The following is a 56639-nucleotide window of genomic DNA, read 5'->3' on the forward strand; positions in this document are numbered from 1 at the left end:
GATTCGAACCCCGGGTACCTCGCAGTACAACGGTTTTCAAGACCGCCGCAATCGACCACTCTGCCACCTCTCCAAAACTTCTTTATCAGAAGTGCTTTTCGTTAAAAGCGGTGCAAAGGTACGAATATATTTTAAACTTACAAGAGTTTTCACAAAAAAAAATCACGAACATCATTTCCAAAGAATAGCAATATCTAGGTATTTTATGTTGAAAAGCATAAAATAGAGCATATTTATGCTGATTATATGAAAAAACGTTGTAACTTTGTGCGCTCTAAAGAAAAGGATAACTACAACCTCTAATTTTATCATTTATGGAATTAAATAAGATCTTTAAAGACGGTCTTTGGAGCACAGAAATCAACGTAAGAGATTTCGTTAGTCACAACATCACTCCGTATTATGGAGATGCTTCTTTCCTCGAAGGACCTACCGAACGCACAAAAGCTGTATGGAACCGCTGCCTCGAAGCACTGGCAGAAGAAAGAGCCAATAACGGAGTACGCTCACTGGATAATGTCACCGTCTCAACCATCACTTCTCATAAAGCCGGATATATCGACAAAGAAAACGAACTGATCGTCGGTCTGCAGACAGACGAACTTCTGAAACGTGCCATCAAGCCTTTCGGAGGTATCAACGTGGTGAGCAAAGCCTGCCATGAAAACGGCGTGGAAGTGGACGACCGCGTAAAAGATATCTTCACTCACTACCGCAAGACGCACAACGACGGAGTATTTGACGTATATACCGAAGAAATCCGCTCGTTCCGTTCTCTGGGATTCCTCACCGGACTTCCTGACAACTATGCCCGCGGACGTATCATCGGCGACTACCGCCGTATGGCTCTCTATGGTATCGACCGATTGATTGAGGCAAAAAAAGAAGATTTGCGTAACCTTACCGGTCCGATGACCGAAGCCCGCATCCGCCTGCGCGAAGAAGTGGCAGAGCAAATCAAAGCATTAAAAGACATGAAGGTAATGGGCGAATACTACGGACTCGACTTGAGCCGTCCTGCCTACACCGCACAAGAAGCAGTACAATGGGTATACATGGCTTACCTTGCTGCCGTAAAAGAACAAGACGGTGCCGCCATGTCACTGGGTAACGTCTCTTCGTTCCTCGACATTTATATGGAATATGAATTGAGCAAAGGAACCATCACAGAATCTTTCGCACAGGAGCTGATCGACCAGTTTGTCATCAAACTGCGTATGGTGCGCCACCTGCGTATGCAATCTTACAACGACATCTTTGCCGGCGACCCGACATGGGTAACCGAATCCCTGGGCGGACGCCTCAACGACGGACGTACCAAGGTGACAAAGACTTCTTTCCGCTTTCTGCAAACACTCTACAACCTCGGCCCTTCACCGGAACCGAACCTGACTGTATTGTGGAGCCCGGAACTGCCGGAAGGATTCAAAGAATTCTGCGCAAAAGTATCTATCGACACTTCTTCCATCCAATATGAAAACGACGACCTGATGCGTGAAGTACGCCAGTCTGACGACTACGGAATCGCATGCTGCGTATCTTATCAGGAAATCGGAAAACAAATCCAATTCTTCGGCGCACGTTGCAACCTGGCAAAAGCCCTGTTGCTTGCCATCAACGGCGGACGTTGCGAAAACACCGGTACGGTAATGGTGAAAAATATCCCCGTACTAACCAGCGACACACTGAACTTCGAAGAAGTAATGAGCAACTACAAGAAGGTATTGACGGAAATCGCCCGTGTTTACAACGAAGCGATGAACATCATCCATTATATGCATGATAAGTATTACTACGAAAAAGCCCAAATGGCTCTTGTAGATACCAACCCACGCATCAACCTTGCTTACGGTGTAGCCGGACTTTCTATCGCCCTCGATTCACTGTCGGCCATCAAATATGCTAAAGTGACTGCACGCCGCAACGACATCGGTCTGACAGAAGGTTTCGATATTCAAGGCGAATTCCCTTGCTTCGGTAATGACAACGACAAGGTAGACCATCTGGGTGTTGACCTGGTCTATTTCTTCAGCGAAGAATTGAAGAAACTTCCGGTTTACAAAAATGCCCGTCCTACTTTATCTTTGCTCACTATCACTTCCAACGTGATGTATGGCAAGAAGACAGGTGCTACTCCCGACGGACGCGCCAAAGGTGTCGCTTTTGCTCCGGGAGCCAACCCTATGCACGGACGTGACAAGAACGGTGCCATCGCCTCTTTGAGTTCCGTAGCGAAATTACGTTACCGCGACTCACAGGACGGTATCAGTAACACTTTCTCCATCGTCCCCAAATCACTGGGAGCTACTGAAGAGGATCGCGTAGAAAATCTGGTGACAATGATGGATGGTTACTTCACCAAAGGCGCTCACCACCTGAACGTGAACGTACTGAACCGTGAAATGCTTTACGACGCCATGGAACATCCGGAAAAATATCCGCAACTTACCATCCGTGTTTCCGGTTATGCCGTAAACTTCGTGAAGTTGAGCCGCGAACATCAATTGGAAGTTATCAGCCGTAGCTTCCACGAACGTATGTAATCAGATCTACTCAATATGACGATAAACGTACATTCATACGAAAGTATGGGAACATTCGACGGGCCGGGCTTACGGCTCGTCGTTTTTCTTCAAGGATGCAATTTCCGCTGCCTGTATTGTGCCAACCCCGACACGATAGCCGGAAAAGGAGGCACACCTACCCCACCGGAAGAAATCGTCCGCATGGCTATGAGCCAACGTCCTTTTTTCGGGAAACGCGGAGGAGTCACTTTCTCCGGAGGAGAACCTACGTTTCAGGCCAAAGCACTAGTCCCTTTAGTGCGTGAACTGAAAGAAAAGGGAATACATGTATGCATAGACAGCAACGGCGGTATCTGGAACGAAGAAGTTGAAGAACTTTTCAAACTGACGGACCTTGTATTGCTGGATATTAAAGAGTTCAATCCGGCACGCCATCAAGCACTGACCGGAAGAAGTAACGAGCAAACCATCCGCACGGCAGCATGGCTGGAAGAAAACGAGAAACCTTTCTGGCTGCGTTATGTATTAGTGCCCGGATACAGCGATTTCGAGGAAGACATCCGCCGTTTAGGAGAAGCTCTGGGAAAATATAAGATGGTGCAACGAGTGGAAATCCTGCCTTATCATACATTAGGCGTACATAAGTATGAAGCGATGGAGCAGGAATACAAGCTGAAAGACGTAAAAGAAAATACCCCCGAACAACTTGAAAAAGCTGCGGAGGTATTTAAAGAGTATTTCACTACTGTGGTGGTCAATTAACCACCACAGTAATAAATAGGATAAAAATCACCATGTCTCTGCTTTCACCTCGAAACAGGGACACTCTTTGATCCGCTCCCAAGGGTCAACAATTCCATTATAATTGGTGTCAGGACTCAAGTCCCGATGACCGACCACCTTTGCATCCGGATAACGCTGCAACAGTTCGCGCACCAGGCGATGCAAAGATTCTTTCTGGCGGGAAGTACGCGTATCCGCTGCCTTTCCGTCCTCATCCAGTCCGCCTTCATAGCACACCCCTAAACTAATCGCATTAAAACCGCGTGCATGAGCACCCACCGTATCTTCATCCCTCATCGGCTCTATCTGTCCCGACTTGCGAATGTAGTAATGATACCCCCAACACGAAAAGCCCCGAAAGCGATGGGCAGTGTCCACATCCTTCGCCGTGAAGTCGCGATCGACACGGGTAGCAGAGCAGTGAATCACAATCAGACTAATCTTTCTCATCGTCCTTCTCCCTTTCCGTCGTTTTCACATTACACACTTCCTTATGGGTAGCATTGAAGCGCACCTCTCTCACAATTCTGTTCCGCTTTCTTTTTCCGAAGAAAGGCACAAGGAACATGATTACATCCAAAATCTTAGTTACAATTTCTTTCATTTGATCTAATATTAAAGTTATCATGCTGCCGGATCCGGAGCTTCTCCGCTTCCACCACCGTCTGAACCGCCACCGGAACCTTTATCATCGTCTTCTCCTTCATTGCCGCTACCGCCCGTTTGAGCCACCGCACGCGTCGTTACCTGCTGGTAGCTAAGAATCTTCGTGATGTCCGCCAACGTCTTTCCGGGACGGAAAATAATATGGGCAGCCGTAATCAGCGAACTTGAAAACTCCTTGACCGACACAGCTCCTTCACTGTTCAACCCGATCTGCAAACTGCCCAAATCACCCAGCCGGACTATTCTTCCCGCTTTCAACGCACGCTTCGCCTCATAAAGAATACCCGAAATGGCGGCACGCACATCTGTCTCCGTACAGGTAGACCGACTGGTGATTCCTTCGCACAACTCTTCAAAATCCAACTCTCCCGAAGCCTGTGCCTGCGCGTAATACTTTGCCGACTCATCCTTTTTGGCAGGATTCTTGCGCGGCACTACTGAATAAGTTACTGTCATTGCCATAATAAAATAATTTTAAGATTTCACACATTTCGAACGCGTTCCTAATTTGTTAACGACATAAAGATAACACATTTTCCATCCTCCGGATTCCCCAACGAAGTTTCCTGATACTCTATGAATAATAATGACGTTATTCTTTTAATAAATCATTAATTTTCAGTAACTTTATAGCATAAACCAAACATCATTCATCATGTATTATCCGGACCAGCCGTTTCTTATCCGCACTTATAAAAAGTCGGAACTAGCTCATCTTTACAACCCCAACGTATGCCTCAAAGTAGCCTTACAAATACTACGTCGTTGGATTGTCTACAACCTTCCGCTCCTGCAAGAACTCGAACAAGAAGGCTATCGTGCCCGCAACCGCCTTCTCTCTCCCCGGCAGGTGGCAACGATCATACGCTATTTGGGAGAACCCTAAGAACTTAATCAAAAAAACGAAAAGTTCCATTCTATTATTTTACAAACAAATTTCTTTGCAACCGCAAATTAAAAAGAACAAACTAACATGGATCATTTTACCATCTTTCAAGACTTTTACCGCGTCATAGCCGAAATGACAGAAGAAGAAATCGTATCGGCCATCAGCAACGGCACATACCGGGAAACGGTGGAGGACGTGCGCCGAATCTTCGCGGAACAAGGCGAGAAAGCAGCCAACGAAAAGAAAATAGAACTACCGGAAATCACCTTTTCAGCCAACTACCGGGGAGGACGTTCAAACGCAACTCTCGTCAAGTATCTGGGATACATCGTAGTAGACATCGACCATCAGACACAGGAAGCATTGGCACGCATCCTCGCACTGGCAAAAAAGTGTGCCCACACCCGCATCGCTTTCATCTAAATCCGGAAAAACCAGACGTGCCGCTTAACAAAAACGATGCGTTTCAAAAAGTACAAAAACGACGCGTACAAGAAAAACGGTGAGCGCGGTCCTATTCAGCATGATCAAAGCCCACCGTTTTTCTTTCACTTGAACCCTCTTTAAATGGCTTTAAAATATCATTTAAAAGCCATTGCAGATTCAAAATAATTTCCTATCTTTATGCAATTGTTAGGCTGCTATACCTGACACCTCATCCGGCTTCGTGTACAGCATCATGTCTGTATATTTAGCTTGATAGTTTACGCTTGCACTAAACTCCACTTTCCTGCATTCCTTGAATGGGCTGCCGACAAATGGGTTTCGGTCCATCCAGTCGCACAGTTCTAAAATGGAGGACTTGTTCGAGGTGAAGTACACGAACGAATGCCCTTTCAGAACGGTTAGTACATCCAGATAGTCAGCCAGACGCCAGAACATCTTGTAAGTACCCACCTCGGTGGAGAGGTACGGCGGATCAACCAGGAACACCACACCCGGAACATCTTTGTAACGTTTGAATACTTCCTTGTAGTCTTCGCTGGTTATAGTCAGTCCTTCCAGATAATCCTTTGCTTCGGGATAGTCTGTCTGCCGAATCCTATTGTAGATGGCTTCTTTCTTCATTCCTTCCAAACTGGTCACATATTTCATGGCGAACAACAAGGATGCGGAAACCGTGATATAATCCACGTAACCGTGCTCTTTTTCTTCCCTCTCAATACGAGCAAACATTTTATCGCGAACCTCCCCGGTTATACGTTTGTTTCTGGGTTCCCCTTCAGCTATCCGACGCAAATCGGATAACAGCACATTGGTGGCCGGGATATTTACAAGTCGGCAGCGGTAGTTGTCGAAGTCATTATACACAACGGTGGCATCAGGCCTGACACATTTGGTAATATGTGACAGCAGGCCCGAGCCGCCAAACAAGTCCACAAACACGGTGCTGTCCGGGAACTGTCCCAGCACCTTGATAAATTCCCTCGCAAACATGCGTTTCTGCCCCACGAAAGGAAGCGGGGCGGACAAATACATCTTTCTCATTTCATTCTGCTTTAAAACGGCCGCAAAGGTCCACAGAATAAACGAAAAACAGCGGGAAACATGAACTGTTCCCGCTGCAAGACATATACAGCAAACTACACGTTCAACCCGAAGCGGACCGTCTCGTCACCGGCGATCAGCGCACGGGTGCCCGGGATATTATTCTCGTAGATATGTACATTGCCCAGATAGAGAGTGATCGACTTCAAGGGAAGTTCTATCTGCCGCGCCATCAGGTACAGGTGGTAAATATCGGAAGGTAGCCCGAGGTTTGCGTCACTGCTGCGCTGGTAGGCGGACAGAACCAGTTCACCGCCATCTAACTGGAACTGTACCAGACTCAAACAGGGTGCCTGGTTGCTCTCGGCACCGGTTTCGCCCAGAAAAAGCACGTAGTTCTTGCTGTTGCGCCTCTCCCGGTTAATTTTCGCTATCAACGGAGGCAGCTTCTCGAAATAGGTCGGGTAACTGTTCACCAGGATGGAGCCGCAATAGTCCCACCAGTTGATGCCGGCCTCCCGGTACTTCTCCACGTTGCGCTCACCCTGCATAAATAACTGCAACTCGCTGCGGAGCTTCTTGCGGGCGATATTATGCCCCTCGAATATGTCAAGCAGGTCCGCCGGTGTCAGTGACAGCTGCTCGTTCAGAAGGTATTGTATATTTCCCTTCTTGTTGGTCTGTGTTTTTCCCGTGGCAAGAATCTTGTCCAGGATACGGTAATACTTGTTCATAGCCATTTCCTCCTTCTAAATTTGAAACACCCTAAAGATAAGGGGAAACGGCACTCCCTACGACATAAAACAACCCGTTCACACTGCAAGCGTCTTGCAGTCGCTCTGGAATCGTTTCACCAAGGCATAAACCTTACGTTCGCTCACCGAATACTTTTCGGACAATACGGCCACAGCATACGAGACTTTTTCACCTTGATCGAGTAGGCGGGTATAGTCCGCGTACAGGTCGATATACCGGGCATCTTCCAGACGGATGCCGGCCGCCTGAAGCCTTTTCAACAGCTCCCGGTTAAAGTTTAATATCTCAATCACTTTCATACAACAAAAAAATTATATCTTTGCATCGCCAATCATTTTTTAGACAACAAAAAAAACGTCAAACCGTGACAGAGGGTATTTGCCCCCGGTCGCGCGGTTTGGCGTTTCATGTTTATAAAAGTGATTGGCGTTACTTTTTAACAGGCCGGGGGCTTTTTTCTTATCCTCCCCCGAAGGATTTATTCCACCCGGTACTTCTCCGGATCAAAAGCGTCTTTCTTCCTCCAGCCGTCAGACAGCGTGTCCTGAACATGCTTCATGGCTTTCGTGTAGAAATCGGTCAGTTCCTCCAGTGTGACGAACTCCCGATATTGGGGAACCTCATCCGTACCGAACTTGAATGTCACGGGAAGCGTAGCACCACCAGTCTGTACGGCCAGATCATACGCTGCCTTATAATTGAACTGGTTTTCACTTGACAGCCATACCGGCATACCTTCATAGAGAAAACCGGAAAGTATCTCACGGTCAATTTGCTCATTACACCAGTCTGTAATGACGGACTTTATAGTATCCATGTGAGGTCTGCCGACAAAGCCTTCCTCCATGTAGGAGGCGGATCCGTCCTCACGTTCCTGTACATCCCAGCGGATGCGCCATCTGTTGCGTGCCGGGCTCACGCACTCGATCAGTTTTATCCCGGATGTTCCTTCTACCCGTTTCATGTAAATATGTATTTAGTTCGACCCTTGCCGAAGGTTTCCGTCTTGATGGTGGTCTCGAACGGGAAGCCGTCGGGCATATCCTTCACTTGCAAGAGGATGTTCTTCATCTCCTCGCTGTTGGTAAAGAACTTTTTCGGTTCACCGTTCATCTCAATGGCCACGATACAGCGGTCCTCGCCCTGTTCGGTCTTGATGCCCGTCTCGAAGTCCTTCACCACAATCGGTAAGTTCACCAGCTCCCGGATGCTTACCACCACCCCGGGAAAACGTTTCTTGCCGTCCTCCGGCTTGTAGGAAACGTTCAAGTCTTTAAATGATCTCATGTCTTTGCCTGTTAATTTTTTAAACAACGTATGACAGTCGGCGTGCTTGGCCATCCCGTAGAACGACGCTATCAGCTCACGCCTCCTCCTTCTCGATTTTACCTCGTGCATTTTTCGGGCGAACTTCTGCTTGATGCGCTTGCGAAGGCGGACATGGTCCGCACCGAAAGTCACATACCCCAGAAAGTCGATGCCCTCGCCCGGCGAGAACACGCGCTCGTTCCCCTTCACCAGGAGACCGGCACACTCCATGCGCCCGTGGACGGCATCACGAATCTTCCACAGTTCCGCTTTCGTTTTACCCAGTACGACGCCGTCATCACAATAGCGGTAGAAATGACGCACGGCATACCTGTCCTTCAGATAATGGTCCAGATACACAGACAAAAGCAAATTGCCCAGCCCCTGCGAGCTGCGCAGGCCGATACTCAGACCTTCAGGCATCAGGCGGATAAAGCTCTCCAGCATGGTCACGAGCTTTGCGTCCTTGAACACCCGGCTGACGCAATACATCACAAAATCCTGCTTCACGCTCTCGTAGAATTTGGTGATGTCAAACTTGTAACAGTAACGTGTACCATCAGGGTCTTCGGCCATGTCACGGCGGACATACGCCAGGAGGTCGTGCATCCCCCGTCTCTTGATACTGGCGGAGGTGGTACGGATGAAACGTTTCCGCAGATGGCGGTCCACCACCGCCATGATGGCATGCACGGCGATGCGGTCCTTCATCGGGATCACCTGAATGCGGCGTAGCTTGCCGCCCTCGATGATCTCGCGTTCACGGTAGTCCTTCACGCGGAAAGTACCGGATGCGATCTGCGCGACCAGCTCCTCCAACACCTCGGGCTTATGCGCGAGCAGATAGCACCCCTGGCGGCTGCGTTTACGCTTGCTGCCGCGAAGGACCTGCCGGAAGGAAGCCTCCATGTTGGAAGGCTCCACGATCTCCTCGATGATATACCCAACCCTGCGCATAAATTACTGTTTATTGCTTTTAATACGGGGCCTTCAATCCCCCGGGCCCGGCTTCTTCGAACCGTTTCCGGCCTACCAAACCCTACCCGACACTTTATTTTTCAGTTTTCCGGCCCTTACGGACCGCTGTTACTGCGGCTTGCCCCCCTCGGCACCACGGTGGGGACAAGTCCCCGGTGTTGTACGCCGATTAAAATTTCCTTTCGATTGTTGTTCAGACGAGAACCGATGTTCGTGTTCGTATTCGAGGAATCGTTGTTCGCATTCGACATCGAAACACCGCCATTCGGGTTCGCGTTGTTGTTGCCACGATAGACCACACGGCCTATGGGGAGGCGCCACCTTTCAAATGCAAAAGTACTATTTTCAAATTATTATTTAACAAACAGATACAAAACCTGACGTCAAAAAAATATTTTTCGACGGGCTGACGCCCGTAATGAACGGCGTTCCCCTGCTCGGGGAACACCGGATGTTTTGTCGCTTCGCTCCCGCTTTGACGCTTTACGCGGCCGATCATGCAACCTCGCTTATCGCTTTAAACGCCACGGCGCTCGACGCCTTAACGAGCCGGCCGCGGAAGGCCAGACGAGAACCGATGTACGGGTACGTACCCGAGGAATCGTTGCTCGCATTCGACACCGAAACACCGCCACTCGGGTACGCGCTGTTGACGCCACGATAGACCACACGGCTGGAGGCAGTGGATATGTAGTAGATGTCGCAGTAATTTGTCGAGGAGGAACCCGAAACGGAACCCACCGGAATCACGTCCATATATTTGCCATGCGCCACGGCGGTAATCCAGATACCGGAGCTCACGGAACCCTTAACCAGGCGGGTACTGCCGTCAGGCATCCAGATGCGCCACTTCCCGGAATTGCCCGTGTCATTAGGAAGATCCACGCCGTCCATCATGTCATATTTATGACCATAGATGTCCTCGTAGCCAAGGCAGCAAATATTATTCACCTGCGTAACCGTGGCCCCGCCGTAGTCATCCTTCTCACGGTACCACGCATACTGGTGGACGGAGTTTTCTATCAGGCTGTTCGTCACATTAGGGTTGATTGAGGAGGCTTCCTCGTAGCCGATCGTGTCCGTCATACCGCGGCTGGCAGTACCACCCGTAGTACGGTTGTTCGTGTGAGAGCCCGCGCCGCATTGTTCCTGGCTGTCACGACGACCGTACTTCGCGTAGAAAAGATTCGCGATGCGCGAGTGCATAAGGGCATCAATCTGCTGCATACCGCGCTGGACACTGTAATAGTGGAAATCAGCCCAGGTCATGCTCGCCGTAGTGCTCCCGCCGGTAATGCAGGCGCGAAGTTTGGAACCGACAACACTGCTGCCCACAACGGCACACAAGTGCTCGTCATTAGGCACCCATTCGGGTTCCATATCCTCGATCCTGTCACTGTTAGAAAGGACAACCTTATCGAACTCTGCCGTGTTCAGAATGGAGAAGTGAAGAGCAGTGGCACCCTCCGGAACATCGGCAATCAGGTACATACCGGCCTCGAACTTGTTGCTCAAGGTAGGGACGACGATTGAACTGATGACCGTGCCGGAATCGTCTGTGAAAATGCTTCCGACAAGGCTTGTACCGGGAACGCTCGGGAAACGCACACGCTTGTAACCGTCCACGTTCACCTTGCATACCGAATACGTACTGTCAGTACTGTAGCTGTTCGAAAGCGTATCCTTTCCGCTCATGATCTTACGACCGGAAAGATAACCGCCACTCGTGCCCTTAATGTCGTCAAGCGTAAGGACGTCAGCATCCGGAACGGAAGGCATGTTATCCGAACCGTTACTGCTGTAACAGGAGTAATGCTTGCCGTTCAGGTAATCATTGATACCCTTGCTCCAGAAGAAGGGCTCGTACATCATCCAGTCACCTTCAGTGCCGTCCAGTCTGGCAGCCGTGCCGTCGGCGTACTTGTTGCTGTCCGTGTCGTCCAGCGGGTAGTAGGTCATCTCACCGTCCAGGTTGTTCACCGTGGTATCAACGTTCGCCATGTTCACACCCCGCGTCGTCGCTTTTTTAGTCACTTTAGCAAGTACACGGTGACGCTGCTTCAGGATGGCGGAAATATGACCGCTCACCTCATACGCGTTGTCATACTTGTAGCCGGTACCGTTGTCAAGGTTGCTCACGTTCGCGTCATCCGATACCTCGTCGTCGAACTCGATCATCGTGTATTCCGGCTGCCGGATATTCAGTTCCGGGAAGTGCGCCTTCAGAGCGCTGTACGTATCGTCATCAATGTAGCGCGTGAGCTGTACCGTACCCACCAAGGCGCACGTGTCCGTAGTGTTGCCATCGGAATCCACACCGCCCATCCCGACAAACTTATCCAGCCACGTACCGTCATCCTCGCGGTCAATACCGGTTACTCTGATACGTTCCACACCCGTGCAACGGCCCAGCAGGGTTTCCCAGTCAATACCTGGACAACTGTCAAAGATGAAGGTCTTCACCTTGCTGTAGCTTTCCAATGTCAGCCCGCCGGTGGTCAGTCTGCCCAGATATTCCAGACGGAGGCTGGTCAGTGTACCGGGAAGGTGGAGCAGCGTCACGGGAGAACCCTTGGCTAGCACCACGCTCTGCACCTGCGTACCGCGGGCCTCAAGTTCTTCCAGCTTGGTCTGCGCACTCAAATCCAGCTCGGTACTGGTACTTCCCCCGGTTTTCGCCTGTGCTTGGTTACGAAGGTTGAGTTTACGTAGCTGCTTGCAGTTGCCGATGTTCAACCACCAGCCGGTACTGCCGTTGCCGGAACTTTGAAGGTTCAGTTCGCGCAGCACGGTACATTTGCCCAGGTCGAAAGCGTTTTTCAGGTGGTCGGCGGCCCCGCTCATATCCAGCACCTTCATACGGCTCGCGCCATAAACCCTCAAGGGATCGTTCACCGTATAGGCACCGGTGATGGAAAGGCTCGCAGCCGCATCTTTCTTGATGATGCCGGTATTCCCTATATTCGGGCTGTTGTTCGTACCGTAGCCGAAAGCATAAACCTCGTTGGCCGTAATCTTCAGCACGTCGGGGGTGTCAGCAGCCGTACGTGCCAGATAGAGGTCGATGTTGTCACTGGTGAAATTGCTCGTGCCGTACTTAGCATCCAGAAGGGCGAAACGATTACGCACGAAATATTCACGGTGCGCACGGTTACTGCCCTGAAGGGCGTAGATGAACGGCCACACCTTGCCGTACATCTCCTGCGTGGCGGGCAGGATGTACTTCAGCTCGCCGCTCTTGTTATAGGCACGGTCGCACCAGTTGCCCGCCTGCTCCACGTTCAGCATGTCCAGGACACGGCTGGTGGTAAGTACACCGCGAAGAGCCTGCGCCTGTGTCTTCAGGTCAGCGTCCAGGTTGGCCAGAACGAGGTTCCAAAGCCAGCTGTCACGGCCTTCAAAGGCATATTTCCCGGCCTCGGCGTCATAAGTGTCGCGGTCGGTGGTGTAGTCATACACCAGGAAACAGTCGTTACGTTTTCCCATCTGGGTATCACCGTCGTAGTAGGTGATGTACCATATCAGGCCGTCCCACGTGCGCAGCATCATGTTCTTCGCACGCTGGTCAACGGCAAGGAAATAGTCCGTCCAGAGGTAATACGTCAGCAGGAAAGCCTTGTCGAAATAGTCACTTATCTCGTCCCTGAACTTCTCGCTCTTAAAAGTGGAGAGGTCGGCGCTCGTCGCACCGTCCGGAACACACGAGCGTATCCATGCGTACAGCCGTTTCACGGCCGTACGCTGCGACTCGTCAAGGCCCGCCCATTTCACATCATCCGGAACGTTGGTCTCGGCACCGGCATCAAACACCTCCTCCAGATGAGCGTCACTTGTGGTCTTGAAAAGGCACATGGCCTCGGTATTGTTCAGCATTTCCAGAGTGAGGGGACAGGCAGGATCGTAACCCTCCACGCCACTAAGGCCGAACAGGTCGCCGCTCTTGCTTTTCTCGTTGTTGAAGTTGTATTGCCCCACATAGTTGTTCTCGCCGTCCTCCGCAGCCGCCACAAACATGTCGATAGGCACACCGTCGATAGCGGTACGCACGGTGACCGCGTTCAAATCGCTGCCGCCCGTCTCGTACTGGTAACGCTGCGGAGGGGTGAGAAGCCCCATCTCCTTCAGCACGTCGTTGAACAGTTTGGCACCGCCTGTGTTCAGCGACATGGACGAGTCGGAATAATCACTCTTCAGACAGATCAGGTTCATGGCGATGCCACCGGGACGGACGGGATATTTCTTTTCCGCCTGCTCCTTGCCGCCAACGGTGAAGCTAAGGTTCGTGCCGCCCTTGCTGATATAGATACGGATGTTCTTGCTCGGATATTTCGTGGAACTGGTACCCTGAATACGGATATAACAGTCACGAAGCACGAAGTCGTATTCGGATCCGAAAGGGGAGTAATAGAAGATATCCGCCGAAAAGTCCGTCTTCTTGTTGTTCTCGGCATACACGTCATCGAGCTTGTTCTGGCGCACGATACGCAGCACCCCCTTGCCCTTGGCACGCAGCTTGTCCATATCCACAGTGTCGGTATCACCCAGGATATCGTTCTCCTCATACAGCGCGATCATCTCCTCACCGTCCGCACTGTCCACCATCCGGTTCTCCAGTTCCTCGTCGTCACTCAACCGGCGGGTATAGATACGCACGCTCTTTACCTCCACGTCCGCCCCGGCGCTGTCAATGGTGATATATTTCGGATTGTCCTGGCGGAAGCTGAAGGCGTTGTCGTAGATGTCGGCACCGGTACGGTTGCCGTCCACATAAAGCTCCATCAGACGGCTCTCATTGCGGGTACCCACCATGAGGGCCACCTTGATCCACCGGTCTTCCACATAATTCGTGCCCAGCTTGATCTCACGCTCCACCAGCTCGTCGTCCTCGTTGGTATAGGACACTTTCTCACCGGTCTTGAAACTCGCTTCCGAAGGGGTGATATAAAGCCCCTTGCCACTGTCGAGACAGTCCACAACTGCGGTATCGCTGTCAGTGGGATTGCTTACCCGGAGGGTCAGTTCAATGGTCAGCCCCGTACTTTTCACATCGGTGGCAAAGGGCCGGTAGCCGATGACGGCTTTCGCACCGTTGGTCAGCTTCAGCGCCTCACCCGTCCAGCCGTTGCTGCTCCAGTCAAAACCCTCGAACGTGGTCTCCACGCCGTTCGACTCCCATGTTCCGGGGTTACTCTCCCCGTTGCTGCGGCCCGCCGCGTCAAGCTTGACCGCCAGGCCGTAGGTGGCCTCGCTGATATCGATACCGCTCTCACCCACGTCGATGCGCAAAGTGTACCCGGTCGGACCGGCTTTCAGGACAAGCGTCTGCGTGCCTTCCTCGGTAAACCGGTTACTGTAGGTCATCATGCTGCGGGGAGCGCTCACGGTACTGCTCTTGACGCCGTTTTTCCAGAACTCCACTTCAGCGGGCACACGGTCGGGATCATAGGCCACCCAGTCGAAAGTGAGCTTCTCGTAGCGGCCGGCTTCAAGGACCGGCTCCAGATGCTCGTCCCGTCCGAGGACATGCCCGTCGGCATGAATGAGCTTCAAACCGATGAAGGGCGCGCCGGTTCCGGCCTTCAGCAGGTCGATATGGATGCTCTCGCTTTTCAGCGTGAGGTCGTCAGTTTCCATCTCGGCCACCAGCTGGGCGGTATGCCGCCCCACGGACAGGCCGGTCATGGAAACCTCGAAACTGCCGTTCGTCGTGCCGCTGCGGGTGACCGTATGCGCGTTCTGCTGTACACCGTCCACGTACAGGCTGACGGTTTTCGTGCCGGTACCGCTCACGGCGTAGGGTATACTCGCGGAATCATAGGTACCGTAACCGCCGTTCTGGATGGTGGCCGCCAGGTTGTAACCGCAGGAAAGGGACAGGGTGACGCTCTTCACGCTCACGTACGCCTGCTTCTTCTGCGCCTTGCCCGTGGTGGGATCGGTAGTCTCGGCAATGACGTAGATATCGCTCGTGCCCACCAGCAGGTATTTGGTCAGGTCAAGGGTATAGGTACCCTTGCTCACTTCCTTCAGCGAGGAGGAATAAGTGGTGGTCGTCCCGCGCTTCACCTGGATGGTGACGGTCGCTTTCTGTCCGGTACTGCTACCCTTGTCATCACCGCCGGCAACCTGGTGGTCATAGGTATAGGTAAGTTTCACCGCTCCGCCTTCCTTCACGGTTTTCTTGTCGGTCTCGGCAAGCAGCACGATCTTGGTGGTGGAGGACTCACCGCCGCCACCGCTGCCGGCCGGGATGTCAACGCTCGCGATCTCCGCCCCGCTCTTGTTGGTCAGCGCAAGGCGGACACTGCTCTCGTCGTCGCTCACTTCCGCGCTCATGCCGAACACGGTACCGGCTTCCACCTCCTGGAATTTGGCGGCGACGGTCTTGTTCTGGACGGGATTGGTACTGTCGGCATCCAGGCTCTCGTCCACTTCCAGCTTGTCGATGGTCAGATCCACGTTGCCCTCGCTGTCGGGAACTTTCTTCTCGCCGTTCACCGTCAGGCTCTTCATCGTTCCGGCACCGCCGAAGTCCTCCCAGCTCGCCTCCTGCTCCCAGCTCGACAGACTTGTCCCCACGAACTGTTTGGTCTCCCATTTGCCCTGCGAGACTTCATAGGTGATGCAACGGCCCTTGTAACGGTATTTCTCATCCACGGCACCGATCGCGGAGGAAAGGACATAATAACCGCTCTCCAAAGGGACTTCCGCCGTCACATTATACGTGTTACCGCCACCGCCCGTACCACCGGGAATATCAACGGAGGCAATCTCCGTCCCGGTCTTCCCCAGCAGGGTGAGTTTCACCGTGTCGTTCTCCTCATCAGGGACGGCCGTCATGCCACCGACCAAACCGTCGTTCACACCGGCGGCGGAATCCTCCGCCTGTTTCGCAGCCGCGGATGCCGCTGCCGCGGCGGAATTTGCAGTTTCAGCAGCCTGATTGGCGGTACCGGCCGCATCAGACGCCATACCCGCAGCTTTATTCGCCAAAGCCGCAGCATTATCCGCTTTCGTGGCAGACGCATTCGCCGTGGCAGCGGCATCATCGGCCGGTTTACGCAAAAGGGTGAGCGGAGCACTCACCAGCTCACTGCCGCGAAGGGCGGGGAGACTTTTGATATTGTCAAGGGAGCTGACCTCCACAAGTTCATCAACGCTCTGGCTCTCGGCCTTGATAGCGTTCAGGATGTCGTTCTTAAGTTCCGTTTTCTCCGATTCTGTAAGTGCCATAAGTTATTCCTCCTTTTTTATTGTTGTCAGTCATTGTAATAATGGTATGAAAGCGCGCTGAAGCCAAGGATGCACCAGCCGCACTTGTTCAGGCTGTTAATGATGGCGGGCTCCTCCCAATCCTCGCCCGTGTAGAGCAGGAGGAAGCGGTTCACGGAGGTGACGTACAGCCAGTTCCTCTCCGGGTTCTCCGGAGAGGAAGAAAGCTCTCCCTTCCACGTGATGCGGAGATCATCGGAAGCGCCGCCGTAAACGGGGAACTCCACCCACGCGCCGTACCAGTAAAGGTAGTTGCGGTTCCTTTTCGTGTCGTAGTAAAGCCATCCGCTCGAGGGGGAAGCGGGGGGACCGGCCGACGCTCCCCGCCACGAAACCAGGTCCGCAAGGATTCTCCCGTTCAGCTCGGGGGTACCGACCAGCTCGATGATCCCGCTGATCCAGTCGATCCTGTAGGGGTCGGAATAGGAAAGCAGCGAATCACTGCTAAGGTTCACGTTGGAACCGCGGAGCAGCGTGCCGTCGTCCACACGGACGGAGCTGTAGCGGATAGAGCCCACCGTACGCGTATAGGGAGGGTGGCAGCCGTTGTAAAGGGTTACGCGCGAGCCGATATAACGCACGTCGTTCGGAAGGATGATGTCCGCACCGTTCGACGAACCGGCCATGTCCACCTTCAGGCTCAGCTCGCGGCCGATCAGGTAGCCGGCCTCGCCGCGGCCCGAGCAGGAGGTCAGGACGGCGTCGCTCGACTCCACAAGGTGGAAGTTCGTGCGGATATGCCCGGAGAACGTGCCCGCGTTCGCCTCGATGCTCCCGTCCTCCAGGATCTTGAAATTATCGTTGGCCGTCACGAGGCCCTCCAGCTTGACGCGGTCACCGGTCAGCTTCACCACGCTGATCTTGTTGCCGTCAGCGTCCGTCCCGTCCACACTCACGCCGATAAGCGCCAGTTTCCCGTCCGCGTCCTGGGCGTAGATGCCCGCGCCTTCAGGCTTCACCACAAGCCCCGTCTCTTCCAGCATATTCTCGTCACGGTCAAAGACGGCGGCCGTTATCTTCACCAGACGCTCCGACTGCTCGAAAAGCGTCCGGTAGCGGTGTGCAAGGCTCTCCACCTTGTCAGTGGACAGCACGAGCATATACAGGTAGATGTCACCGGTAAAGGACAGTTTGAAATCACCGGTACCGTTCCAGAGGCCGCTACAGGTGTACTGCACGTAACCATCAGTTGCAGACAGTTCCTCCTCCACCTCCAGGCTGTTGAAGTTCGCGAAACCCGTCTTGTCAACGTCCAGGAACTGGACTCTTAGAGTCCCTTTGGTTGCGCAGCGGTAGAAGAAGGAAAGGTACACCGGCACGGCCTCCTTCTCCCCGTCACCGTTCACAGGCATGGAGGGGATGCTTTTCAAATTCGCCCGTTTCTGGAGGATGTACTTGTTACGGATGTGCACCACCGTCCGCCCGTCATCCACCGTCACGCTCGCCCCGTCGCCCTTTCTGGTCAGTACGTTGTTGTTCGCCCAGATCCATTTGTTACCTGCCAGGAAGAACACCGTCTCGTTCTCCGTGTTCCATTTCTCCAGCCCGTCATCGAAGGCGGGGTTGTTCAGGTAGCCCTTCTCCGTGGCGAAGTCGTTCCTTAGGGCGGTCACCGCGCTGGTGATGCGCCCCTCCACGATCTCGAACTTGGTCTTGATGTCCTCACCGGTCACCAGAAGGAAAGTCCCGCGCAGGTAGGCGTTGTCGCTGTAAAGGCCGTTGCCGTGCGGCTGGTTGTCAGCCGGGAACCAGTCATCGCTGATGCCGTCCAGGTTGCCCAGGCGCGCACGAAGGCAGCCGGTGAAGTTCTTCGCCTTCACCCCGTCCATCACGTCCACGCGGGGCTGACCGTCCTCGGTGGCGGAGATCAGGATCAGGTTCTGACGCAGCGGGTTCTCCGTGTTGCCCATCAGCACGCACTCGTCACCGGCCTCCGGAAGGGAACCTGAAAATTCATCCTCACTTACGAGAATGGAGTCACCCTCCACGCCGGCCACCTCCACCCAGTACCCTTTCAGGTTCCCGCCGCTGAACGTGGCGCAGCGCATCAGGTCATGGGCCTGGAAACTGTTGTCCTGCTCGAAAGTGATCCTCCAGTAACCGTCCTCAAGTACGGCGGTCTTTATTTTCCCGTTGGCGGCGCTGACGCACAGCTGGCCGCCAACGCTGCGTACCTTCTCGATAAGCAGCTCCAATACTACCATGACCTGGCGTACCGTCAGCTTGTCGATGGTAAGATGGGACAAAGCGTCCTCCATCCACAGCCGCCACCCCTCACCGAAAAGACCGTCCACAAATTTCGGGCTGCGAAGGAACTCACGCACGACAAGGGTCAGCAACTCGGCATTGCCCTTGTCATCAATACCCGCATTATCCTCCTGTCCGAAAGAGGCTCCCGCTTCGAAGGTGATCTTCCCCTTTGCACGGTCATTCTTTTTTTTGCTGATGTGTTCCGCCTGACTTCTCCGCGCGGAAAAAAGATTGTTGTCCGTAGGCAGTGTCTTGTCCCAGCTACGGATAATGTCAGGAAGCGCGGCACCCTCCGCCTTTGACTTCGTATAGTTTTTCAGTTCCCCGATACTGTCATTCACCCGTTCAAACGCACCACTATGCAGGGCATCGCTGATCTCGATGTCCATCTCCCCGGGTTGGTTCACCTTCCGGGTAATTTTCGTGATGCGGCTGCTGCGATAACCGGTTTCGGGGAAATACTCCTCGCTTTCAAGTCTCACACGGCGGCCTACGGACAGGGAAACACCGTTCTCCTCAATCCACACATGGTCGGTCGGGGCCTTGTAAACGGCAAGATCCTGCCAGCATTCGGTATTGAACTGTTCCACCGCCGTAAGAAACTCCTCCTCGGCAAGCGGGTAATATTCGTCCGGCATACGGATATTCCAGAGAATATAACGGTCACCGGATTTCGGAATAAGTTTGCCGCCGGGGAGTTGCGTGTCATCATCATAGGGCCATATCGTAATAATCTCGAACTCACGGGTGGCACTGTTGAAATTCACCTCGAAATAGTGGTCCTCACCCTGCCCCAGTCCGGAAAGGTCACCGTCCTGGAACGATACACGTTTGGTCTCGTCGGGCAGCTCGTAATCGTTCGGATCGAAATTCAGGCTGTCGTCCCTGAAATAATAGACCGTGAAAGGGTTGCCGTCGTCATCTTTCACATCTTCGCTGCGCACACTGCTGACAGCCCCGATCCTGCGGGGATAAATGCCGCTGAAGGCGTCTTGCTCGTAACGGTCATAGATGCCGTACTCCTCCGTATGTATCTCGACATATTGCCTGCCCCCCGGAAGCATCAGGCGGCTATGCCCGTATTTTGACGGATCTATGTTCCGCGTGCTGCCTACCGGGAACAACCGGGTATAAAAATTGTCGGTACCCGTCGTGTCGCGTTCGATTCCGGTCAGTCCCTTCCCGTAGCCCAGCGTTATTTCCTCGCCATGCTCACACCGGCACACGTTCACGGTCTGGCCTTCCACCCACCATTCAGCCTGCCCGCCGACCGCTTCGGCTATCTCTTTCAGGGCTTCGTTGCAGTACTTCCCCTCGTAATCGATGACGATAAGGTCCGTACCGTCCACCCGCCCCACTTTCCAGTCGGTGGTGTGGTTCATTCCGTCATTGATACACTTCACGATCATGGCCACGTGTTCACGCGGAGTCGCTGTCAGCGTGAACACAGGCTCGGTGTTCCCGTCGGTGGTCTCCAGCACAAGAAAACGTCTCACCAGGCTCTCGATACCGTAAAACTTCAAATCATATACCCACTCCTGGCCGCTCTTCTGCTTCGGGATGTACCGTTCGGTCAGCCAGTAGCGCTCACCCTCAAAGTCCACCCGGTCATTCACGTCCAGGGCGATATATTCGTAATGCGTGAAAGAGAGTGTCAGGACATTGTCACCCTGCACCTCCTTCACCTGGGTGGAGCTGTCGCCCGCCTCGATATCGGTCCGTCTGTTGCCGTTGCTGTCATAGATGGTCAGCATGTCTGTATCTTGTTTAAACGTCGTTTGAATAGGGTTTGAATCACATTTATATGACCGGGACAGGTTCCCGGAACTTCACCTTGAACTTGCCGGCGTGCACGCCTTCCTTCCAGAGATAGGTCAGAGGCTGGAACTTGCTGCAATCCGTATATTTCACACGGAGAGTCAGGGCAAGTTGGGGAAAGGAAATCTCAAGCCACCCGTCACGGCCTTTCTTCAGGAAATTGATGAACTCGAAATACTTCTTCAGCCAGCCGGCCTGCGTTTTGCCAAACAGGGCGAAATGAAGCGTCACGTCACGGGCCTCGTTCCTGGGCGTCAGCACGGAGGAATATTTCTCCCCGTCCTCCTCCCGGATATTCACAGCCGTGTCCGTTTTCGTCTTGCTCGGGGTCAGGATGGCGGTCAGGTTATCCATCCCGCCGCGCTTGTCCTCAACGAGGAACACCCCGTATGTACTCCAGATGTCGGTACCGTTGACAAGTACCAGACCGCCTAAGATCTTTTCCATATCATTTGCATTTTACTCCGTCACGATTGATTTTACGAATCTCTTCCTCTATTTTGCCAAGGTGCGACGCGCTCGTGCCGGTGTTCTCCTCGATACGGGCAAGATGCCCCTCGGCGGTGTTCATCTTGTCGATGACGCTCTCCATCTTCTCATCGATGCTCGACCAGTGTTGCAACCCGCTGGTGAACATGCCGTCCAGTTTTGTACCCTGGTCCTGTGTCATGGCTGAAAAACCGCCGGTTTTGGCGCTCTGGCTCGTACCGCCCGAGTTATCGTACCCGGTGGCCGCGGCAAGATTGTCACGAAGAGCGATGGCTTCCTCGACATACTTCATGTACTCGTCCTGGAGGGCCTTACGCTCGGCTTCTGTAAGGTCATTGTCTTCCATCGCCTTGCCGAATTTCTCCCACCAGCCTTTCAGCTTGTCGGAATACAGCTCACCGATCTTGTTTGACAGCATCGCACGCATGAAATACTCGGATATGTCCTCCGCCGCGGCTGCGGCATCATACTTCATATCCATCAGGTTATCCACGAAACTGCTGTACATGCTGTCGAAGGAAATACCGGTGAGACCTTCATACAGCTGGTCGGTAAGTTCCTCCAGCTTGCCCGCCTGGTCGATATAGTCATCCAGCTTCTCGGTCAGACGACCTCCATATCCGCCCTTGCCGGTATCCTGGATCTGCGTCCACATGTCCACGTTACTGCGCAACTTCTTCATCTCCTCCGGACTTAGGTTCCAGATGTCACCGTTCCAGCTACGCCCGATCTGACCGCTCAAACGGTCAATCTGTTCCTGTGAGAAACCGCCCCAGTAATAATTCCAGCTGTGATGCGAACCGTGATAGCCGGCCTGCGACATGGCCATGTCCAGATAGTTCGAGTTCGTCTCCTGCTGGAGCCTGTAGGCATCCCGGTAGGCGGCCACGGACTTTGTACCCTTGCTCGCCTTGATCTCCTCCGTCAGGTCCTCGATAGCCGTCTGCAAGGTCTCGTTGCGCTCGGTCAGCCGGTCGATGGTTTCCTGGACCTCTTTGGCATTGCTTGAAGTCGTCCAGGAGGAAAATCCGCCCCAGGTCAATGCGTCGAATATCTTGCCCACACCGGAAAGCAGCGATTTTCCGATAGTCACAAAAAGATCACCGGAAAGCACATCGTCAAGAATACCGCTCACGGCATTGAACACCGCGTCGAGCAGGCCACCGATGACCACACTCAAACCATCTTTGAAAAGGTCTATAATACTTACAATCCAGCCGACAACAGGCACATCCTCAAGTGTTTCGGAAACCTTTCCGAAAGCCTCGCCCAGTTTGCCGTCCACTTCCTTGGCACCTTTGCCGAGTGTGATCAGGCCATTATACGCCCCGCTGATACTGCCGGAGGCAATCTGCTGCAATCCGTCCCTCACATTCTCCATACTGGTCTTCAGACCGGAGGCAGTATTCGAGAGGGACTGCCGGGCACTGTCAGCCGTTTCCTGCAAGGCGTTTATATTCTCACTCGCGGCATCGGCATTAGCCTGCGCCGTTTCCAGGGCTTGCCGGGCGGACTCCTTCTCCTGTTCGGTTCCGGACTGTTGCGCCTCAATGTATGATTTCTGGGCGGCAATGAGTGCCGTATAGGTGTCCGCATACACCGCCTGTGCCTCCTTCAGGTCTGAAAGGGCTTTCTGGTAGGCAGTAACCTCGGCACCCAGTTTCTTGAAACTGACCTTGCCGGAACCGCCCAAAGCCCTCTCCATCTGCTGGACGGCAGAGACAAGCGCGTCCTGGCTGGCATGGTCGGCATTTCGGAACTCGTCAGTGAGCATGTATTTTCTGGCATCCGCCAATACAGGCTTTATCATATCGGAAAACATCCCGCCGAATTCACCGAAGACAGTACCCCAGTCAATACGGGCTTTCAGTTCCTGCACTTCGATGCCGGCAAGTTTGCTGTCACGTTCAACACCGAGAGAGAGCTTCTCGCTGCCGGACGTCGTCTTTTGTATCTTTTCCGCATATTCGGTCGCGATGGCGAGTTTCTGCTGCTGGAAGGTGCCGTAGGCCTGCAAATATTCCTGCATCACTCCGAACTCTTCCCGATAAGCTTCCGCTATTTTCTTCTGTCGGCCGGACTCGTTCAGCTCACGGGCCTTGTCTATTTCGGACTGCTGATCTTCCGACAGCGAACCGGACTGCCCCGCTTTCGCGTTGTCACGTTTCCAACCGGCTTCCTGCCTGGCTATTTCATCCTTGCGTGCCTGGTATTCATTGTCTATCTGGCGCAGCTTCTTCTCCAGCCCCTCGGTCATCATCTCAATCTCCGCCTCGTCATTCTTCCTTTGCAGCCCGGCGAGTTCCTGGCCCAGCTTTTCAGAAACCTGTTTGCGGCGTTGGGCTTCTTTCTCCGCCTTGTCCGCCTTCTTCCGTTCGGCCTCGGAATCCTTATCCTCACCGGGCTTGACCTTGTCGTACTCCTTTTTGGCGGTATCGACGGCATCCTTCAGTTCTTTCGCCTTCTTCTCAAACTCCTCACGGGAAAGGCTGTTGGACGTTTCCTGAAGAAAGGCGTTATAAGCCTTGAGCGCATCCTGGTATTTCTCTTTTGCCGCAGCCACCCAGTCAGTGCTTGAATCCGTGGGCAGGTTACGCCGGTTTTGTTCCGAAACCAGTTTGTTCAGCTGATACTTCAGTTCGTCACGGGAATAAGTTCCGGTAAGATTTTCGTCACCCTGCGTAATCTTTCCGTATTCCTTCTCCTGGACAGACATCCGGGCAAGCAGGGTTCTACGCTGCTTTATCTGCTGTGCAAGGGTCTCGTTACTCACACCGGTCAGGTTTTCGAAATAGGCATTTACCTCGTCCTTGCGGATTTGTCCGTTCAGGCTCTTGCGTTTTCCGTACAGATTCTGAAGCTCTGCCTCCTCATCCCTTGAACGTGCGGATTTCCGGACATATCGGGCTCTTTGCCGCCCGTAGCTGTCCTGGTAATATTCGGTTGCCAACCGGGTCTTGCCTTCAAGTTCTTTTATCCTGTCATCCACACGTTTCAATTCATTGGCGGGATTGGATATGGACTCACCGGCTTCCAATCGGGCTATCTCTTCCTTGATTTTCTTGATATTCTTCAGTTTCTCATACTCGGTGTCGTATTTGGAGAATATATCCGGATATTTCTGTTCCAGCTTGTTTAGCGCCTCACGCCGGGCATCCGTGGACACGGCTTCATCCCCGGCAATGGAACACAGTTCCTCTATTTTGCGCCTGTGCTCTTCCTCGGCCTCTATGGTTTTCTGCTTCTGCTGCTGATACCTTTCCTCGGATTCCTGCAAACGTTCGGTTTCCGTCTTCATGGAGATCAGTGCCACGGCAACACCGGCAAGCAGGGTCGCAACCAGCACATAGGGATTGGAAAGCATGGTCCGGTTGAGCATTTTCTGCGCTTTCTCAACCAGCAGGAGCCAGTTGTAATGCAACGCCTCCGCAGCCACCGCCCAGCCTTTCACGGCCGTGACTGTCATGACGGCGGTCCGGTACACACCATACGTACCGACAAGCCCGAGCAGGATACGGCCGAAACGTTCGTAATGCTCCACCATGTAGGAAACACCGGAAAGCGTGGTGTTGATGACACCTTCCGACTGTTGCCCGATTTCATTGAACATCATTGAAACGGCATCCTCTATATTGGAGATCTGTCCGGTTATCGTTTTGGATTGTGCCTCCATCAGACCACTGAATTTTCCGCCCTCGTCCGTCAGGCTCTCTATGACCTTCTGCACTTCGGGAAAACCGACCTTGCCTTCCTCCACAAGCTCCTTCACCTTGCTTTCAGCCACGCCGAACTGCTTGGCCAGTTCGGCGATCATAGGGATGCCCCGGCCGGTGAACTGGTTCAGGTCCTGTGTATAAAGCCGTCCCTGGGACATGGTGGTGCCGTAAAGATAGACCAGATCGTTCAAAGGGATGGAAAGTCCGGCAGCGATGTCACCCAAGCGGATCAGCGTCTCGTTCACTTTCTCCGCTCCAAACCCGTAGGCAAGAAGCTGCTTGGCACCCTGCGCGACATCCTCCAGGCCGAAAGGAGTGGTCGCGGCCGTATGTACCAACTGCTGCATCAGGGTGTCGGCCTTCTCCGCACTGCCGAGCATGGTCTGAAACGACACCTCCAGCTGCTGGAACTCGCCGCGTACCTTGGTGATGTTCGACACCAGCTCCTTGATAGTAAAGGCGGCCGCCAGCTTGCCGACGGTGTTGTTCAACAGGGAACCGCTCCTGTCAAGTTCCCGGATCTGTCTGTTGGCGGACGATGCCTGCTGGGACATCCGCTCGATCTTGCCCACGGCCTTGTCAAGACGGGCGCTCAAATGGTCCACCATAAGGAATTCTATTTGTACCGGTTTCATCTATTTTAGCTTGCTTTGAAAAAATCCTACTATTCCATCCGCTTCATCCTCGGCGCTCCGCTCATCCGCAGGACCGGAAGATCCGGACTTGTCACGGACATACCGGGGAGCGTCACTAAGCATCATGATCAGGGTCTGGTAATTCACCTTGTTCAGTATATAGTCCACGCTCCAGCCGGTGGCACTGGCAATCTGCCACACAAAACCGAAAGGGCTATGGGAGCCTTCATAACGGCTCTTTAACTCCCCTTCTTTCTTTGGCTCAGTCTCAAGCTCATCGGATTCGTCCGCTCGGCTGATCTGATAATAGGTATAAAAGGGTCGGTACCCATCAGGCTGACAAAACGCTTGATCGCACCCACCAGATAACGCTGTTCCATGAAGTTCCTTATGAGCCATGCCACCGGGCGCAAAAGCACGCGGCGGCTGAAAGGGCCACGACAAAGGGTATAGGCCACCATACGGCTCACCGCCTTGCCGTGAGAGGCCAGAAACTGCATTTCCTCCTCCTTGCTGAACCCCCACATCTCCTCACTGGTGATCCCCATCGACAAATATGTCCGGGCAAAAAGAATCTGACCGGACATATAAGGCCGCCTCATGGTCACGCGCAGCTCCAGCGGGGATTTCCTGAAAGGGATATGAAACGCTTTCAGCGGGACGCTCACACCGATATCCAGCAGCGCGTCCGCACCCTCACGCTGGATCTGCTTGATGACAGCTTCGTCCATACGCTACTCCTCGGCCAGGTTAGTGGAAGCAGCAGCGGCAGATTCAGCAGGAGGCAGTTTATACTGTTTCCACTCTTCCGGGATAGAATCCGTATTGAATACGCCATGGGGCTGGGAGCCGTCTTCCGGCATGGCCACTTCCAGCGTGCATTCGATTTTCGCCGTTTCTGTCAGGGTCAGCTTGCCGCCGAGATTGGAAAGTAGCGTGCCATTGGGAATCAGGATGCTCTGCCCCGAAACAAGGGCTATTTCCCACGGACCGGTCAGCAACACGGCTGCCGTCGGGGCCGTCCAACCAATCGGGGTTTTCTTTTCCGAGTCCTCTTCCTTGTAGTGCATGGTACCACCCAGCAAGCTATGCAGGTTTTCGTAGTTCAGCTGGATAACGTTGAACGTGGGGGCGATGCTGCCATTCGACTGGGGAATGATAAGCACCGGGGTTCCCGGCACCTGCTCCGCCTCGATTTTGGCGGATTCGGGTTTCTGCCCGCCCATGTCAAACGAATTCTTCTCTATGTAACCCACCACAAAGTCCTTGTATTTCACGGCACCGACGCCGTACATGAAATTCTTATTCATTGTTTCTTGATTTTGAAAGTTAATACTATGCCGGCAACACATCCGGTTATAAAAGCGGCCAGCGCTATTTTAACGGGACTAAAGCGACGTTCAAATTCCGTTTCAACTGTGAATGAGTCCTCATGTGTCTCATTACGGATACGGGTCAGTTCCTCCTCATAACACAGTACCAGCCGCTGGAGGCTGTCGCAGGATGCCTCCGCTATGATATTGCCGGCCGCATCGCTCTTCACCGTCAGGCCCGCCTGCCCGTTCCTGGAATGGTAGGACGAACCGGAGGGAAGTTTACGGAGGCTGTCCGGAGGGATCGTCAGGCTCACCGCCGATTTCGGAATCCCCGCCATCAACAACCCCCGCCTCACGTTTGACACGTTGTCGGCGCTTGACGACAGGCTGCTGTTCCGGTTCACCTCCGTCCTGCTCTTTCGAGTACTCGCGCATCCCGTAAAGAACAGGACAATCATCATGATGCCTGCAACTGTTGGCAGTATCAATGGCTTTCCGGAGGCGTGCCATTTCACGCCGGGTCGCCTGCAAAGCTTTCCTGTTTTCATTCAGTTCCTCTTTTAAGGGTTCTACAATATTCTCGATCAGGATACGGGTGGCATGTTCGGTATTGTCAATCCGTACCGTCTCGGCTTCGGCGGTAGCCTTCTCCGCTTTCGCCCTCGCTTCCCTGACCGTTGATTTCAGGGTGATGATGGCTATTATCGTGGCTACCAGACCACCGCCCAGCACCAGATTCATGACAGCACTGAAGTCCATACGCACACTGGTCTTTCAGGTCAAAGCCTATTTACCGGCATCCTTACCCGCAAACAGTCCGATGAGCCACTGGACAAATCCCGTATCGGCAACACCATTGGACACAAGGGACGCACCGAACCCGTAACACAACGCGATATACCACGTGGCATCAGCGACAAAGCCCGCATCCAGCCACCATAAAAGCATGGCGGCCACAATGCCCACACACCAGCTGACAATCTGTGTCGCCAAGCCCTGCATTTTTGGAAACAGAGCCTTGATCCCTTCCGTGAGCAACACCACGCCACCGACAAAACCGGCAAAGGTGGTGATCATCGCGCTATAATCGACTTCCGGTACTGTACCGGTCTGGGCAAAAGTTGCTGACACGAATCCGAGTATCAGCACAAAGAATAAAAGAAATCTTTTCATGTTGTTGTTGATTTATTGAGTTATACCTATTTGTTTAAGCCATCTCTGTACATCAAAACTGGGGCAGGCTTTGGCCGCCAGTTCATTGTGACCGACGATTCTCACATCGGGAAAACGACGATGGAAATCCTTCACGTACTTCTCAAGCGCCTTTTTCTGCCAGGAGGTACGGGTGTCCGCAGGCGTTTTACCATCCTTTGCACACCCGCCGGCATAGACGATATGGCGGCTCACGGAATTGTAACCGGCCACGCCGTTGGTCACTTCCCACGGGTCCACATTCGCGTCCTCGTTATTGTTCACCAGGCGTTCCACTCCGCCGTTCAGATGGAACAGGTCGGTATATCCGACCTGCTTCCAGCCGCGGCCGCCCTTTGAGACGGGGTTCGTATGCCAGGCGCGAATCTCCGCACCGCTTACCTCACGCCCTTCAGGAGTGGCCGTGCAATGGATGACAAGATACTTCAGCTTTCCCATCACTCACCGCCTTCCTCTTCATCAACGGCCGCCTGGGACAGTGCTATCTCCACCTTCTTCTCCGGATCGGCGTCCAGGCCCAGTACAAGTGTGCCGGATACCGCCTTGCCGCTACTGTTCACACCGGCGGTGACCGTCAGAGAGCCATCGGTACCGACTGCCGTGAAACCGGCAGGAATGGAAACCACGCTGTAATCACCGGAGGCAGTGACCTTCACCTCCTTGCTCTCACCGGCGGCCTTGAAAGAAAGAGCGGCCGGATCGGCAGAAATGCTGCGTTCCACTACCTTGAACACCGGAGTCTCACGGGTGTCAAGCACCACGAACTCCTCGCCGAAGGCGATTTCCGTGTCGGCCTTCATAAGCAGCTTGAAGAAGTACAGCTCGCTGGAGTTCATCCACTTGTCAATCTGGATCACCTCCTCATCGTCCTGGAGGTTCACACCGGCAAAAAGGTTGCCGTCAGCGCTCATCGAGCAGAGCGTGGCTACGATAAGGCCATCAGGCCAGGAATTCAGCGTCTCGATGGTGATACCCTTGTAACGCTTCTTGTTGATGTCCGTCTCGCTCGTGTTCTTGTACTCGCGTTCGGTCAGCTCGTCATCGTACTTGTCGAAGTCGTCAATACTCATCAGGATACGCAGGTTCGGATTCTCACGCAGGGCTTTTGGAATAGCCTTGCGGACAGCCTTCAACTTGCCGATCATGGAAGTATCGGAAGGAGCCGGAACCACGATCACATCCGGATCTTTAGCCGCCTGGGTCAGGATACCGTTGAAAAGGTGGTCGTCGTCCGAACCGAACTCGCCGTTCAGGTAATGCCAGCCCAGCTCGAACTTCACACTCTTGCTAAGTTCATCCAGAAGCGTGTTCTGCGCTTCGGGGGGAAGTTCGGCAAACACGAGGTTGCCCTTCGGCTGCCACTTGCGCCAAACATGCTCGAAGGCACGGGGATTGAAAGTCGTGAACGCCATGAAGTCCTCCGGATCCAGTGATTTCTCCGAGTAATTGAAATTGCCTTTCGAGTCTTCCAAAGTCGGGTTCTCCTTACGCTTCTGGAGCATCTTGCCCGTCTTGATACGCGGCAGGCTGATTTTTTTCTCCACACCGGGGATCACCATGATCAGACCTTTTTCTACAAGGTCATTCCCGGTGGTGGCCAGGACCAGTATTTTCTCCAGTACCTCGCCGTTGTAATTCGTGTTTCTTACTACTATTGCCATGGCAAATGTTTTTATTTATGGTTCAACTTGTCCTTAATCTCGCTCATGCGCTTGTTCCAGGGGCTTTCACCCGTCGGATTCACACGAAGGTCGGTCATGACACTACGTTTGGGGGAAAGCTTCTCCAATGCCTTTTCCCCGTTCTCCCGGTCTTTTGCCAGAAGGTTCTCATAGATGGGGCGGGTGGCGGCATCGATACGGCCGTCCTGTTCCGCATCATCAAGCAGTTTCTTACGCGCGGCAGCGTCATCCGCATCCGCCTTGTCCTGGAACACCTTCAGTTCGCCCTTCAGGCGGGTGACCTCGGCATCAAGGGCCGGGACTTTGCCAGCCTCCGTTTCCAGCAGTCCGATTTCACGCAGGAAATCGTCATCCGTCGCACAGTTCTTGAACCGCGGACGTCTCTTGAGTTCGTCTAAATTCATGCTATTCTCGTTTTGTGGCTTGTGCAGCCGGTTATTGAATATTTGAAATACTTGTTCGGGGGTACTGTCCTCCGGTACCGGGTCAGCGTCATAAATACCGTCGATAAGCCCCAGCGCCAGCGCCTCGTCGGCACGCAGCCAGTGATCCTTGCCGTCAAAATACATCGCGCGGATTTCCTCCTTGTCCTTGCCCATACGGGTGGCATACATCTCGCAAAGGGTATCCTCAAGCGCCTCGATCTCACGGATGCAGTCCTTCATCTCATCCTTGTTGCCGTAACAGCCGCCCTGGACACTGTGAAGCATCAGACGGGCATAACGGCTCATCTGCACGGGCTTGCCGCAAAGGGCGATGACGGAGGCCATGCTGGCGGCGATGCCGTCTACGTAGATGGTAATGTCGGCCTTGCTGTTCTTCAAGGCATTGAAAATGGCGATGCCCGAATAAACCTCGCCGCCGTTGCTGTTGATACGCACGTCCACCTTCCCGGTCAGGGCTTCCGCTTCCAGAAGTTCACGGGCAATATCACCGCTGCGCACGTTATCATCGTACTCACCGATGTCACCGTAAAGAAGGATGCAACAGGCATCGGTTCCGGGTATCATATTGAAAAATCTACTCATGTCACTATCGTTTTGGCAGGTCCTTCCCTGCAAAGTTTACGGTGCGAAATTAGGGGGATTAAAAGCCTTTTTCAAACCGCGTTTTCATCATGGAGACTTTAAAGGATTGCCATGACGCTTTAAAATGTCATCATGCGGAGCGCGTTTTTTTTCGCTCCTTTTCCTTATCAATTTTGCACGTAAAAAAGGAGGTAATATGGCCGAACTTACAAACGAGCAGAAAAAGGCATGGGCGAAAACGCTCTACACCCGCGAAACGCTCACGCAGGCGGAAATAGCCGAGCGTGTGGGGGTTTCACGGGTGACTGTGAACAACTGGATAGGCAAAGGAAACTGGGAGCAGCTGAAGGCTTCCATAACCATCACACGGGAGGAGCAGCTGAAGAACCTGTACCGGCAGCTGGCGGAACTCAACAACGCCATCATGGGAAAGCCGGAAGGGGAACGGTTCCCGAACGCCGCGGAAGCGGACACCATTTCCAAACTGTCGAACGCCATCAAGAAACTGGAAACAGAAGTGGGGCTGGCGGACATCATCTCCGTGTTCTCCGACCTGCTCAAATGGGTGCGGACCTACGATTCCACGCAGGCGAAGGAGATCACCCCGCTTCTGGACGCGTTTGTCAAATCAAAATTATCCTGACATGGCAAAGAAAAGACTCACACCCCAGGACAGGATCGCACTGGACAACTGGAACGAGCTGGTGGCATCCGTGCGCGAACATTCGGACATCAACCCCACGGACACGGAAACGGAAATCAGGCAGAGGCGGGAAAGACTGGAGAAGAACGACGAGGAGTGGTTCAAATACTACTTCGCCATGTATTGCACCTGCGAGTCCGCCGCCTTCCACAAAAAAGCCACCGGGCGGCTGATGAGGAACAACCGCTGGTACGAGGTAAGGGCCTGGTCACGCGAGCTGGCGAAATCCGCACGCTCCATGATGGAGATATCCAAACTGGCACTGACAAAAAAGATACGCAACGTGCTGCTGATCTCCAACTCGGCAGACAATGCGGAAAGGCTACTGCTGCCGTTCATGGCGAACTTCGAGGAGAACCAGCGGATCATACAGGACTACGGACAGCAGAAAAAACCGGGAGCGTGGGAAACCGGGGAGTTCACCTGCATGTCCGGATGCTCCTTCCGCGCCATCGGAGCCGGGCAGTCACCGCGCGGTACGCGTAACAAGAACTTCCGGCCGGACTTCATTCTGGTGGACGATATAGACACCGACGAGGAGTGCCGGAATCCGGAACGGATCAAAACCAAATGGAAATGGCTGGAGGAGGCGCTGATACCGACCATGTCCGTATCGGGAAACTACCGCATCCTGTTCAACGGGAACATCATCGCGCCGGACTGCTGCATCAAAAGGGCCATCGAAAAGGCAACCGAACTGAAGGCGAAAGGAATCGGGCACGTGGATATCATCAACATCCGGGGAAAGGACGGGCTGTCCGTATGGCCCGAAAAGAACTCCGAGGAGGATATAGACCTCTTCCTCTCACTGGTCAGCGCGGCGGCGGCACAGAAAGAGTTCTTCAACAACCCGGTGGTGGACGGCGGCGTGTTCGCGGAAATCACCTACGGGAAAGTGCCGGCACTTTCCAAGTTCAAGTTCCTGGTGATATACGGGGACCCCGCACCGGGAGAGAACAAGACGAAAAAAAGTTCCACCAAAACGGTGTGCCTGCTCGGGAAACTCGCGGGAAGGCTTTATCTGATAAAAACGTTCCTGGACAGGGGGCTGAACGCGGAATTTGTAGAGTGGTACATCAAGCTGCTGGAGTTCGTGGGCGGGAAAACCACCGTATACTGTTACATGGAGAACAACAAATTACAGGATCCTTTTTTCCAGCAGGTATTCCAGCCCATCGTGCGGCGGATACGCAGGGAAAGGAAAATATCACTGTACATCGCCGGGGACGAGGAGAAGAAGACCGACAAGGCCACACGTATCGAGGCGAACCTGGAACCGCTCAACCGGGAGGGGAACCTGGTACTCAACGAGGCCGAAAAGGACAACCCGCACATGAAACGGATGGCGGAACAGTTCAAGCTGTTCAACCTGCAACTGACCTATCCGGCAGACGGACCCGACTGCGTGGAGGGGGGAAACAGAATTATAGACCGCAAGGCCAGACAGTCGGAAAAGCCCGTCATTGTCACAAGGAAAAGCACGCGGTCACAAAACAAGTACAGAGTGTAAACTTCAATACCTATCATTATGAGCAAATTTATCGAACTTTCAGACTACGACGCGAGCATACACCGCGAGATTCTGGACGCACTGACAAGGGAGGACGACGCCGTCGTGGAGATATGCGAGGACCGCGCCGTCGCCGAGATGCGCTGCTACCTTTCCAGACGTTACGACTGTGACAAAATATTCACGGCAACCGGTGACAAACGCAACCAGCTTGTCCTGATGATGGCCATCGACATAGCCGTGTACCACATCTTCTGCATACATAACCCGAGGAACCTGTCACCGCTGCGGAAGGAACGCCACGAAAGGGCGGTCGAATGGCTGAAAGCCGTGGCGGCCGAGGAGATATCGGTGGACGGCCTGCCCCTGCTGTCCGAAGAGACGAGGGCGGCAAAATCAAATTTCCTTATCAAAAGCAACCGTAAACGTGTAAACCATTGGTAATATGAACAAAAGAAAGAAAGGGGCCGGAAAGATAACCCAAAGCGGGAACCTGCCGAGGCCCGGGCAGAAAGGACCCGCAACCATCATACTGACACAGCCCAGAAGGTTCGGTATAGACATAGCGGACTACATGCTCGCGGTAAGGGCTTTCGAGAATGTGGACTACTCCAGACGCTTCAGGCTGTACGACCTGTTCAGCGACATACTCATGGACACGCACCTGACAAGTGTCATAGAGAAACGGAAGAATGCCGCACTGGCATCTTCCATAGAATTCCGCAGGAACGGGAAGCCGGACGAGAAGGTGAACAAGCAGATCAGGTCCCCATGGTTCCGGAAGTTCATAGGGGACATCCTGGACGCCAAATTCTGGGGGTTCTCACTCGTGCAGTTCTACCGCAAGGGGGAATGGGTGAACTACGACCTGATACCGCGCAAACACGTCGATCCCGTGCGCAGGCTCATACTGCGGCACCAGACGGACACCACCGGGACGTCCTGGGACGAGTACCCCGACCTGTTGTTCATCGGTTCACCCGACGATCCCGGACTGCTGGTGAAAGCAGCCATCTGGGTGATATACAAACGTAACGACGTGGCGGACTGGGCACAGTTCGCGGAAGTGTTCGGAGCGCCCATCAGGGAGTACACGTATCCCACGGATGACGACGAGGCACGGCAGAGGGCGCTGGACGACGCGGACAGCACCGGAAGCCTGTCGGTTTTCGTGCACGCGGAGGATACGGTGCTCAAGCTCGTGGAAGCCGCGAACAAGACAGGGAGCGCGGACCTCTACGACAAGCTCTGCGAGCGCTGCAACAACGAAATCTCAAAGCTGTTCCTCGGAAACACGCTCACCACCGAAGCCTCCGACAAGGGCACACAGGCACTGGGAACCGTACACAAGGACGTGGAGGAGAAAGTGACGCTCTCCGACAGGCAGGACATCCTCGACGTGCTCAACTATGACATGGCCGACATATTCGCAATGCTCGGAATAGACACCACAGGCGGGGAGTTCTGCTATCCGGAAAAGAAGCTTATCGAACCGGAGAAAAAGATGTCCATCCTCACACAGCTGCGTACGAACTTCAACCTGCCGGTAGGTGACGACTACCTCTACGAGGAATTCGGGATCGAGAAACCGGCAAACTATGACGAGCTGAAGAAACGCCAGGAGGAGAAAGCGGCGGAAATCGAGGCAGCGAAGGCCCGAGAGACCGAAAAGGCGGAAGAGGATGAACCGGATCCGGAAGAAGAACCGGAACTGGAAAAGCACGGTAAAGGAACACCCAAAGAAAAGAAAAATGCCCTTAAAAACGCATACAACTGGCTGAAACGTTTTTTCGGGAAAGCCCCGGGGAGAGACGGGGCAGCTTTAGAATGGTGATAAACGACCTCTACAGAATGGAGGACAAACAGGTGGAAACTTTATTCTCGTTCGATGAAGAGGTACTGAAGAAAGCCCTGAAGAACATATACAGCAAAGATTTCCATCCCATGACCGACATCGAGGAGAACCTGTTCGAGGCCACGTGGAAAACGATGAACAAAGCCACCGACAAGGGGTTTGGGACACGGAAAACCGATGATCCGGATTATGACTTCTACCGTGAAATCCGAATGAACAACGCCGTGTTCGCAGCTTTCAAGGTACACAGGGCACAGAACGACATGGCAGCGCTGCTGCTGGACAAAAACGGAAGTTTAAAGCCGTTTGAACAGTGGGTGAAGGAAGCCATGCCCATAGCCGACCACCAGATGATCCATTGGCTGCGTACAGAATACGACACGGCCGTCATACGGGCACACCAGGCCGCGGACTGGAGACAGTTCGAAAGGGAAAAGGATGTATTGCCGAACCTCAAATGGATGCCGTCCACAAGTGTGACGCCGGGAGCCGACCACCAGATTTTCTGGGGGACCATACGTCCGATAGATGATCCGTTCTGGAACGAGCACAGGCCCGGAGACAGATGGAACTGCAAGTGCACGCTCTCATCAACGGATGAAGCGCCGACAGCGGTACCGGACGAAAACGGGCAGAACAAGGCACATGACGGTCTGGAAAACAATCCGGGAAAAGACGGCAAACTGTTTTCAGACAAACACCCCTACATTACTGAAGCGCATCCGGGAGCAAAAAAAGCCGTGGACGCACTGACCAAGCGCATCAACGAAATGATAGCCGAAATGCCGGACAACCTGACGCTGGAGGAAAAAACCGACATCGCCCGCAACAATCTCAAGATAGAAAAGGCACTCGGCGTTACCAAAGGCAAGCCGATGACATACGAACAGGCGAACAAGGGAAAGGAGAACCCGAAATTCGGAAAAGAGGAAGGATACCGCGTGAATTGCCAGACCTGCACCGTGACACACATGCTCAGAAGGTTGGGGTTTGACATCGAGGCAAAACCCAACATCAGACAAAGCGCATACAATGAAATGGCAAAACAAGGTATCACATGGGAAGAACGTTTCCTGAACCGGGACGGAACAAAGCCGGATTATGACTATACCTATAAATGGCAGGTCAGAAAGGGATATCAAGTAATGAATGCAAACCGGCTGAAGGAATACTTCAGGGAAAAATTCAGAGAGGATGGAATATACGAGATATATTGTGCCTGGAAAGGCGGCTCCGCACACGTGTTCTGCGCAGAGGTGACTGAAGGAAAGACAAGGTTCTTCGACCCGCAAACCGGAAAGGATGATGCAAGCAATTACATACAGAGCATGAAAGCGGGCCGTGTGGGAGTGATAAGAATAGACAACAAACTGGTAAATCCCAAAATCATGGGACTATTCATCACCAAATAAACGGGAAGAAAGTGCCAGCCCCTCCTCACCGTCCACCAGACGGCAGGACTGGCCGTCGAACAGAATAAAGGCGGGAAGACCGACAGGCAACTCAAAACCATCCCCGTCAACACAGCCCACGGAATAGATGCTTCCTTCAGGGGAACTGGCTGATAAGACAACGGAGTTGTAACCGCTACTGTTTGCTAATTCCGACACTTGTTTAGGTATTTCCATAACGCAAAAAGGCACATAAAAAACGCCTTGCTGCAAAAGTATAAAATTATTTTTTAATTCAGTCATTCATGGACATAAAAGAATATTCAAAACTGATAAAAGCCAAACGGAAAGAACTGGATGGGCTAATGAAACGGAAAATGCCGGTTATCGCTGGACGAATGGCAAAAGACCATTTCCAGGACAACTTCCGCCGGGAAGGTTTCGTAAACGGAGGATTACACCCGTGGCCGAAAGCGAAAAGGCTGTCCTCGGGACGGACCGATGCGGCAGGGAGCTACGGGACGCTGCTCTCCGGAAGGAACCATCTCTTCAGCTCCGTCAAATACATGCCGGGAGAATACCGAGTGAGGGTGGCAAACGAACTCGTCTATGCGCCGGTCAATAACTGGGGAGGAGAAGTTCATCCGACTGTTACGCCCCAAATGCGGCGTTTTGCATGGGCGAAGTATTACCAGGCTTCAGGCAAGGCTAAAAAAGCCGCCACGGGCAAAAGAAAAGGCAAAAAGAAGGGTTCTGCCGCAAACAATGAACCGCAGGAAAATCAGGAAGCGCTGAAATGGAAAAGGCTGGCGCTGACCAAAAAGAAAAAGCTCCGGATAAAAATACCGCAACGCCAGTTTATCGGGGAAAGCCGGGAACTGTCCGAAAAGATAGACCGTAAAATGGAGAATGAAATCAGAAATATTTTAAACTTATAACAACATGGAAGAAATTTTTATCGCGATCATGGAACGCATCGCCGAAAAGATGCCTGAACTGTCATACATTGACGAGGACTACGGACAGCTTGAAGCCGGGGCGGAGGAGGACCACTATCCGGTAACCTTCCCCTGCGTGCTTGTCGGGAACGCCGAATCGGACTGGAATGACCTCGGTTACGGGGTACAGAAAAGCGAGTCACTCATCACCATACGACTGGCCATTGACTGCTACGATGACACCCACTACACCTCCGGAACCTATGACAAGGTAAGGGAACGGCAGCTGAAGGCCAAAGAGCTGTACAAAGCCTTGCAGGAGTTCCAGTGCACGGAAGAGACCAGCCCGCTGGTCAGGGTAAAGAGCCGGGACTATTCGCTGCCGGGAAACATCAAGGTGTACGAGACGGTTTATTCTTTCACGCTGCATGACGAGTCGGCCATGCAGTAAGGGGAAGGTTCATTCCCCCGTGAACAGGGAAAGCTGGACGGCTGTCAGGCGGGGTTTCTTAACCTTTGGGACGGGCTTCACCTCCAAGTCCTTCAGCTCCCGGCACTTGCACCGGATAATGGACATGATCCGCTCCTCGGAAATGAAAAACTCCTGGCGGGACAACACTTTCAGGGCATCATCAAAACGCAGGCGCTGCACCTCCGTCCAGTAATAGTAACGGCGGCACAGGGCTTCATCACGGAGTTCTATCAGTTTTTTGTCTCGTCCTTTAGCCATAAGTTCAGGTATATGCTGCAAAATTAGGCATTTAACCGGGGATGTTAATAAAAAAACGCCGCATCGTGTATGAATGCGGCGTTTTTCTGTTTAGAGTGTGAACAAAATCACATGGTCATCAGTTCGGTGTCATCCTCACCCGGAACAAACGGCTCGATGCGGGTGATCACCTTGCTCTGTACCTTCACCCGCCCGCTGCCATTACAGACCGGACATTTTGCGGATAAAGGAGCTCCTCCCTGGTCCAGGTAAAAGATACGTCCCTTGCCTTCACAACGCTTGCAGGCCATGACGTGCGGCGCGATGTTCTTCGTCTTCTCCATGACTACAACCGGCAGAATGAGGGTTCGATACGGTGCCAGACACCGTTTTCGTCACGTTTGTGGAAATAGTAGTTCACCGCGGTCTTGTACACCACGTTGCTCTCACGGAAGAGGTCCATGATCTCCGTGTACTCGCTGTCGAAACGGTCCTCGAGCTCGTACAGCTTACTCACGGACTTGTAGTCCAGATCGCCCTGGCGGTTGCGCTCGATCATGGTCATGCCGAGCTGGTACATCGGGTCGTCGGTACCCAGCTCGCGCCCCATGGCGTAGCGCTTCAGGTAATCCACCAGGCGTTCGGCGGCAAGGTCGGCACGCTCGTCGAAACTCTTCACCTTGTTGCTCCTCACCTCCAGCTTCATGTCACCGTCCACGATGGTGAAGCTCGCCTGCTCGTCCTTACGCAGCTGGCCGTATTCACGCATCACCGCACGGAAGGCGGCGGCCTCTTTCTCCACCCAGTCGCGGAACGCCTTCACGTCATCCACAACCGGGAGCAGCCGGTTCTTCACTTCAAGCATGAACTGCGCACGGAGGCCCTCATAGGCATCGCGCCGGTTACGCTTGCTTTCCTTCTCTTCCTGCTGGAGCTGTTTCAAAAGCTCCTTCCTGTCCTGGGCGGACAGGCTTTTTAATTGTTCTTTCAAATCCATAGCTAAAAAATTAAATGGTTGCTATTGTTGTTTATTCTCACGTTTACGGCGGATGGCACGCAGCTTCACCTGCAACGTGTCCAACGCCTCACAGTCAAGTTCACGGAACTCCTTGCCGGCGATACGGCTGTCCCGGCAGAAGGCGTTCACCCGGTCCCAGTCGGCCGTATCGATACCCAGCAGCTGCATCTGGTGCAGTACCGCGGAACGCTTCTGACGGAGAATCTTCCGGAGCTGTTCCTGATAAGTGGGCGGTACCAGCTTCTGCATGGCGGACACGGCGGCACTGTATTCCTTCAGTGTCATGTCACGCAGACTCGTGGTACGTCCCTCCGTGTACTGGGAAACGATGCTTTCCTTCAGTGCGTCACGATCCGATGTCGGAAGGCGGTTCAAAAGGCTGTAAAACGCCGCATAATTCTCGGGTTTATTTAACTGCTTGCGGCTGTTGATGTCTATCTGCATGGCTATACTGTTTTTTTGTTTATTTTAAGGTCATTGATTTCCTTAATCACTCTCTTTACTCTGATAGTACACAAATAATCAAGAAGATGCTCTTTTTCATTTTTTGTACACTTATACTGGTCGAAAAATTCAAGTATGCCCATTCTATTCAGATTTTCATTAACTCAAACTATTCATACCACATCAGCACAACTCTATGATTTCACCCACGGCAGAGCGTAGAAGAGTACGCAAAACCGAAGGGTTTCCGCTATCATAGATGACTTCCACACAACACTCATGGCGTGCGTTACGTGACACAACCAGCTCGCAAGTCATATTCTCACAGAGCCATTTTTCCACTACTTTACGGACACCAACTGCGGTGACCACAATTACCATTTTTTTACTCATAATATTGACCGTGCTGTATGTTATTCAACTCTTATCCTCCCGGTGTACTGGTTTCCCCGAAACTTCATCCCCTTGGTGAAGCCGCCCGGATATCCCAGTTCCTTGCTTCTCGCGTTTGCCAGCAACAAATGTTCCCGGCTAAGGGAGGCTACAAAACCTTTGTCCTTTTCCAGTCCCATCTCTCGGGCCTTCCGGGTGACGCTGCGTTCGGAAACACCGAGCATTTCAGCCAGCTCCCGGTTGAGGGTATTGTGATAGTGGCGACGCATGATGGAAAGCATATTACCGTTCCAAAAGATACGGGTGGAATATCCCTTATGCTCGACGAGCCGTCCCAGTGTCCGGTGCATGAAAGTACCGTCAGCAACCTTCCGGTGCTTGCGGTACTGTTCACGCTTGTACACCAGCACACATTCATGACACCAGGAACTCCGTCCCCCATTCTTCAACGGATAGAACTCACGCATCCACAACTTTCGGCCGCAATGCGGACAGACACGTTTACGTTTCTGCTTGTTGTTATTTTCACTCATAGCTGTTTATGCTGCATTCATCAGTTCATATTCAAATTTTCACCGAACGGAATAGTATTAATGTCAGCCTTTCTCGTGTAGGCCTGCATAAGTCCCACGGAAAGCAGCATATAGACATTCTTATTCGCTTTGACAACCCCGGAAATAGAGCCGACAATATGTTCAGTCTTGCCGGTAATGATTGAGCCGGCTATCTGCTCAAGCCCGTCTGGATGGTCCTCACTGGCCGCAACGCTCATAAAGGCACTAAGATCGTTTTCCTTACAAAAGTTATCCACGTATTGGCAGAGTTCCTTTACTGCCTCTTTCTGTTTTTCTGTAATCATTTCTGTTAAATTTTAATGGTTAATAATTATATGTTGAAATCGCGAAATCTCTTTTTTGATACTGGCTGTACATAGTTTCCTCCCAATCCGTCTCTTCCTCCTCCGGAAGGTCATCCTCATCAAGTTCTACCTCCTTACGGTAAATCAGATACCGTGCCTCCAGAAAGAAGAGGACCACGCGGCGCAGGAACTCACGGGCGGAGGCGATGCCGTGCTTTTCCATGAAGGAGGCGATACGGTCCGGACCGATAGTGTTCGTGCGGATGCTCACCAGACACTGCCGGCGGAAGTCCTTCAGCGTGCTGCCCCTCACCTCGAACACGCGGTCAGCGATACGGCCGAGACTCTCCGGAATATGGTATCCGGAACCTTCGTCATCCGTTCCCACCAGCAGTTCAGCAGCAGCCGTCAGCATACCCTCCACGCTCATGCGCTGGGCAGCGGCCGTCTCCTTCAGGAACACGTACTGGTAATTGCTCACGTAGGTATGTATGAGGTAGCCTTCAGGACGGCGGAACACCTCTTCGGAGGCAAGCTCCATCGAAAGGTTGTTCAATGTCACACCGGCACCGCAGCAGAAGGCGCACACCAGGCGGACGACAAGACGCTGGCGGTTGCCCCAGCCGCCAGCGATGATGGCACGCTGCAGGCTGCCGGCAACGGCCGGATCCATCTCGAAGAACAGCACCGACTTCTCCTGACGGCGGAAGAAGAACGACATGTCCGGAATACGATCCATGCAGAGGAGGATGCGCCGGGTGGCCGTGGAGACCCTGCCACCATCCGTCATGCGGATGTAGGACTTCACCAGGTGGTTCATCACTACCGTCATGTCGGAAAAATGATAGTCGGCAACCTTCCCGCGGAACAGTTCATGAAGCAGAACGGGCAGCTTCACAACGTAGTTGTAATACTCCTTTCTCATGGCTCACTTGCTTGAAGGTTTCCAGTCCACTGTTATAATCGCATCCAGCTCACCGCTGCCGCCACACACCGGGCAGGATACATGCACGTCCTCGCGGCTGCCCTCTTCCGTTCCCCAGAACCAGCCGTTGCCCTTGCAGTAACCACACTTGTGGCCGGTACTGACGAAGTTCTCACGGTTAGGCCCCTTACACATATAGGCGGGAGGACAAATCTCCAGCTGTTTCTTTATCCTGCTCATGCCTGGCCTCCTTTCTGTTTCGGTCCCGCCACATTCCAATAGTCATAGGCGCCCTTCTCCCAGATTGTGTATTCACCAGTGGCCCCCTGATAACGTCCCTTACTGAAGGCGACGTAGCCCTCTACCCATATCTTCAGGTCGGCATCATACATCACGCTCGTGGCCGCATCACCTTTAGGATTCTTGCCACGGGCATGGCTGATGAAAACAAACAGCTTGTCCGGAAACTCCTCCTTCAGCTGGATATAGTCACGATACGTCATCTGTGTGTATTGGAAGCTGTCAATGATCACGATGTTGAAACTCTTATGACGCCGGAGCCTGATCTTCAAGGTGGGGATGTCCTCCTTGATGAACGCCAAATGGCGGCTTACCTCGGCCATACCAAAGCGCCGCAGGTTATTCTGGACTGTCAGAGAAGTTCCTTCCTCCAGGGAGTTGAACGCCACACGGTCATACTTGCAAAGTTCCTTGCAGAGCTGCATCACGAAAGAGGTCTTACCGTTACCGCTGTTGCCCCACACGAACCAGCAGCCCCGGACTTCCGGAGTGTCGAAGGCATCCTTCCATTTCCCTTCGAAAGGGAATACGTCATACTTCTTGTTCAGGATGTCCCTGACATTCAAGGCACGTCTCATGCCCGCTTTTTTATTATCCTTTTTCTCTTCTTCCATGGTCAGAACAGTGTTAGTTGTCGGATATTGTCAATTCGGTCAAGTACGGCCTGCCGTGCGGCACCCCGCAGTTTCTCGTGGCAGAGCATCCTGCCGAGTGCCCACAAAAGGGCATTCTCACGGGTGGCAAACTGTCCCCATTTACGTCCCGGGTTGAAACCACCGCCGGAACCGCCCACCTCCATGTGAACGCCGGCAACCCACCAGCCGTCCTGCTGTCCCACAAGGGCGTCCAGGTAGTCGCGACCATTCCGGTAAACGGTCACCGTCTCGTATTCCCTCAAGACTGGGTAATCGCTCCAGGGAGCGGGAAGCTGCTCGCGACCGTCGATCTTTAAGTATTCAAATTTGTTTTCCATATCCTTAAAATTACGTTTGAACGGTATTTGAACGGGGGTCATTCCCCCGTCATGCGTTTCACCTTGTGAATGGACTTCCTCACACGCCGCAAATCAAAGTCACATGTCGAAGCCTCCTTTATCACCTTATCGATGTCTTTCCTGTCAGTCACACCGTTGGCGGAACAGATCGCAAACACGTCGTTCACGTCCGTAGGCTCCAACTCATAAAATTTCCGTCCGATACGGCTGTAGAACTCCTTGTAGCCGGGCTTCTGGTACCGCAAGCCGTTGCTGATGCGCTTGGCAATATAATCGGTACTCAAGAACACGACACCGCATTTCTCCTCCAGCTTGTTGTACAGGCTGATGAAATAGTGGAACACCGGTTCGGTCAGCTTGTCCGCCTCGTCGAACACCAGCAGGGGCGCGTCCATCTGGATGATGTCATCCAATATAAGCCCCCACACCTCACGGATATTATACCCTTCGGTCCGGATTCCGACCGTACGGGCGATCTCGCGGACAAAGTCACCTTTCTTCATGTCCTCAGAGCAGAGGATATAGAAAACCTCCTTATGCTCCTGGAGGTAAACACGGGCGGTGGTACTCTTGCCACAACCGGCCTCGCCGGTCACCCAGGTAACATTGCGCCAGCGCTGCGCATCGGAGAGTACAGCCGTGATCTCCTGGTAAGCACCGGTCTCCACGATCTGCCAGCCGGTAGCGCTTACACCACCGACCTGCGAGGCGACATTACGGAACATCTCGTCGCTGATATTCTCATAACGGCCATTCAGGATATTGCTAACAGTACCTACACTAACCCCCTTCAGGCTGCCAGCAGCCTTCGTCTGGCTCGGGTATTTCGCCACGTAAGCCCGGAGGCTTTCACTGATGGCGTCCTTTTCTTTCATTGTAATTTCCATAATCAATATTTTTTATCTTGTTATAAATCTGTTCCTTATAATTTCCCGACCACCTTGCGGATGCTCACTTCCTTCTTCTCAAAGCTGTCCCATGTCACGTTGCTGATGACTTTCATGTCTCGGCCGATGGAAGGACGGGCCGGCTGGCTGTATTTTCTTGTGCGACGGTCAATCTGGCGTTGCGCCTCCTTTCCGAGACCTTTCAGGTCAGGGGTACGCAGACCGTTCTGTTCCGGTGCGACACCATGTTCGTACTCGATGTCCTTGGCAACGACCTGGCGGTTTATACGCTCGTTGATGACGGCCTCCTGCTGGGCGCGGATGAAACGTTTCTCGGCTTCCGTCTGCTCCTGCTGGGCACGGTGGATCATCAGCGGGAACGAAGCCACACACTCAAAGCGCATCGCTCCGCCCTTATCCTTGTACAGCAGACGTACGCTGCTCATGTCATAAGGATCGTACTGGACATAGAACTTCTTGTAGGTGTTACGTCGGCGCCATTCCAGATCAGGCTCACCGGGGGCGGAGAAAACCTCGTAAGGGTATTTCTTTCCCTGTACCGTGATCTCGATACCGTTGGCGGTGAACAGCGACGGTTTCTCGGTCGTGTACCAGAACATCTCCACCATATCCGACACACTTACCGCATCGGTAGCCTCGTTCACGCTGGTATTGTACATCTCAATCCGGGAGATGCCGGTGGCAGGGTGTTTCATTGAATTCCACTGCTCACGGGCGGCGGCATACTGTTCCTTCAGTTCCTCCAATGTGGGGAGGGAGTCGATGTTCGCGTTGATGAATTCCAAATTCGGACGGCTTGTATCTCTCTTTGCCGTAATATTCTGCCCGGTGAAACCGAAACGTTTCTTCAATACCTGGCTCTGGAAGCGGTAGAAAATGTTCTCAATCGTCTTAGATTCGCCATTATACGGAGCTGTCGGGCGGTGGATACGGCTGATCTTCGAGAAAAGGCCCAGCGCCGCGTTCTTCTTATGACCGCCCTGGTTATCGCACACGATCTCGTAGGGTTTGTGCCGGCTCGTCTGGATAGCCATGCGGAAAGCATGGTACTGGGCGATATAGTCCTCGTTGTCGCTGATGTAATAACCGAGCAGGACTTCACTATAGGCATCCACCACCTCGTACACGCTTGTAGTGCACTTGTTTCCGTTCTCGTCACGATAGTAGAGGTTCAGCTTCGTGCCGTCGCCATACCAGAGGCTGTCACGACGGCCCGGAAGGATGGTCCGGTGCTTGCGGTCATAACGCTGGTGTGCCTTCATTTCCCCATAAACGGCATCGTACCACAGAGGTTCGACACGCGGGCTGTTGAACCATTCGCGGAGGCTGCGGGGACTCTTCAGGGGCTTCCAGCCACGTTCCGGAGCGACACGGTTGTACTCCTCGAAGATCTCCATGTCAGTATAAACCGGAACGCGGCTGCGTTTCAATGCTACAAGGTAACGCCCGCCGTCCTCCTCGATCTTCAGCGTGTTGCTGTTGCCGTATTTACCGCTCACAAGCACACCGTAGTTGTCGGGACGGAACTTGTTTATCAGGGCTTTCAAACGCCCCACACTGCCCGGAAGACTGTGCCCGTACACCGGACGCCATTCCTCACTCGTGACAAGCAGAAGTTCCCAAAGGTTACGGCGGAAACCGGTCAGCTTGTTATTGGATGAACTCAAGCGTTTGAACTCTTCCATCAACGCGTTCAGCACCGAAGCGTTCCAAGTGTATTCCTTCTTCACATCCTCGGGAAGAGCGACCATCTCACCGTTCTTGTCGTAACGGTAATCCTCGAAAAAGTTCTCGGCCTTCTCGTCTTTCTTCACTATGTTACGGATCATTTCCTGTCTCATTTGTTTCTCGGGTTCGCCATGACGCTCAACCCAACGTTTCTTGTATTTCTCGGGAAGGGAGGAATAGGCATACAGAGCCGGATTATTTTCACCACCGCCACGGGAAACGACATCCAGTTTTTCTCGGGACAGCTGGCTATTCAAAGTGCCTTTGGGCATTATATCCAGCAACTCTTTGTAAGTTACACACAATATATTATCAAAGTATTCCATCTCCCAGCTTGATTATCAATCCTCTAAATCATTCAAAGGGACATGCTTCTTCAGCAGCCGCACGGAGATCCCGAAATTCAACACTACGAGAAGTTCCAGCAGCGGATTAATAAAAAAAATAGAGAGCAGGATCCCGAAACTCATACAGAAGTAAAGCACGCAAAAGCGCTGTTTTCGTTTCAGACGAGCAAACCAGTGCAGCTGGTCGCTGAACAATGTCATCAAATCATTTTTCATGGCTACTTGTATTTTGAGGATTACCACCTACTTTGGATCCACCGCGCTCAATGGCGAGCTTACGAATGGAACGGGCCAGTTTGCTGTTCTTACGGAAGGCAAGCGCATGACTCACCATCACGTTTGTACAGCCCATCAGTTCGGCAATTTTATTCACCTCACCGTATTCTACAACTATTCGTTCTTTCATACTATCTAATATTTAAATTATCGTAGTGGGCAGTCGCGGATTCGAACCGCGGACCATAACCTCTCCATTATAGGAGTTTAGTTTGTTCTACCAGCTGAACTAACTGCCCGAGAAAATTATTAAAGCTCCTTTATCGCATCCTCCGGAACACATATTACAGTCCAAACCTGACCATTTTTCATATAATCGATATTATATTCCCGCACGAACGTACAAATGTTATAATCCCAGTCACGAACTATACCATCAATGATCTCACCATTTCTCTTGGTGATTCTCACACTTTGTCCCTTTTTAAATTTTACTTCCATTTTGCTTCTTTTTAAATTCTCATTGTTACCTCAAGCCTTTTTTGTAGCTTTGGGGCGTGTTTAAACTTTAATCACGTGGCAAATATAGTCTAAGTTTCTTAGACAACAAAGTATTAATCCAAATAATTTAGATTTATGAGCGTTTTTTCTAAGAATCTTAGATATCTAAGGGAGAGTAGGGGACTTAAATTAGATGAATTTGAGTTTCTGGGCATCAAAAAAGGTACAATGTCAAACTATGAACTGGGTAATACAGAACCTAAATTGAGTTTGTTATGTGAAATATCTAAGTTTTTTAGAATATCAATCGACGACTTTCTTTTAAAAGATATAGAAGCCGAAAAAATTACACCAGTAGTAACGGAAACAGCTCCTCCAGAAACAGCTAACAATAATTTTAGGGAGCTTCTGGATGTTTTAAGGGAAAAAGACTCCACCATTCGAGAAATGGCAGAGGAAATAGGGATGCTCAAACAGACAATTACACAACTTAAACAGGACAAGTCGGGGCGTGTTTCGGATGCAAGCGATTCTACGGTTGCCAATGCCATCTAAAACGTGTTTTATGGGGAAAGGGAGGTAAAAACAGTTAAATCACTATTTTACAGCAGAATATATAAAAATACAGGGGAGTAAATAAATATTATCTATATACAATTTACCCCCTACAATATTATAAAAACCGATGAATACCAAATAAAAAAAAGATATTTCCCCGTTTTATTAGAACAAAATAGGCACAAAAATGAATAACCAAATGAATAAGCAATCAAAACATTTCGTTTTTGTAATAGCTTAAATGAATAACCAAATGAATAAGCAAGTGAATAACCTTTCCACTTTTTAAGACGTTCAAAGCGTTCAAACGGATAAATACAGCCTTCCATCATAGTTTGACACTTATAAGGGCAAAAAAGCCGCTTTTGCGGCTTTTAATTGCGTTCTAAGGCATTTTATCCCTTTCTGGTACATGTTATCAAGCGAGACTGAATAATCATTGCACGTTTCGTGTATTTGGCAATGTCATCAACCAGTCCAGCATGTAAAAGACTACTCTTAGTGATTCCGACCTGTTTCTCCGTCAGAGTTTCAAAAATGGCCGATATACTACCAAAGTAGATGTTCTTTTTCTCAAAAATCAAATGTACATGGATAACTTTACTCATGATATATAGTATTTATTTCACTGCAAATATACCAAATATCAGCTATATGGAATAATTTTAATAAATAAAAATAGGAGAGAAGCGAAGCGCTCCCCTACTCCACTTGCATAAATTACACCATTTGGTTATCTTTGTATATGGAAGTATGGCCTGGGCAAAGCATCGGAGTGAAATAATACCATACTGCCTGAATTCTCCCCTACTCCACTCCTAATGTAAAGAGATTCATTTGAACGGCGTTCAAACAAGGTTCAAATGTAAGCTCGATGTAAAGCGATGTAAACGCTTCGTTTTTCCACCCAGCTCACTCCTACCCCGTTCTAACGCTTTGAAAACCAAAGCAATCAGATATTTTCAGACCGACCGAACTTTGACACGCATCGTTTCTCCCCCCTTACATCAGCCCCAAAGGAATGGGACTGAAAATCGTGGTACGTGTATGCCGGACAGACGGGACATTGCCCGAAACAATTCAGGAAATTGAAGATTTCCATCATGCTGCTTATCACAAAATCGCTTCCTTTTATGCCCAGCTCTGCGGAGTTGAGGTCGACACTTCCGGGCAGGATGTTAGCCGCACTTGCCTGTTCTCTTACGATCCGGATATTTATTTCAATCCCGATGCCACAGCTGTCATCGTGGAACAGCCACCGATGTTCTTCAAGTCTCAAAAGAAGAAAAGGGCATCCGGCAAAAAGAAAAAGACGACAGCACCAGACAACAATCCCCTCACCGAACAAGTGGCCCTCAACTACCATTCCTCGCACGCTTCCTTAATGGTGACTCTGAACTATTATCACAATAAATCCGAAAAGTACGTCACCGGCAACCGGAACAACTACCTGCATTGCCTAGCTTGTATGTACAATCGCTACGGCGTCCCCCAGGAAGAGGCGGCAGCTTTTATCAAGAGCCAGTTCACCGATCTTCCCGCGGATGAAATGGACGCACTGATCGGGAGTGCTTACGGACACAACGAGGAATTCGACACCCGCAAGCTGAATAGTACGCAGAAGCGAATGTTACAGATTGAGCAACATATCAAAGAAAATTACGATACACGCTACAACGAAGTGCTTCATATCATGGAATATCGCAGAAGGAAAACGGACACGGAGCAACCGGAACCTTTCCATATTCTCGACGAAATGATGGAAAACAGCATTTGGATGGAGATGAACGAACTGGGCTATTCGTGCACCGTCAAGACGATTCAGAATCTGATCTACTCCGACTTCAGCATCACCTACCATCCTATTCGCGAGTATTTAGACTCGCTGCCTGAATGGGACGGAACGGATTATATCGGTATCCTTGCCAACAGCGTGCATACTAGTCACCAGAAATTTTGGGTAGAATGTCTGGAACGTTATCTGGTGGGAATGTGCGCTGCCGCCACACAAGATGATGTGGTGAACCACACTGTTTTGTTGCTTTGCAGCGAAATACAGAACATCGGAAAGACTACGTTTATCAACAACCTGCTGCCGCCCGAATTGCGCGCCTATCTTTCTACCGGTCTTATCAACCCGAGCAACAAGGATGATCTGGCTAAAATAGCGCAGGCGATGCTTATCAATCTGGATGAGTTTGAAGGGATGAGCGGACGGGAACTGAATATCTTCAAGGATTTAGTCACCCGCAAAGTAATCAGCATCCGCCTGCCATACGCGCGGCGTTCGCAGAACTTTCCTCATACGGCTTCTTTTGCCGGCACATGCAATTACCAGGAAGTGCTTCACGACACCACAGGTAACCGCCGTTTTCTCTGCTTTCATGTCGACTCGATGGAGTTTATCAAAATAAACTACGCGCAGTTGTATGCACAAATCAAGTATCTGCTCAACAAGCCGGGGTATCAGTATTGGTTCACCCAATCGGAAAACTCACGGATTGAAGAGAACAACGAGGATTTCATTTTCCACTCACCGGAAGAAGAACTGGTGTTGACACATATCCGCAAACCGGAACGTTTCGAAAAGGTGCATTATCTGACGGTCACTGAAATTGCGGAATTGATTCGCGAACGAACGGGATATCAATATTCTCACGGAACCAAAGCCCAACTGGGAAAAGTGATGTCCAAACACGGCTTCGAATTTCATAAGGGAAAAAACGGGAGAAGATACGCTGTATTCATTATTGATGCGGAACAGGTGAAATCAAACAGGCTATATGAATAAGATTTCATCTCCTTCGCACGCAAAAAGGTGAGGGTTGGTGAGGGTACTTTTGCAACTTTTCATTTTTATATTTCTTATTTCTATTCTTCTATTTTCTTCTAAAAAAAAAAATACGAATGTTAGAAATTTACCCTCACCTACCCTCACCTTTTTCCTTTTTCTTCCTCTTTCTTCCTCAAAAAAACGGTGGGAAATTTGAAAAAGACAGTTATCTTTTTCAAATTTCCCACCATGTTTTTTTTAATCTGAATCGAAGTTATACTCCTAGCACAATACTAGCATCAATATTCAGCTTTTTACTTATTTCACGAGCCACTTTCAATGTCGGCTCACATTTTCCGGAAATGTAGTCACTAAGACGCGAAGGACTAACTCCTATCAGTTGTGACAGTGATTTCTGATTGAGCCCCATTTCGTACATACGAAGCTTCAGAACATCCACAAGCGAAGGTTCTCCCAAAGAAAAGTGTTCCTCTGAATAATCGGCAACAAGATTAGAAAGAAGTTCCAACTCGATGCTGTTAGGATCATTCAAAGGAGTATCATCCTTCACTAACGGAAGAAGATCCTCCACTCTCTTTACAGCCCATTCATACTGGTTTTGGTTTTCTATCTTTGTCATATTTTCAAATATTAGCACAATCTATTTTATCATATTCTTTATGAGTACCAATAAAGCGAATATATACAAACTTTACAGTGAACTTCACCACTACTACCAAGCGATAATTATTCCCTTTAACATTGAAAACATAATGCTGGTTACCTACACTGTCGGCACTATTAAAGGTCTTCTTTATATCAGCGAAACAAGCCCATTCACTTTTCTTTACTATAGTAACCCATTCTTGCAAAGCAACTTTTGAATCGGGATGCTCCTCTGCATATTCTCTTAACGCTTGTTCTGTAAATATTCTCATTAGTTACTCACTTATCATGCAACAAAAATAAGAATATAATTCCAATTTTCAAAATTATATTCCGATATTCGCAATTATGGATAAAAAAGATTCGCTTCTTATAAAGACATCGAAAATTCGATCCTACAACCTAACGCATTCATGATGCGATAGAAAGTAGAAACCTTAGGTTCTGTCTGACCACTTTCCACTCTTGAAATATAAGAACGATCGGAACCGATACGCCGGGCTAATTCTGCTTGAGTAATCTTAGCCTTTTTCCTTGCGTCTTCGATAATTTGCCCGGTGTAGAAAGCATACGCTTTTTCTTCTGCTTCCGCACGTTCGGGAGTACCTTCTGCTCCAAATTTCGCATCAAGAACAGCGTCATAATCTACTATTTGATGATTGTTTATCTGCATAATATTCCTCCTTTATTTTTAATGCTTTATCTATTTCACTACCCGGTGTTTTTTGCGACTTCTTTTGAAAGCCATTAAACAACACTACAATATTTCCATCATCAAAAATGAAAAATACCCGGTATATATTACCATTATATTCTGTACGAAGTTCAAAAACTCCGTCCTGAACAAATTTTACAAATTTAGTGGAGAGTCTTTCTTGTGTTTTCAACAAGAGTAGTCCATACTGGATTTTATCTTGTTCCTTTTCGGTTAAAGTCTCCATGAAAGCCTCAAAGTAACCTCCGTATGTACGGATCTTACGTTTCTTTTCCATACTGCAAATATACGAATTGTTGTTCAACTATACAACAATCGTCTTTTTATTTTATATTATTTTTCCTCAAATTCTCCAGCACGCTTTTTCTTCTCATAAGACACCAGCGTCTCTACACTAAGCGTTTTCCCATTCTTAGGGCTTATCACATCTACAACGCTTGCTAACGCACGAAAAGTCTGTTCGCAATTTGCTATTCCGTCATACGTCAACCTACCCTGATTGATGGCATCGAGCACAACAGAGACATATTGCTTCGGATTTCCCCGATACTCGATGATGACAGGCGGGAGATGCGACATCTCTCGAGTCAGTTGACCGACGATTCTTTTTTTTGGTCGAGCAGATCCATTAATTTTTCACTATGCACATTGATTTGTGCGGTTACTTCACGAAGTTCATCTTTCAATGAACACAATAATTCATCATTCAATGAATTTTCCATAAAACTTTCTATTTAATTGATTATAAAAAAGCCATTCCAGAAAGATAAGCAATCATTACTTACTTCCCGGAATGGTGTCTAATACCTCGAAAACAAAGACTTATATTCTAACCTAATGTACTCACTTTAATCCACTTCTTTTGATTTTGCATTCCATACCAGCAAAGCAAACAACACCGAAAGCAAAGCAGCACCAATCCAAAACCAATTGATATAAGTAAAGTCATAAACATCAACGCCATTCTGAACCGTTTTTTGCCCTTCTATCAGAATACCGCTCATCACGTCCTGCAATCCGGCACCGATATAACTGGCAATACCGACTACTCCCAATGCAGCACCCGAAGCATTACGGGGAGCAATATCCACTGCCATCAAACCACCCAGAAAACAGATCAAAACTCCGATACCTAAACCGAAAAGAACCATTGCCAACACGTCTATCCAAAAATGAGCTCCCGGAACTAAGAGAAACAAACAAAGAGCAAACACATTCATCAATCCGAAAATTAACGCAGGAACATTGCGACGTCCACCAAATAACTTATCAGAAATAACACCTGAAAACATAGTACCAATTATACCACAGACCGGACAAATAGAAATGATAAAACTGGCATCCAAGGTGGAGTAACCCTTTTGAGCTTCCAAATAAAAAACGCCCCAACTATTGATAGCATAACGACTGATATACATAAAAGCACTCGAAAGAGCCAGTATCCAAATGGCAGGCATCAGCAATACCTGACGCTGTGCTTTATTAAAATCAGCCGTTTCTGTCTCACTCATTTCCTTTTTCTGTTTGGGAACATTCACCGAAGGGAACCCCATGCTTTCGGGAGTATCATGGAAGAACTTCCAGACTATCAACGCTCCTATCAATCCCACTATACCGGCTCCGAAGAAACCATACCGCCAGCCCAACACACAGACAATTGAGGCTATTATCAGAAAAGTCAACGCTTCGCCGATATTATGGCTCGCAGACCAAAAGCCATAGTATGAACCGCGCTCTTTGTCCGTGAACCAACGAGAAAGCCCTACTACACAAGAGGCTGCTCCCATAGATTGAAACCAGCCGCTAATCCCCCAAAGGATAGCGAACAGGATAAAAGAATTAGTAAAACCGAGACAGAGGTTAACCAAAGCAGTTATCAATAAACCGGTAGTCATAAAACGGTTGATATTACTACGGTCGGCAAGGAAACCGTTCGTGAATTTTCCGATGGCATAGGTGAAAAACAATACGGAACCTATGATGCCTAACTCTGTTTCCGAAAAAATGCCTTCATCTACAATAGGTTTCTTTACGACATTCAGGCTAAGACGGCACACATAATACATACCGTAACCAAAAGTCGCAGAAAGGAAAGTAGACCATTTCAGAAACTTCAGACGGCGAGCATCGGATGAAGACAAAGCTTCTCCGTTACAAGGTCTCGGCGAAGAGACCTTGTAAAAATTGATTAGTTGTTTCAACATGAAGAAAGTGCGTTTAGTCGTGAAGTTTCTTTTCGCGTAGATACTCTAATAATAGAGCTGGGCGGTCTGTTTGAATTAGCTTGGCTCCCTGGCCAATTATCCACCCCCAACTTTCATCCGGCTGATGAAGTTCTACTGCACGGTCGTCGTCATGCCCGCCACATAGTTCGGGCCAAAGCGAATTTATAAAAAGATTAGAGCCTGTATTACGTACTTTCTTTATCAAATTAAGAATCTCCGGACTGTCACTATCAAACACTAATTCATAAGCAGCAGGTTTCATATGTGTCTGATAACTATCAATGACAGCTTCCGCCCCGTCTTTATGAAGTTGTACAATAGGCATGAAGATTACCTTATCCAATACATCACCGTTTTCAGCCTTGACTTGTTCATAAGGAAGTCCGGCTTTAATAATACATTGCTGAACAGTTCCTGTTTCTTTCAAAACAGCATATACATCTTTGAAGTAATCATAGCCTTTATCAATATTAACAAGGATCTTACCTTTACATAATGACATTACTTCTTCCAATGTCGGTATCAAATGAGCTGTTTTATGCCCTGTACCACTTTTCAAACGGAACTGACGTAATTCTTCCAATGTATAGTCTGCCGGATAACCTTTTCCTGTTGTAGTACGATCAATTTTCTTGTCATGCATCAAAATCAGATGTCCATCCTTGGTTTTCTTCAGATCGATTTCAATTACATCTACCCCCATATCAATACAATTCTGGATAGCCTGCAGGGAGTTCTCCGGAGCATTACGCCAGTCAGCTCGATGAGAAACAACTAAAACTGAATTACTTGCAGGCTTCTGTAGATTCGCAATTATTTTATCCGAATGATTCTGTGCCTCTAACCCTCCTATTATCAGAAGGGTTAAAGCTATTAATATATTTATCTTTCTAAGCATATCTTTTTATTTTTGTAAAGCATTTCTTTTTGCATTCTGTCCGCGCTGTGCCCATGGTGAATTTGCAGGCCCTTCAATACCACAATCAATAGCTATCAATTTGCAGGCACCATTATCCTCATACGTGACATACACAATACCATAGTCAGCAATGACTGGTGACGACCAAATTTTAGAACCTAATTGTCTCTTATATTTCTCCGTACCATCAGCATTCAATATTATATAGTTACCGCCATCATCACATATGTGAATATTTCCGTCACTGTCTATAGCCGGTGTTGTTCCTATTTCAGCGACAGAGGAATAACTCCATTTTTTTGCTCCTCCTTTAGTCAGGGCAACAACTTGGGCATTCGGATTCTTTGTACCCACATAGATGGTTCCGTCAGCACCGATAGCCGGTCCTCCCTGGTCAATCTTGCCCATAGTACCACTCGCCGGATATCTCCATAGCTCATTACCCTGGTTATCATAAGCAGCAACCACTCCCTCTGAAAATGCCACATATACATTTCCTTGCGCATCAATAGCGGGATATACAGCAGCAGCCGTATTTCCTTTCCCTAGATTAGGAGACAAGTTCACACCATCTTGCGTAGTACGGGCAAATCCGTTCGCTCCCGACAAGGCTGAATGGATAACTCCATTCTGTCCAACCGATATACCACCATTAGCACCACCATTGGGAGATTTGCGTCTCCAAAGTTGTCTGCCGGAACTACGGTCAACCATATGTACAGAACCATCCGTCCCTCTATTTCCAATCAAGATATTACCATCACGAGACAAAGCAGGAGAGATATAGGGAATATTAGTACCAATACCTAGTTCGTATCTCCACTTCTGTGTCCCATCCGGATGAATAGCATACAGACTGCTGCTTATGTTTTTGTCTGTTGTACTCGCACCCATATAAATAGTTCCGTCCGCACCTACCATAGGAGACGAACCTTGATCTCCAGCTCCTCCGTCCTTACTTAAATCAAACATCCATTTTTGCTCTCCAGACGGCGAATAAGCAAAAAGGTGGAGTGCATTGGATGACACATATACATCCCCGTTGTCACCTACAGCAGGGGATATGGATCGTAAAGAAGAAGATGTCTCAAACGTCTTGTCCCAAAGAATCGTCACTCCGGATATGGAGGTGTCACGAACGTACAGAGTAGCTTGTTTTGTATTAGTAGCTCCACGATCATCAGTAGTTGTCAGCTTTACTGTTACAAATCCAGTTGTCGTGAAAGTTATTTCCGGGTCTTTTTCTTGAGAGGTCTGTCCATTGCCAAAGTCCCACTCGTAAGCAACTACTTCTCCATCCTCATCCACAGACTTATCGGTAAATTGAACTTTCTCATTCACTTTACAAATGGCAGGGCTATAGCTGAAGTCTGTAACCGGAGGCATATTCGTCGGACGAATCACAACAGTATGGGATGCAGTTGCATATCCTCCGAATTCATCTGTCACGGTTAATTTAATAACATAGGCTCCAGCTTTCTTATACAAAACGGACGCATCTTTAGTAGTAGCCCTATTCCCTTCCCCCTCAAATCCAAAATGCCAGAAGTACTCTACTATCTCTCCTTCCGTCTTTACTGATTCATCAGTCAGATAAACGATATCACCGACCGTATATTCTTCTTTATCTATAGAAAAAGAAGCCTCCGGGGAGGTTGTCTGCCGCACTTCATCGCCGTCCTTACATGCAAATAGACAAACGACTGTCACTATCAGGAATATATATTTCTTCATAATCATTCTATTCATTATTTAAGATTAAAACCAATTATCTTTTACCTCTCTGTTTCAGATAGGTATCCAGCAACTGGGGATGGTCTGTCTGTATCAGATTAATCCCCTTCGACAAAATCAAGTCCACTCCTGTATAGTTTCCTTGTGTCATCTGTGTATCATAGGTATAACCATTCATATCTAACATATTAGTCGAGACAAACAGCCCTTTTGAAGATATGGCTGTCGAGAGCCCGCCATTTAATGTTTTCGACAAAGATATCTGGGCAAACATCACTCCTGGTTGCTGTGAAAGGAAATCTGCATGCTCCTCGTTTTCACACTGCGGATAAGGTATAGGAGCCGGCGAATAATCCAAAATATTCTGCAAGACATCCCGATTATTAGATGTATAAAAGAACACACGGTCTAACATCCCACAGCTTTTCACAACATCATACAGTTCTTTAGGAGACACTTTATTCAAGAAGTCCAAATCAAAAAAGATCTTTCCCCGCCC

Annotated in this window: 61 protein-coding genes, 1 tRNA gene and 2 pseudogenes (1 of these 64 running past the window's edge); 14 read left to right on the top strand and 50 right to left on the bottom strand. The window is 50.7% G+C overall.

Annotated elements, in window-relative coordinates:
- The 3 genes from KSX81_RS28195 to pflA form a co-directional block, all read left to right on the top strand.
- Positions 1–188: hypothetical protein (locus KSX81_RS28195; RefSeq protein WP_272194595.1), on the top strand; the 188-nt coding region annotated here is incomplete at its 5' end.
- Positions 189–314: 126 nt separating this feature from the next.
- Positions 315–2543: a formate C-acetyltransferase gene (pflB, locus tag KSX81_RS28200; protein ID WP_004308785.1), complete on the top strand. Its 2229-nt coding sequence runs from the start codon at positions 315–317 to the stop codon at positions 2541–2543.
- A gap of 15 nt (positions 2544–2558) precedes the next feature.
- Positions 2559–3287, top strand: a complete 729-nt coding sequence (gene pflA / locus KSX81_RS28205; RefSeq protein ID WP_004308786.1) for a pyruvate formate-lyase-activating protein — start codon at positions 2559–2561, stop codon at positions 3285–3287.
- Positions 3288–3314: 27 nt separating this feature from the next.
- Here the strand turns inward: pflA and KSX81_RS28210 are convergent, their stop codons facing one another.
- The 3 genes from KSX81_RS28210 to KSX81_RS28220 are packed head-to-tail and all read right to left on the bottom strand — an operon-like array spanning position 3315 to position 4436.
- Entirely contained in the window at positions 3315–3758 is a 444-nt protein-coding gene (locus KSX81_RS28210) for an N-acetylmuramoyl-L-alanine amidase (RefSeq protein WP_004319684.1), read from the bottom strand.
- On the bottom strand, positions 3745–3936 hold the full coding sequence (locus KSX81_RS28215) for a hypothetical protein (protein WP_004302306.1): 192 nt from the start codon (positions 3934–3936) through the stop codon (positions 3745–3747). The genes KSX81_RS28210 and KSX81_RS28215 overlap by 14 nt, the downstream gene beginning before the upstream one ends.
- Entirely contained in the window at positions 3933–4436 is a 504-nt protein-coding gene (locus KSX81_RS28220; protein WP_004305836.1) for an HU family DNA-binding protein, read from the bottom strand. Before KSX81_RS28220 ends, KSX81_RS28215 begins: the two co-directional genes overlap by 4 nt.
- A gap of 193 nt (positions 4437–4629) precedes the next feature.
- Between KSX81_RS28220 and KSX81_RS28225 the strand changes: the two genes are divergently transcribed.
- Positions 4630–4860 carry a DUF4248 domain-containing protein gene (locus KSX81_RS28225; protein ID WP_004302304.1) on the top strand — a complete coding sequence of 77 codons (231 nt, stop codon included), beginning with the start codon at positions 4630–4632 and terminating at the stop codon, positions 4858–4860.
- An 87-nt stretch (positions 4861–4947) separates the two neighbouring features.
- A pseudogene (locus KSX81_RS28230) lies at positions 4948–5283 on the top strand (BT4734/BF3469 family protein); the annotation flags it as partial.
- Positions 5284–5496: 213 nt separating this feature from the next.
- On the opposite strand, the gene KSX81_RS28235 reads toward KSX81_RS28230, so the two are convergent.
- The 18 genes from KSX81_RS28235 to KSX81_RS28320 form a co-directional block, all read right to left on the bottom strand.
- Entirely contained in the window at positions 5497–6351 is an 855-nt protein-coding gene (locus KSX81_RS28235) for a DNA adenine methylase (protein WP_004326018.1), read from the bottom strand.
- A gap of 95 nt (positions 6352–6446) precedes the next feature.
- Positions 6447–7091 (bottom strand): thymidylate synthase, encoded by a 645-nt coding sequence (locus KSX81_RS28240; protein WP_004326020.1) that lies wholly within the window; start codon positions 7089–7091, stop codon positions 6447–6449.
- 72 nt (positions 7092–7163) lie between these two features.
- Positions 7164–7406: a hypothetical protein gene (locus tag KSX81_RS28245; RefSeq protein ID WP_004326021.1), complete on the bottom strand. Its 243-nt coding sequence runs from the start codon at positions 7404–7406 to the stop codon at positions 7164–7166.
- 179 nt (positions 7407–7585) lie between these two features.
- A complete protein-coding gene (locus KSX81_RS28250; RefSeq protein WP_004326022.1) occupies positions 7586–8071 on the bottom strand; it encodes a hypothetical protein in 486 nt (161 codons plus the stop codon).
- Positions 8068–9372: a reverse transcriptase domain-containing protein gene (locus KSX81_RS28255; RefSeq protein WP_217713051.1), complete on the bottom strand. Its 1305-nt coding sequence runs from the start codon at positions 9370–9372 to the stop codon at positions 8068–8070. The genes KSX81_RS28250 and KSX81_RS28255 overlap by 4 nt, the downstream gene beginning before the upstream one ends.
- Before the next feature lie 516 nt (positions 9373–9888).
- Positions 9889–16626 carry a hypothetical protein gene (locus tag KSX81_RS28260; RefSeq protein WP_217732392.1) on the bottom strand — a complete coding sequence of 2246 codons (6738 nt, stop codon included), beginning with the start codon at positions 16624–16626 and terminating at the stop codon, positions 9889–9891.
- A 26-nt stretch (positions 16627–16652) separates the two neighbouring features.
- Positions 16653–20669: a hypothetical protein gene (locus tag KSX81_RS28265; RefSeq protein WP_149192755.1), complete on the bottom strand. Its 4017-nt coding sequence runs from the start codon at positions 20667–20669 to the stop codon at positions 16653–16655.
- Positions 20670–20715: 46 nt separating this feature from the next.
- The gene (locus KSX81_RS28270; RefSeq protein ID WP_004326780.1) at positions 20716–21180 is read right to left on the bottom strand and encodes a hypothetical protein; all 465 of its coding nucleotides are present in this window, start codon (positions 21178–21180) and stop codon (positions 20716–20718) included.
- A gap of 1 nt (position 21181) precedes the next feature.
- Positions 21182–25573, bottom strand: coding sequence for a tape measure protein (locus KSX81_RS28275; RefSeq protein ID WP_004327431.1), 4392 nt, complete (start codon positions 25571–25573; stop codon positions 21182–21184).
- The gene (locus KSX81_RS28280; RefSeq protein WP_005846360.1) at positions 25574–25774 is read right to left on the bottom strand and encodes a hypothetical protein; all 201 of its coding nucleotides are present in this window, start codon (positions 25772–25774) and stop codon (positions 25574–25576) included.
- A 38-nt stretch (positions 25775–25812) separates the two neighbouring features.
- Positions 25813–26304 (bottom strand): hypothetical protein, encoded by a 492-nt coding sequence (locus tag KSX81_RS28285; protein WP_004327425.1) that lies wholly within the window; start codon positions 26302–26304, stop codon positions 25813–25815.
- 3 nt (positions 26305–26307) lie between these two features.
- Positions 26308–26868: a hypothetical protein gene (locus KSX81_RS28290; RefSeq protein WP_004327424.1), complete on the bottom strand. Its 561-nt coding sequence runs from the start codon at positions 26866–26868 to the stop codon at positions 26308–26310.
- A gap of 11 nt (positions 26869–26879) precedes the next feature.
- Positions 26880–27203, bottom strand: coding sequence for a hypothetical protein (locus KSX81_RS28295; protein ID WP_025066778.1), 324 nt, complete (start codon positions 27201–27203; stop codon positions 26880–26882).
- Entirely contained in the window at positions 27169–27648 is a 480-nt protein-coding gene (locus KSX81_RS28300; RefSeq protein WP_004327423.1) for a hypothetical protein, read from the bottom strand. The genes KSX81_RS28295 and KSX81_RS28300 overlap by 35 nt, the downstream gene beginning before the upstream one ends.
- 27 nt (positions 27649–27675) lie before the next feature.
- Complete coding sequence (locus KSX81_RS28305; protein WP_004327422.1) at positions 27676–28062, bottom strand: hypothetical protein; 387 nt, start codon at positions 28060–28062, stop codon at positions 27676–27678.
- A gap of 12 nt (positions 28063–28074) precedes the next feature.
- Complete coding sequence (locus tag KSX81_RS28310; protein ID WP_004327421.1) at positions 28075–28539, bottom strand: N-acetylmuramoyl-L-alanine amidase; 465 nt, start codon at positions 28537–28539, stop codon at positions 28075–28077.
- Positions 28539–29762, bottom strand: a complete 1224-nt coding sequence (locus KSX81_RS28315; RefSeq protein WP_004327420.1) for a BACON domain-containing protein — start codon at positions 29760–29762, stop codon at positions 28539–28541. Before KSX81_RS28315 ends, KSX81_RS28310 begins: the two co-directional genes overlap by 1 nt.
- 11 nt (positions 29763–29773) lie before the next feature.
- On the bottom strand, positions 29774–30811 hold the full coding sequence (locus tag KSX81_RS28320; RefSeq protein WP_005846345.1) for a head maturation protease, ClpP-related: 1038 nt from the start codon (positions 30809–30811) through the stop codon (positions 29774–29776).
- Positions 30812–31007: 196 nt separating this feature from the next.
- Here KSX81_RS28320 and KSX81_RS28325 point away from each other — a divergent pair, with 196 nt between their 5' ends.
- From KSX81_RS28325 to KSX81_RS28345, 5 genes are read left to right on the top strand one after another with little or no spacing between them, the layout of a single operon-like run.
- Positions 31008–31454, top strand: a complete 447-nt coding sequence (locus KSX81_RS28325) for a hypothetical protein (RefSeq protein ID WP_004327418.1) — start codon at positions 31008–31010, stop codon at positions 31452–31454.
- Between the two features lies 1 nt (position 31455).
- Positions 31456–33024, top strand: a complete 1569-nt coding sequence (locus KSX81_RS28330) for a hypothetical protein (RefSeq protein ID WP_149192757.1) — start codon at positions 31456–31458, stop codon at positions 33022–33024.
- 18 nt (positions 33025–33042) lie between these two features.
- On the top strand, positions 33043–33468 hold the full coding sequence (locus KSX81_RS28335; protein WP_004327405.1) for a phage protein Gp36 family protein: 426 nt from the start codon (positions 33043–33045) through the stop codon (positions 33466–33468).
- Position 33469: 1 nt separating this feature from the next.
- On the top strand, positions 33470–34858 hold the full coding sequence (locus tag KSX81_RS28340; protein ID WP_004327406.1) for a DUF935 family protein: 1389 nt from the start codon (positions 33470–33472) through the stop codon (positions 34856–34858).
- A 17-nt stretch (positions 34859–34875) separates the two neighbouring features.
- Entirely contained in the window at positions 34876–36291 is a 1416-nt protein-coding gene (locus KSX81_RS28345) for a toxin glutamine deamidase domain-containing protein (RefSeq protein ID WP_217713053.1), read from the top strand.
- On the opposite strand, the gene KSX81_RS28350 is transcribed toward KSX81_RS28345, so the two are convergent.
- Positions 36274–36507 carry a hypothetical protein gene (locus tag KSX81_RS28350; protein WP_005846335.1) on the bottom strand — a complete coding sequence of 78 codons (234 nt, stop codon included), beginning with the start codon at positions 36505–36507 and terminating at the stop codon, positions 36274–36276. The two genes, KSX81_RS28345 and KSX81_RS28350, sit on opposite strands and share 18 nt — an antisense overlap.
- Before the next feature lie 68 nt (positions 36508–36575).
- On the opposite strand from KSX81_RS28350, the gene KSX81_RS28355 reads away from it, so the two are divergent.
- Positions 36576–37208, top strand: a complete 633-nt coding sequence (locus KSX81_RS28355; protein WP_004327409.1) for a hypothetical protein — start codon at positions 36576–36578, stop codon at positions 37206–37208.
- A gap of 4 nt (positions 37209–37212) precedes the next feature.
- Positions 37213–37659: a hypothetical protein gene (locus KSX81_RS28360; RefSeq protein WP_004327410.1), complete on the top strand. Its 447-nt coding sequence runs from the start codon at positions 37213–37215 to the stop codon at positions 37657–37659.
- A 9-nt stretch (positions 37660–37668) separates the two neighbouring features.
- On the opposite strand, the gene KSX81_RS28365 is transcribed toward KSX81_RS28360, so the two are convergent.
- The 17 genes from KSX81_RS28365 to KSX81_RS28445 all read right to left on the bottom strand — a co-directional run bounded on the left by KSX81_RS28365 (position 37669) and on the right by KSX81_RS28445 (position 46550).
- A complete protein-coding gene (locus KSX81_RS28365; RefSeq protein WP_008652653.1) occupies positions 37669–37938 on the bottom strand; it encodes a hypothetical protein in 270 nt (89 codons plus the stop codon).
- A gap of 107 nt (positions 37939–38045) precedes the next feature.
- Positions 38046–38261, bottom strand: coding sequence for a hypothetical protein (locus tag KSX81_RS28370; RefSeq protein ID WP_008652655.1), 216 nt, complete (start codon positions 38259–38261; stop codon positions 38046–38048).
- A 2-nt stretch (positions 38262–38263) separates the two neighbouring features.
- Positions 38264–38914, bottom strand: coding sequence for a DUF3164 family protein (locus tag KSX81_RS28375; RefSeq protein WP_004327411.1), 651 nt, complete (start codon positions 38912–38914; stop codon positions 38264–38266).
- A gap of 21 nt (positions 38915–38935) precedes the next feature.
- Positions 38936–39379, bottom strand: coding sequence for a hypothetical protein (locus KSX81_RS28380; RefSeq protein WP_004327412.1), 444 nt, complete (start codon positions 39377–39379; stop codon positions 38936–38938).
- A 183-nt stretch (positions 39380–39562) separates the two neighbouring features.
- A complete protein-coding gene (locus KSX81_RS28385; protein WP_008652657.1) occupies positions 39563–39772 on the bottom strand; it encodes a hypothetical protein in 210 nt (69 codons plus the stop codon).
- 20 nt (positions 39773–39792) lie between these two features.
- Complete coding sequence (locus tag KSX81_RS28390; RefSeq protein ID WP_004327414.1) at positions 39793–40305, bottom strand: hypothetical protein; 513 nt, start codon at positions 40303–40305, stop codon at positions 39793–39795.
- A gap of 20 nt (positions 40306–40325) precedes the next feature.
- Entirely contained in the window at positions 40326–40631 is a 306-nt protein-coding gene (locus tag KSX81_RS28395; RefSeq protein ID WP_004327415.1) for a hypothetical protein, read from the bottom strand.
- Positions 40632–40650: 19 nt separating this feature from the next.
- Positions 40651–41556 (bottom strand): hypothetical protein, encoded by a 906-nt coding sequence (locus KSX81_RS28400; protein ID WP_004326986.1) that lies wholly within the window; start codon positions 41554–41556, stop codon positions 40651–40653.
- Positions 41557–41559: 3 nt separating this feature from the next.
- Positions 41560–41796: a hypothetical protein gene (locus KSX81_RS28405; RefSeq protein ID WP_004326987.1), complete on the bottom strand. Its 237-nt coding sequence runs from the start codon at positions 41794–41796 to the stop codon at positions 41560–41562.
- Positions 41793–42470, bottom strand: a complete 678-nt coding sequence (locus KSX81_RS28410) for a hypothetical protein (RefSeq protein ID WP_004325648.1) — start codon at positions 42468–42470, stop codon at positions 41793–41795. Before KSX81_RS28410 ends, KSX81_RS28405 begins: the two co-directional genes overlap by 4 nt.
- 2 nt (positions 42471–42472) lie before the next feature.
- A complete protein-coding gene (locus tag KSX81_RS28415) occupies positions 42473–42871 on the bottom strand; it encodes a hypothetical protein (RefSeq protein WP_005932412.1) in 399 nt (132 codons plus the stop codon).
- Positions 42868–43737, bottom strand: a complete 870-nt coding sequence (locus tag KSX81_RS28420) for an ATP-binding protein (RefSeq protein ID WP_004326989.1) — start codon at positions 43735–43737, stop codon at positions 42868–42870. Before KSX81_RS28420 ends, KSX81_RS28415 begins: the two co-directional genes overlap by 4 nt.
- A 35-nt stretch (positions 43738–43772) precedes the next feature.
- Positions 43773–45812: a hypothetical protein gene (locus KSX81_RS28425; RefSeq protein ID WP_004327299.1), complete on the bottom strand. Its 2040-nt coding sequence runs from the start codon at positions 45810–45812 to the stop codon at positions 43773–43775.
- 15 nt (positions 45813–45827) lie between these two features.
- Entirely contained in the window at positions 45828–46049 is a 222-nt protein-coding gene (locus tag KSX81_RS28430) for a hypothetical protein (protein ID WP_005932418.1), read from the bottom strand.
- Positions 46039–46239, bottom strand: coding sequence for a hypothetical protein (locus tag KSX81_RS28435; protein WP_004327297.1), 201 nt, complete (start codon positions 46237–46239; stop codon positions 46039–46041). The genes KSX81_RS28430 and KSX81_RS28435 overlap by 11 nt, the downstream gene beginning before the upstream one ends.
- Before the next feature lie 26 nt (positions 46240–46265).
- Positions 46266–46348 (bottom strand) — tRNA-OTHER (locus KSX81_RS28440).
- Between the two features lie 10 nt (positions 46349–46358).
- A complete protein-coding gene (locus KSX81_RS28445; RefSeq protein ID WP_004327296.1) occupies positions 46359–46550 on the bottom strand; it encodes a hypothetical protein in 192 nt (63 codons plus the stop codon).
- 135 nt (positions 46551–46685) lie between these two features.
- Here KSX81_RS28445 and KSX81_RS28450 point away from each other — a divergent pair, with 135 nt between their 5' ends.
- Positions 46686–47105, top strand: coding sequence for a helix-turn-helix domain-containing protein (locus KSX81_RS28450; protein WP_004327295.1), 420 nt, complete (start codon positions 46686–46688; stop codon positions 47103–47105).
- Positions 47106–47503: 398 nt separating this feature from the next.
- On the opposite strand, the gene KSX81_RS28455 is transcribed toward KSX81_RS28450, so the two are convergent.
- Entirely contained in the window at positions 47504–47716 is a 213-nt protein-coding gene (locus KSX81_RS28455) for a hypothetical protein (RefSeq protein WP_004327294.1), read from the bottom strand.
- A gap of 395 nt (positions 47717–48111) precedes the next feature.
- Between KSX81_RS28455 and KSX81_RS28460 the strand changes: the two are divergent.
- Positions 48112–49899 (top strand): annotated as a pseudogene (locus KSX81_RS28460) (VapE domain-containing protein); the annotation flags it as partial.
- Positions 49900–50155: 256 nt separating this feature from the next.
- Here KSX81_RS28460 and KSX81_RS28465 read toward each other — a convergent pair.
- The 10 genes from KSX81_RS28465 to KSX81_RS28510 form a co-directional block, all read right to left on the bottom strand.
- Positions 50156–50521 carry a type II toxin-antitoxin system HigA family antitoxin gene (locus KSX81_RS28465; protein ID WP_004319691.1) on the bottom strand — a complete coding sequence of 122 codons (366 nt, stop codon included), beginning with the start codon at positions 50519–50521 and terminating at the stop codon, positions 50156–50158.
- Between the two features lie 4 nt (positions 50522–50525).
- The gene (locus tag KSX81_RS28470) at positions 50526–50819 is read right to left on the bottom strand and encodes a type II toxin-antitoxin system HigB family toxin (RefSeq protein ID WP_004302298.1); all 294 of its coding nucleotides are present in this window, start codon (positions 50817–50819) and stop codon (positions 50526–50528) included.
- A 98-nt stretch (positions 50820–50917) separates the two neighbouring features.
- Positions 50918–51220: a helix-turn-helix domain-containing protein gene (locus KSX81_RS28475; protein WP_004302297.1), complete on the bottom strand. Its 303-nt coding sequence runs from the start codon at positions 51218–51220 to the stop codon at positions 50918–50920.
- Complete coding sequence (locus KSX81_RS28480; RefSeq protein ID WP_004302296.1) at positions 51186–51539, bottom strand: type II toxin-antitoxin system RelE/ParE family toxin; 354 nt, start codon at positions 51537–51539, stop codon at positions 51186–51188. Before KSX81_RS28480 ends, KSX81_RS28475 begins: the two co-directional genes overlap by 35 nt.
- A 56-nt stretch (positions 51540–51595) precedes the next feature.
- Complete coding sequence (locus KSX81_RS28485) at positions 51596–51841, bottom strand: hypothetical protein (RefSeq protein ID WP_004302295.1); 246 nt, start codon at positions 51839–51841, stop codon at positions 51596–51598.
- Between the two features lie 8 nt (positions 51842–51849).
- Complete coding sequence (locus KSX81_RS28490) at positions 51850–51984, bottom strand: hypothetical protein (protein ID WP_004302294.1); 135 nt, start codon at positions 51982–51984, stop codon at positions 51850–51852.
- Between the two features lie 126 nt (positions 51985–52110).
- On the bottom strand, positions 52111–53466 hold the full coding sequence (locus tag KSX81_RS28495; RefSeq protein WP_217725505.1) for an MFS transporter: 1356 nt from the start codon (positions 53464–53466) through the stop codon (positions 52111–52113).
- 13 nt (positions 53467–53479) lie between these two features.
- Entirely contained in the window at positions 53480–54385 is a 906-nt protein-coding gene (locus KSX81_RS28500; RefSeq protein WP_004302292.1) for a glycerophosphodiester phosphodiesterase family protein, read from the bottom strand.
- Positions 54386–54391: 6 nt separating this feature from the next.
- Positions 54392–56146: a PKD domain-containing protein gene (locus tag KSX81_RS28505; RefSeq protein ID WP_004319695.1), complete on the bottom strand. Its 1755-nt coding sequence runs from the start codon at positions 56144–56146 to the stop codon at positions 54392–54394.
- Between the two features lie 28 nt (positions 56147–56174).
- A protein-coding gene (locus tag KSX81_RS28510) for a glycerophosphodiester phosphodiesterase family protein (RefSeq protein WP_004302290.1) crosses the window boundary here: on the bottom strand, positions 56175–56639 show its end. It continues 690 nt past the right edge of the window; 465 of the gene's 1155 nt are visible here — the last part of the coding sequence; its start codon lies beyond the right edge, outside the window; it ends in the stop codon at positions 56175–56177.

Source organism: Bacteroides sp. MSK.18.37 (assembly GCF_019129155.2).
Taxonomy (GTDB): domain Bacteria; phylum Bacteroidota; class Bacteroidia; order Bacteroidales; family Bacteroidaceae; genus Bacteroides; species Bacteroides ovatus.

Excerpts from the sequence above, each read along its gene's own strand:
- KSX81_RS28370 (WP_008652655.1), bottom strand. The coding sequence starts at position 38,261 with ATGGAGAAGACGAAGAACATCGCGCCGCACGTCATGGCCTGCAAGCGT.
- KSX81_RS28345 (WP_217713053.1), top strand. The coding sequence starts at position 34,876 with ATGGAGGACAAACAGGTGGAAACTTTATTCTCGTTCGATGAAGAGGTA.
- KSX81_RS28340 (WP_004327406.1), top strand. The coding sequence starts at position 33,470 with ATGAACAAAAGAAAGAAAGGGGCCGGAAAGATAACCCAAAGCGGGAAC.
- KSX81_RS28385 (WP_008652657.1), bottom strand. The coding sequence starts at position 39,772 with ATGAGTAAAAAAATGGTAATTGTGGTCACCGCAGTTGGTGTCCGTAAA.
- KSX81_RS28485 (WP_004302295.1), bottom strand. The coding sequence starts at position 51,841 with ATGTCGCATCTCCCGCCTGTCATCATCGAGTATCGGGGAAATCCGAAG.
- pflA (WP_004308786.1), top strand. The coding sequence starts at position 2,559 with ATGACGATAAACGTACATTCATACGAAAGTATGGGAACATTCGACGGG.
- KSX81_RS28380 (WP_004327412.1), bottom strand. The coding sequence starts at position 39,379 with ATGCAGATAGACATCAACAGCCGCAAGCAGTTAAATAAACCCGAGAAT.
- KSX81_RS28270 (WP_004326780.1), bottom strand. The coding sequence starts at position 21,180 with ATGGAAAAGATCTTAGGCGGTCTGGTACTTGTCAACGGTACCGACATC.
- KSX81_RS28425 (WP_004327299.1), bottom strand. The coding sequence starts at position 45,812 with ATGGAATACTTTGATAATATATTGTGTGTAACTTACAAAGAGTTGCTG.
- KSX81_RS28215 (WP_004302306.1), bottom strand. The coding sequence starts at position 3,936 with ATGATAACTTTAATATTAGATCAAATGAAAGAAATTGTAACTAAGATT.
- KSX81_RS28475 (WP_004302297.1), bottom strand. The coding sequence starts at position 51,220 with ATGCAGATAAACAATCATCAAATAGTAGATTATGACGCTGTTCTTGAT.
- KSX81_RS28490 (WP_004302294.1), bottom strand. The coding sequence starts at position 51,984 with ATGGAAAATTCATTGAATGATGAATTATTGTGTTCATTGAAAGATGAA.
- KSX81_RS28220 (WP_004305836.1), bottom strand. The coding sequence starts at position 4,436 with ATGGCAATGACAGTAACTTATTCAGTAGTGCCGCGCAAGAATCCTGCC.
- KSX81_RS28375 (WP_004327411.1), bottom strand. The coding sequence starts at position 38,914 with ATGGATTTGAAAGAACAATTAAAAAGCCTGTCCGCCCAGGACAGGAAG.
- KSX81_RS28285 (WP_004327425.1), bottom strand. The coding sequence starts at position 26,304 with ATGGACGAAGCTGTCATCAAGCAGATCCAGCGTGAGGGTGCGGACGCG.
- KSX81_RS28400 (WP_004326986.1), bottom strand. The coding sequence starts at position 41,556 with ATGAGAAAGGAGTATTACAACTACGTTGTGAAGCTGCCCGTTCTGCTT.
- KSX81_RS28465 (WP_004319691.1), bottom strand. The coding sequence starts at position 50,521 with ATGACAAAGATAGAAAACCAAAACCAGTATGAATGGGCTGTAAAGAGA.
- KSX81_RS28365 (WP_008652653.1), bottom strand. The coding sequence starts at position 37,938 with ATGGCTAAAGGACGAGACAAAAAACTGATAGAACTCCGTGATGAAGCC.
- KSX81_RS28250 (WP_004326022.1), bottom strand. The coding sequence starts at position 8,071 with ATGAAACGGGTAGAAGGAACATCCGGGATAAAACTGATCGAGTGCGTG.
- KSX81_RS28470 (WP_004302298.1), bottom strand. The coding sequence starts at position 50,819 with ATGAGAATATTTACAGAACAAGCGTTAAGAGAATATGCAGAGGAGCAT.
- KSX81_RS28480 (WP_004302296.1), bottom strand. The coding sequence starts at position 51,539 with ATGGAAAAGAAACGTAAGATCCGTACATACGGAGGTTACTTTGAGGCT.
- KSX81_RS28350 (WP_005846335.1), bottom strand. The coding sequence starts at position 36,507 with ATGGAAATACCTAAACAAGTGTCGGAATTAGCAAACAGTAGCGGTTAC.
- KSX81_RS28315 (WP_004327420.1), bottom strand. The coding sequence starts at position 29,762 with ATGGCAATAGTAGTAAGAAACACGAATTACAACGGCGAGGTACTGGAG.
- KSX81_RS28430 (WP_005932418.1), bottom strand. The coding sequence starts at position 46,049 with ATGAAAAATGATTTGATGACATTGTTCAGCGACCAGCTGCACTGGTTT.
- KSX81_RS28320 (WP_005846345.1), bottom strand. The coding sequence starts at position 30,811 with ATGAGTAGATTTTTCAATATGATACCCGGAACCGATGCCTGTTGCATC.
- KSX81_RS28435 (WP_004327297.1), bottom strand. The coding sequence starts at position 46,239 with ATGAAAGAACGAATAGTTGTAGAATACGGTGAGGTGAATAAAATTGCC.
- KSX81_RS28355 (WP_004327409.1), top strand. The coding sequence starts at position 36,576 with ATGGACATAAAAGAATATTCAAAACTGATAAAAGCCAAACGGAAAGAA.
- KSX81_RS28255 (WP_217713051.1), bottom strand. The coding sequence starts at position 9,372 with ATGCGCAGGGTTGGGTATATCATCGAGGAGATCGTGGAGCCTTCCAAC.
- KSX81_RS28335 (WP_004327405.1), top strand. The coding sequence starts at position 33,043 with ATGAGCAAATTTATCGAACTTTCAGACTACGACGCGAGCATACACCGC.
- KSX81_RS28240 (WP_004326020.1), bottom strand. The coding sequence starts at position 7,091 with ATGGCTATGAACAAGTATTACCGTATCCTGGACAAGATTCTTGCCACG.
- KSX81_RS28265 (WP_149192755.1), bottom strand. The coding sequence starts at position 20,669 with ATGCTGACCATCTATGACAGCAACGGCAACAGACGGACCGATATCGAG.
- KSX81_RS28420 (WP_004326989.1), bottom strand. The coding sequence starts at position 43,737 with ATGGAAATTACAATGAAAGAAAAGGACGCCATCAGTGAAAGCCTCCGG.
- KSX81_RS28225 (WP_004302304.1), top strand. The coding sequence starts at position 4,630 with ATGTATTATCCGGACCAGCCGTTTCTTATCCGCACTTATAAAAAGTCG.
- KSX81_RS28210 (WP_004319684.1), bottom strand. The coding sequence starts at position 3,758 with ATGAGAAAGATTAGTCTGATTGTGATTCACTGCTCTGCTACCCGTGTC.
- KSX81_RS28390 (WP_004327414.1), bottom strand. The coding sequence starts at position 40,305 with ATGAGTGAAAATAACAACAAGCAGAAACGTAAACGTGTCTGTCCGCAT.
- KSX81_RS28405 (WP_004326987.1), bottom strand. The coding sequence starts at position 41,796 with ATGAGCAGGATAAAGAAACAGCTGGAGATTTGTCCTCCCGCCTATATG.
- KSX81_RS28455 (WP_004327294.1), bottom strand. The coding sequence starts at position 47,716 with ATGAGTAAAGTTATCCATGTACATTTGATTTTTGAGAAAAAGAACATC.
- KSX81_RS28500 (WP_004302292.1), bottom strand. The coding sequence starts at position 54,385 with ATGCTTAGAAAGATAAATATATTAATAGCTTTAACCCTTCTGATAATA.
- KSX81_RS28300 (WP_004327423.1), bottom strand. The coding sequence starts at position 27,648 with ATGGACTTCAGTGCTGTCATGAATCTGGTGCTGGGCGGTGGTCTGGTA.
- KSX81_RS28410 (WP_004325648.1), bottom strand. The coding sequence starts at position 42,470 with ATGGAAGAAGAGAAAAAGGATAATAAAAAAGCGGGCATGAGACGTGCC.
- pflB (WP_004308785.1), top strand. The coding sequence starts at position 315 with ATGGAATTAAATAAGATCTTTAAAGACGGTCTTTGGAGCACAGAAATC.
- KSX81_RS28310 (WP_004327421.1), bottom strand. The coding sequence starts at position 28,539 with ATGGGAAAGCTGAAGTATCTTGTCATCCATTGCACGGCCACTCCTGAA.
- KSX81_RS28275 (WP_004327431.1), bottom strand. The coding sequence starts at position 25,573 with ATGAAACCGGTACAAATAGAATTCCTTATGGTGGACCATTTGAGCGCC.
- KSX81_RS28325 (WP_004327418.1), top strand. The coding sequence starts at position 31,008 with ATGGCCGAACTTACAAACGAGCAGAAAAAGGCATGGGCGAAAACGCTC.
- KSX81_RS28305 (WP_004327422.1), bottom strand. The coding sequence starts at position 28,062 with ATGAAAAGATTTCTTTTATTCTTTGTGCTGATACTCGGATTCGTGTCA.
- KSX81_RS28360 (WP_004327410.1), top strand. The coding sequence starts at position 37,213 with ATGGAAGAAATTTTTATCGCGATCATGGAACGCATCGCCGAAAAGATG.
- KSX81_RS28395 (WP_004327415.1), bottom strand. The coding sequence starts at position 40,631 with ATGATTACAGAAAAACAGAAAGAGGCAGTAAAGGAACTCTGCCAATAC.
- KSX81_RS28415 (WP_005932412.1), bottom strand. The coding sequence starts at position 42,871 with ATGACCCCCGTTCAAATACCGTTCAAACGTAATTTTAAGGATATGGAA.
- KSX81_RS28445 (WP_004327296.1), bottom strand. The coding sequence starts at position 46,550 with ATGGAAGTAAAATTTAAAAAGGGACAAAGTGTGAGAATCACCAAGAGA.
- KSX81_RS28330 (WP_149192757.1), top strand. The coding sequence starts at position 31,456 with ATGGCAAAGAAAAGACTCACACCCCAGGACAGGATCGCACTGGACAAC.
- KSX81_RS28505 (WP_004319695.1), bottom strand. The coding sequence starts at position 56,146 with ATGATTATGAAGAAATATATATTCCTGATAGTGACAGTCGTTTGTCTA.
- KSX81_RS28260 (WP_217732392.1), bottom strand. The coding sequence starts at position 16,626 with ATGGCACTTACAGAATCGGAGAAAACGGAACTTAAGAACGACATCCTG.
- KSX81_RS28290 (WP_004327424.1), bottom strand. The coding sequence starts at position 26,868 with ATGTACGGCGTCGGTGCCGTGAAATACAAGGACTTTGTGGTGGGTTAC.
- KSX81_RS28245 (WP_004326021.1), bottom strand. The coding sequence starts at position 7,406 with ATGAAAGTGATTGAGATATTAAACTTTAACCGGGAGCTGTTGAAAAGG.
- KSX81_RS28495 (WP_217725505.1), bottom strand. The coding sequence starts at position 53,466 with ATGTTGAAACAACTAATCAATTTTTACAAGGTCTCTTCGCCGAGACCT.
- KSX81_RS28235 (WP_004326018.1), bottom strand. The coding sequence starts at position 6,351 with ATGAGAAAGATGTATTTGTCCGCCCCGCTTCCTTTCGTGGGGCAGAAA.
- KSX81_RS28450 (WP_004327295.1), top strand. The coding sequence starts at position 46,686 with ATGAGCGTTTTTTCTAAGAATCTTAGATATCTAAGGGAGAGTAGGGGA.